At 69.7% G+C, this 56,932-nt stretch carries 50 protein-coding genes (2 of these 50 only partly in view); 20 read left to right on the forward strand and 30 right to left on the reverse strand.

What is annotated here, in order from left to right:
- The 8 genes from R0232_RS33800 to R0232_RS33835 all read right to left on the reverse strand — a co-directional run.
- A protein-coding gene (locus R0232_RS33800; RefSeq protein ID WP_431510830.1) for a glycine zipper 2TM domain-containing protein crosses the window boundary here: on the reverse strand, positions 1–533 show its 5' portion. It extends 1 nt beyond the left edge of the window; the window shows 533 of its 534 coding nt (coding positions 1–533); it begins with the start codon at positions 531–533; the stop codon is cut by the window's left edge — 2 of its three bases fall inside, at positions 1–2.
- Positions 534–821: 288 nt separating this feature from the next.
- Entirely contained in the window at positions 822–2,135 is a 1,314-nt protein-coding gene (locus tag R0232_RS33805; protein WP_431512950.1) for a HipA domain-containing protein, read from the reverse strand.
- 20 nt (positions 2,136–2,155) lie between these two features.
- Positions 2,156–2,626, reverse strand: a complete 471-nt coding sequence (locus R0232_RS33810; protein ID WP_431510831.1) for a helix-turn-helix domain-containing protein — start codon at positions 2,624–2,626, stop codon at positions 2,156–2,158.
- A 92-nt stretch (positions 2,627–2,718) separates the two neighbouring features.
- Complete coding sequence (locus R0232_RS33815) at positions 2,719–3,681, reverse strand: tripartite tricarboxylate transporter substrate-binding protein (RefSeq protein WP_057593245.1); 963 nt, start codon at positions 3,679–3,681, stop codon at positions 2,719–2,721.
- Positions 3,682–3,735: 54 nt separating this feature from the next.
- Entirely contained in the window at positions 3,736–4,938 is a 1,203-nt protein-coding gene (locus R0232_RS33820) for a M20 aminoacylase family protein (protein ID WP_093351605.1), read from the reverse strand.
- 81 nt (positions 4,939–5,019) lie between these two features.
- Complete coding sequence (locus R0232_RS33825) at positions 5,020–5,883, reverse strand: pirin family protein (RefSeq protein WP_431510832.1); 864 nt, start codon at positions 5,881–5,883, stop codon at positions 5,020–5,022.
- Positions 5,880–6,467 (reverse strand): NADPH-dependent FMN reductase, encoded by a 588-nt coding sequence (locus tag R0232_RS33830; RefSeq protein WP_431510833.1) that lies wholly within the window; start codon positions 6,465–6,467, stop codon positions 5,880–5,882. The genes R0232_RS33825 and R0232_RS33830 overlap by 4 nt, the downstream gene beginning before the upstream one ends.
- 37 nt (positions 6,468–6,504) lie before the next feature.
- A complete protein-coding gene (locus R0232_RS33835; protein WP_431510834.1) occupies positions 6,505–6,891 on the reverse strand; it encodes a DoxX family protein in 387 nt (128 codons plus the stop codon).
- Positions 6,892–6,974: 83 nt separating this feature from the next.
- On the opposite strand from R0232_RS33835, the gene R0232_RS33840 reads away from it, so the two are divergent.
- Together R0232_RS33840 and R0232_RS33845 are read left to right on the forward strand one after the other, a co-directional pair.
- Positions 6,975–7,901, forward strand: a complete 927-nt coding sequence (locus tag R0232_RS33840) for a LysR family transcriptional regulator (protein ID WP_208513057.1) — start codon at positions 6,975–6,977, stop codon at positions 7,899–7,901.
- 37 nt (positions 7,902–7,938) lie between these two features.
- Positions 7,939–8,415: an FKBP-type peptidyl-prolyl cis-trans isomerase gene (locus R0232_RS33845; protein ID WP_431510835.1), complete on the forward strand. Its 477-nt coding sequence runs from the start codon at positions 7,939–7,941 to the stop codon at positions 8,413–8,415.
- 30 nt (positions 8,416–8,445) lie between these two features.
- Here the strand turns inward: R0232_RS33845 and R0232_RS33850 are convergent, their stop codons facing one another.
- On the reverse strand, positions 8,446–10,044 hold the full coding sequence (locus R0232_RS33850; RefSeq protein ID WP_431510836.1) for a CHAD domain-containing protein: 1,599 nt from the start codon (positions 10,042–10,044) through the stop codon (positions 8,446–8,448).
- Positions 10,045–10,266: 222 nt separating this feature from the next.
- Between R0232_RS33850 and R0232_RS33855 the strand changes: the two genes are divergently transcribed.
- Together R0232_RS33855 and R0232_RS33860 are read left to right on the forward strand one after the other, a co-directional pair.
- Positions 10,267–10,683, forward strand: a complete 417-nt coding sequence (locus R0232_RS33855) for a VOC family protein (protein WP_093351622.1) — start codon at positions 10,267–10,269, stop codon at positions 10,681–10,683.
- Positions 10,684–10,832: 149 nt separating this feature from the next.
- Complete coding sequence (locus R0232_RS33860) at positions 10,833–11,903, forward strand: pirin family protein (protein ID WP_431510837.1); 1,071 nt, start codon at positions 10,833–10,835, stop codon at positions 11,901–11,903.
- A 128-nt stretch (positions 11,904–12,031) separates the two neighbouring features.
- Here the strand turns inward: R0232_RS33860 and R0232_RS33865 are convergent, their stop codons facing one another.
- Both R0232_RS33865 and R0232_RS33870 read right to left on the reverse strand, forming a co-directional pair.
- On the reverse strand, positions 12,032–12,322 hold the full coding sequence (locus R0232_RS33865) for a YciI family protein (RefSeq protein WP_057593253.1): 291 nt from the start codon (positions 12,320–12,322) through the stop codon (positions 12,032–12,034).
- A gap of 108 nt (positions 12,323–12,430) precedes the next feature.
- Positions 12,431–13,759: an Nramp family divalent metal transporter gene (locus R0232_RS33870; RefSeq protein WP_431510838.1), complete on the reverse strand. Its 1,329-nt coding sequence runs from the start codon at positions 13,757–13,759 to the stop codon at positions 12,431–12,433.
- A gap of 139 nt (positions 13,760–13,898) precedes the next feature.
- Here R0232_RS33870 and R0232_RS33875 point away from each other — a divergent pair, with 139 nt between their 5' ends.
- From R0232_RS33875 to R0232_RS33885, 3 genes are all read left to right on the forward strand, one after another.
- Complete coding sequence (locus tag R0232_RS33875) at positions 13,899–14,207, forward strand: putative quinol monooxygenase (RefSeq protein WP_057593255.1); 309 nt, start codon at positions 13,899–13,901, stop codon at positions 14,205–14,207.
- A gap of 125 nt (positions 14,208–14,332) precedes the next feature.
- Entirely contained in the window at positions 14,333–14,932 is a 600-nt protein-coding gene (locus tag R0232_RS33880) for a hypothetical protein (protein WP_431510839.1), read from the forward strand.
- A gap of 23 nt (positions 14,933–14,955) precedes the next feature.
- Complete coding sequence (locus tag R0232_RS33885) at positions 14,956–15,558, forward strand: hypothetical protein (RefSeq protein WP_431510840.1); 603 nt, start codon at positions 14,956–14,958, stop codon at positions 15,556–15,558.
- Between the two features lie 64 nt (positions 15,559–15,622).
- Here the strand turns inward: R0232_RS33885 and gap are convergent, their stop codons facing one another.
- Complete coding sequence (gene gap, locus R0232_RS33890) at positions 15,623–16,624, reverse strand: type I glyceraldehyde-3-phosphate dehydrogenase (protein WP_093351635.1); 1,002 nt, start codon at positions 16,622–16,624, stop codon at positions 15,623–15,625.
- A 59-nt stretch (positions 16,625–16,683) separates the two neighbouring features.
- Positions 16,684–18,786 carry a transketolase family protein gene (locus R0232_RS33895; protein ID WP_431510841.1) on the reverse strand — a complete coding sequence of 701 codons (2,103 nt, stop codon included), beginning with the start codon at positions 18,784–18,786 and terminating at the stop codon, positions 16,684–16,686.
- Between the two features lie 172 nt (positions 18,787–18,958).
- On the opposite strand from R0232_RS33895, the gene speD reads away from it, so the two are divergent.
- Genes speD through R0232_RS33910 form a run of 3 tightly spaced genes read left to right on the forward strand, consistent with a single transcriptional unit; the run spans position 18,959 to position 21,516 of the window.
- Entirely contained in the window at positions 18,959–19,345 is a 387-nt protein-coding gene (gene speD, locus R0232_RS33900; protein ID WP_093351640.1) for an adenosylmethionine decarboxylase, read from the forward strand.
- Positions 19,346–19,374: 29 nt separating this feature from the next.
- Positions 19,375–20,088, forward strand: a complete 714-nt coding sequence (locus tag R0232_RS33905) for a nucleotidyltransferase family protein (protein WP_431512951.1) — start codon at positions 19,375–19,377, stop codon at positions 20,086–20,088.
- A gap of 30 nt (positions 20,089–20,118) precedes the next feature.
- Positions 20,119–21,516 carry an aminopeptidase P N-terminal domain-containing protein gene (locus R0232_RS33910; RefSeq protein ID WP_431510842.1) on the forward strand — a complete coding sequence of 466 codons (1,398 nt, stop codon included), beginning with the start codon at positions 20,119–20,121 and terminating at the stop codon, positions 21,514–21,516.
- 15 nt (positions 21,517–21,531) lie between these two features.
- On the opposite strand, the gene R0232_RS33915 is transcribed toward R0232_RS33910, so the two are convergent.
- The 14 genes from R0232_RS33915 to R0232_RS33980 form a co-directional block, all read right to left on the reverse strand.
- Positions 21,532–21,897, reverse strand: a complete 366-nt coding sequence (locus tag R0232_RS33915; protein ID WP_208513077.1) for a DUF3325 domain-containing protein — start codon at positions 21,895–21,897, stop codon at positions 21,532–21,534.
- On the reverse strand, positions 21,897–23,570 hold the full coding sequence (locus tag R0232_RS33920; protein ID WP_431510843.1) for a PepSY-associated TM helix domain-containing protein: 1,674 nt from the start codon (positions 23,568–23,570) through the stop codon (positions 21,897–21,899). The genes R0232_RS33915 and R0232_RS33920 overlap by 1 nt, the downstream gene beginning before the upstream one ends.
- Positions 23,567–23,872: a DUF3649 domain-containing protein gene (locus R0232_RS33925; protein WP_431510844.1), complete on the reverse strand. Its 306-nt coding sequence runs from the start codon at positions 23,870–23,872 to the stop codon at positions 23,567–23,569. The genes R0232_RS33920 and R0232_RS33925 overlap by 4 nt, the downstream gene beginning before the upstream one ends.
- 162 nt (positions 23,873–24,034) lie before the next feature.
- Positions 24,035–25,390, reverse strand: coding sequence for an esterase-like activity of phytase family protein (locus R0232_RS33930; RefSeq protein ID WP_431510845.1), 1,356 nt, complete (start codon positions 25,388–25,390; stop codon positions 24,035–24,037).
- A gap of 73 nt (positions 25,391–25,463) precedes the next feature.
- A complete protein-coding gene (gene pbpC / locus R0232_RS33935; RefSeq protein ID WP_431510846.1) occupies positions 25,464–27,821 on the reverse strand; it encodes a penicillin-binding protein 1C in 2,358 nt (785 codons plus the stop codon).
- A gap of 20 nt (positions 27,822–27,841) precedes the next feature.
- On the reverse strand, positions 27,842–33,865 hold the full coding sequence (locus R0232_RS33940) for an alpha-2-macroglobulin (RefSeq protein ID WP_431510847.1): 6,024 nt from the start codon (positions 33,863–33,865) through the stop codon (positions 27,842–27,844).
- A gap of 115 nt (positions 33,866–33,980) precedes the next feature.
- The gene (locus R0232_RS33945) at positions 33,981–34,457 is read right to left on the reverse strand and encodes a DUF2269 family protein (RefSeq protein WP_208513843.1); all 477 of its coding nucleotides are present in this window, start codon (positions 34,455–34,457) and stop codon (positions 33,981–33,983) included.
- Positions 34,454–34,831 (reverse strand): DoxX-like family protein, encoded by a 378-nt coding sequence (locus R0232_RS33950; RefSeq protein ID WP_431510848.1) that lies wholly within the window; start codon positions 34,829–34,831, stop codon positions 34,454–34,456. The genes R0232_RS33945 and R0232_RS33950 overlap by 4 nt, the downstream gene beginning before the upstream one ends.
- Positions 34,828–35,946 carry a saccharopine dehydrogenase family protein gene (locus tag R0232_RS33955; RefSeq protein WP_431510849.1) on the reverse strand — a complete coding sequence of 373 codons (1,119 nt, stop codon included), beginning with the start codon at positions 35,944–35,946 and terminating at the stop codon, positions 34,828–34,830. Before R0232_RS33955 ends, R0232_RS33950 begins: the two co-directional genes overlap by 4 nt.
- Entirely contained in the window at positions 35,943–37,574 is a 1,632-nt protein-coding gene (locus R0232_RS33960; protein ID WP_431510850.1) for an FAD-dependent oxidoreductase, read from the reverse strand. The genes R0232_RS33955 and R0232_RS33960 overlap by 4 nt, the downstream gene beginning before the upstream one ends.
- Before the next feature lie 185 nt (positions 37,575–37,759).
- Positions 37,760–39,325 (reverse strand): polyamine aminopropyltransferase, encoded by a 1,566-nt coding sequence (locus tag R0232_RS33965; protein WP_431510851.1) that lies wholly within the window; start codon positions 39,323–39,325, stop codon positions 37,760–37,762.
- Entirely contained in the window at positions 39,322–39,540 is a 219-nt protein-coding gene (locus tag R0232_RS33970; RefSeq protein ID WP_019653703.1) for a DUF350 domain-containing protein, read from the reverse strand. The genes R0232_RS33965 and R0232_RS33970 overlap by 4 nt, the downstream gene beginning before the upstream one ends.
- A 57-nt stretch (positions 39,541–39,597) precedes the next feature.
- Positions 39,598–41,088 carry a DUF4178 domain-containing protein gene (locus R0232_RS33975; protein WP_431510852.1) on the reverse strand — a complete coding sequence of 497 codons (1,491 nt, stop codon included), beginning with the start codon at positions 41,086–41,088 and terminating at the stop codon, positions 39,598–39,600.
- Positions 41,089–41,191: 103 nt separating this feature from the next.
- Positions 41,192–42,241 carry an SPFH domain-containing protein gene (locus R0232_RS33980; RefSeq protein WP_208513839.1) on the reverse strand — a complete coding sequence of 350 codons (1,050 nt, stop codon included), beginning with the start codon at positions 42,239–42,241 and terminating at the stop codon, positions 41,192–41,194.
- 180 nt (positions 42,242–42,421) lie between these two features.
- Here R0232_RS33980 and R0232_RS33985 point away from each other — a divergent pair, with 180 nt between their 5' ends.
- The 4 genes from R0232_RS33985 to R0232_RS34000 all read left to right on the forward strand — a co-directional run bounded on the left by R0232_RS33985 (position 42,422) and on the right by R0232_RS34000 (position 46,100).
- A complete protein-coding gene (locus R0232_RS33985) occupies positions 42,422–44,770 on the forward strand; it encodes an NADP-dependent malic enzyme (RefSeq protein WP_093343554.1) in 2,349 nt (782 codons plus the stop codon).
- A 201-nt stretch (positions 44,771–44,971) separates the two neighbouring features.
- A complete protein-coding gene (locus R0232_RS33990) occupies positions 44,972–45,388 on the forward strand; it encodes a ribonuclease domain-containing protein (RefSeq protein ID WP_093344141.1) in 417 nt (138 codons plus the stop codon).
- 50 nt (positions 45,389–45,438) lie between these two features.
- On the forward strand, positions 45,439–45,864 hold the full coding sequence (locus tag R0232_RS33995; protein WP_093344142.1) for a barstar family protein: 426 nt from the start codon (positions 45,439–45,441) through the stop codon (positions 45,862–45,864).
- Positions 45,843–46,100 (forward strand): hypothetical protein, encoded by a 258-nt coding sequence (locus tag R0232_RS34000; RefSeq protein WP_143129161.1) that lies wholly within the window; start codon positions 45,843–45,845, stop codon positions 46,098–46,100. The genes R0232_RS33995 and R0232_RS34000 overlap by 22 nt, the downstream gene beginning before the upstream one ends.
- Positions 46,101–46,217: 117 nt before the next feature.
- On the opposite strand, the gene rsmA is transcribed toward R0232_RS34000, so the two are convergent.
- Genes rsmA through R0232_RS34015 form a run of 3 tightly spaced genes read right to left on the reverse strand, consistent with a single transcriptional unit; the run spans position 46,218 to position 51,045 of the window.
- Complete coding sequence (gene rsmA, locus R0232_RS34005) at positions 46,218–46,985, reverse strand: 16S rRNA (adenine(1518)-N(6)/adenine(1519)-N(6))-dimethyltransferase RsmA (RefSeq protein WP_431510853.1); 768 nt, start codon at positions 46,983–46,985, stop codon at positions 46,218–46,220.
- A 10-nt stretch (positions 46,986–46,995) separates the two neighbouring features.
- A complete protein-coding gene (locus R0232_RS34010) occupies positions 46,996–48,408 on the reverse strand; it encodes a peptidylprolyl isomerase (protein ID WP_431510854.1) in 1,413 nt (470 codons plus the stop codon).
- Between the two features lie 21 nt (positions 48,409–48,429).
- Positions 48,430–51,045 (reverse strand): LPS-assembly protein LptD, encoded by a 2,616-nt coding sequence (locus tag R0232_RS34015; protein WP_431510855.1) that lies wholly within the window; start codon positions 51,043–51,045, stop codon positions 48,430–48,432.
- Between the two features lie 235 nt (positions 51,046–51,280).
- On the opposite strand from R0232_RS34015, the gene R0232_RS34020 reads away from it, so the two are divergent.
- The 6 genes from R0232_RS34020 to R0232_RS34045 all read left to right on the forward strand — a co-directional run.
- The gene (locus tag R0232_RS34020) at positions 51,281–52,399 is read left to right on the forward strand and encodes an aminoglycoside phosphotransferase family protein (protein ID WP_431510856.1); all 1,119 of its coding nucleotides are present in this window, start codon (positions 51,281–51,283) and stop codon (positions 52,397–52,399) included.
- 87 nt (positions 52,400–52,486) lie between these two features.
- Entirely contained in the window at positions 52,487–53,221 is a 735-nt protein-coding gene (locus tag R0232_RS34025) for a 16S rRNA (uracil(1498)-N(3))-methyltransferase (RefSeq protein WP_431510857.1), read from the forward strand.
- Positions 53,222–53,472: 251 nt separating this feature from the next.
- The gene (locus R0232_RS34030; protein ID WP_431510858.1) at positions 53,473–54,840 is read left to right on the forward strand and encodes a M20/M25/M40 family metallo-hydrolase; all 1,368 of its coding nucleotides are present in this window, start codon (positions 53,473–53,475) and stop codon (positions 54,838–54,840) included.
- Between the two features lie 99 nt (positions 54,841–54,939).
- The gene (locus R0232_RS34035; protein ID WP_431510859.1) at positions 54,940–55,398 is read left to right on the forward strand and encodes a YidB family protein; all 459 of its coding nucleotides are present in this window, start codon (positions 54,940–54,942) and stop codon (positions 55,396–55,398) included.
- A 132-nt stretch (positions 55,399–55,530) separates the two neighbouring features.
- Positions 55,531–56,700, forward strand: coding sequence for an MFS transporter (locus tag R0232_RS34040; protein ID WP_431510860.1), 1,170 nt, complete (start codon positions 55,531–55,533; stop codon positions 56,698–56,700).
- Between the two features lie 54 nt (positions 56,701–56,754).
- Positions 56,755–56,932, forward strand: the beginning of a protein-coding gene (locus tag R0232_RS34045; protein ID WP_431510861.1) for a DUF4132 domain-containing protein. It continues 2,768 nt past the right edge of the window; only the first 178 of its 2,946 coding nucleotides appear in the window; it begins with the start codon at positions 56,755–56,757; the stop codon falls past the right edge of the window.

Below are 56,932 nucleotides of genomic sequence, written 5' to 3' on the forward strand. Positions count from 1 at the left end.
TACTTGCGGCCGTCGGCCGGGCTCAGCGTGTGGCCCTTGAGCCTGACGGCCTTGCCGATCGGCGGCGCGCTGCGCGTCTCGACGCTGCGCAGCGTGCCGTTGTCCATGCGCACGCCGACCTGGTAGACGGTGACCGTGTGGGTGCGTTTCTCGATCTCGTTGCCCGCGTAGCCGCCGCCGACGGCGCCGAGCACGGTCGCGGCCGTGCGGCCGCCGCCATGGCCGATCTGGTTGCCCACCAGCCCGCCGACCACGCCGCCGGCCACCATGCCGACGCCGCTCGGACGCTGAGTGCGCTGCACGGCGCGCACCGTCTCGACATGGCCGCAGACCGCGCAGGGCGGGGCGGCGGCGGGTTCGGGCGCGGCGGCCAACGGCGCGGGGCCTGCGGCGGGCACGGGTTGAGGCGCGGCGCTCATCGCTGGCGCGGGCGCCGTCGCGTTGACGGTCGGGCCGGACGGCAAGGGCTGAAGCGCCGGCGGCGCCGCATCGGGCTTGAAGTCGTCGGGCGCCGGGCCCGTGGCCAGGGCCACGGGCGGTGACGCCGCCGTGCCGCCCCTGGTGCTTCTGCCACAGCGCGCCGCCGAGCGCGGCCACCGCCACCGCGAGCACGCCGATCACCACCCAGAGCTTCTGCGTTCCGCCCTGGCGCGAGGGCATGCCTGTTGTCGTTGTCTGTTCCATGAAAGCCTTCCTTCCTGCGGTCCGGCCTACGAGCCGGAACCCGTTCCCAGCATCGCCCGCGAAAGGCCGAAGTCAATGCACGGGCGTCCTACACGTCGGCACGCGGCGAGCGCATCCGGCTGGAGGACGAGACCGGGTCAGCGCGTCGCGGCGGGCGCCACGCCCGAAAGGAAGCGCCGCGCCTCGGCACGCATGCCGCGGGAAACGGCCTCCCAGGTCCGCGCGGGAAAGTCCGCGGGCAGCACGGCCTCGACCTCGGCCAGCGCCTCGTCGAGCGTTTCGACCATCGCGAGCATCGCGCGCCAGGTGTCGTCGCCGCCGTTGCGCATCGCGAGCCCCCACCAATGGCGCGCCTGGATGGTGTGCAGCGCGTAGTGCGCGTTCTTCGAGCGCACGGCCATCGCCAGCTCGGCCCGGCGCGGCTGGAACTGGCTCGCGCCGTTGCCGAAGTAGGGCCACATCGACAGCACGTCGTAGAGCGGCGTCATCTCGTAGACGTCGCCGCGCTGCAGATGGATCGAGAAGTTCTTGGCATGCCCATCGGTGGCCGCCAGCAGGAAGAAGGCGAGCTGCGCGAGCAGGAACAGCGTGCCGTCGTCCCGGCTACGGCTTCCCTGCAGCAGTTGCAGGCAGCGGGTCATGCCGGGGCCGCCGTGCTGCTCGTACTTGCGCTCGGGCGGCAGCGCCATCGCCTGGCAGAAATCTTCCTGCGGCAGGCGCGCGATCCAGCGCTCGCCGTTCGCGCCCGCCATCCATTCGCGGTCGAAGCGCTCGACCGCCAGCACCTTCTGGTCGCCGAAGGTCGCGATGGATGTCGACGCGACCGGCAGGCCCAGCGCGCCGACGATCCGCGCGCAGAGCCATTCGTTCTGCACCGAGTCCGAGGCATCGACGCGCCGCGAGCCACCGATCAGCCCCAGCGGCAGCTTGAGGATGTGGGTGGTCGGCGTGGCGCCGTGCGGGCGGCACCAGCGGCCGTCGACGCGGGTCAGCGCGGTCTTTTCCTGCGCGCCCGCGAGCGAGATCCGGAACAGGTCGCGGTCGCGCAGCCGCTCGGGCGTCGATTCGGTCGGCACGGCACGCAGCAGCTCGGCCACCTGCTCGTCGCTCAGCGGCTCGCAGTTCACGCGGTCCCAGCCTTCGGGCACCGCGCCGTCGGGCAGCAACTGCACCGCGCCCACGCAGTCGCGGCCGATGGCTTCGAGCAGGTCGAAGACCCTGGTGTTCTTGAGCCCGAAGCGCTGGCCCAGCCGCGCGCGGATCCGCTCGTTGTCGGGCAGCAGGTTGTCGAAGTAGTTGCGCACCGCCTCGCCCTGGACTTCGAGCGCCGTGGTGATCGGCAACGAGAGCGACAGCGAGCGGCGCCGCGGCGACGCGAGCCACGCGGGCTCGTAGCGGAAGGTGTGGGATTCGCGATCGACCGACCAGGTGCCGACGAGTTCGCCGTTCATCCAGGCCTTGAGCGCGCGCCTCACCAGGAGCCCTTCCTCGGCGTGGCGGCGAAGCGCCCGCGGACGGTGGGCGCGGGACCATCCGCGGCGGGGCGCGGTGCGTGCGGTTCGGGGGGCGACGGGGCGGCCGCCGCCGGTTCGGCGCCTTGTTCCTGAGCGACCAGCGAGGCCGGCGATGGCATCCGCCCATAGGCGCGCACCGCGTTGCGATCCTTCGCGCGCCGATCGCCGTCGGGAAGCTCGGCGCTCGCCGGCGCCGCGAAGACCGGGGCCTCATCTTCGTCGCGCAGCGAGATCGACGCGCCCAGCGCCGCCAGCAGCTTCATCAACTGTTCGAAACCGACGGCCCCCGGATTCGCCTCGATCTCGGCGATCCGGGCCTGGCTGACGCCGACAAGGCTGCCGGCCTGCGCCTGCGTCAGGCCGCGCTTTTTCCGCAGCGCCTGGAGATGCGCCCGGAGCTGGTCGGCAAAACGAAGGGGGTAGTCCATCTTGCCTTCAAGATATAGCCCCTCCCTTGTTTTGTCAATTTATAGGTTTTGGGTTATTTCTACCTTTTATCTGCCAAAGCTTGTATTTACCGTCAATCGACCTTCGCCCCCGAGGCCTTCACCACCGCTCCCATCGCATCCCAGTCGGCGCGCAGCAGCTTCTGGAATTCCTCGGCGCTCTGGCTGCGCGGCTCCACGCCCAGCCGCGTGAAGCGTTCCTGGATCGCCGGGTCGGCGATCACCTTGTTGACGGCCGCGTTGAGCCGCTCGACCTCGGCCTTGGGCGTGGCCGCCGGCGCGAGCAGGCCGATCCACGAATCGAAGGCATAGCCGGGCAGGCCGCTCTCGGCCACGGTCGGCAGCTTCGGCAGGAAGGGGCTGCGCGACTGGCCGGTCGAGGCCAGCAGCTTCATGCGCGGATCGCTCTGGAAGCCCATCACGCCGATGCTCGACGAGATCACCGCCTGCACCCGGCCCGCGAGCACCTCGTTGACCGCCTCGCCGGTGGACTTGGTCGGGATGTGCGTCATCTGCAGCCCGGCCTTGGCGAGGAACGAGGCCATCGCGAGGTGCGTGGCGCTGCCGTTGCCGGCCGAGGCGTAGTTGTACTTGCCGGGGTTGGCCTTGACCTCCTTGATGAAGTCGGCCGTGGTCGACACGTTCATGCCGCTGGCCACCGCGAGCACGTAGCCCGCGTTGCCGATGTTGGCCACGCCCACGAAGTCCTTGAGCGGGTCGTAGGGCAGCTTGCTGTAGAGGAAGCCCGCGATGTTGTGGCTCGCGGCCGCGAGCACCAGCGTGTTGCCGTCGGCCGGCGCCTTGGCCGCGATCGCCGCGCCCACGGTGCCGCCCGCGCCCGCGCGGTTCTCGACGATGGCGCTCGCATTGAGCGCCGCGCCGAGCTCGTTGTTGAAGGCACGCGCCACGGTGTCCTGCACCGCGCCGGTGCCGAAGGGCACGACGATGTGGATCACGCGCTGCTGCGCCGCCGCGGGCAGTACGGCCGCCGCGAAGGCCAGGGCGAGGAGCGAGCGTCGGGCGAACGGGGTGGTCATCGGTGGGGCCGCTTTCGTCGGGTTGGAGAAAAGAAGAAGTCCGCGTGGACGCCTTTAGCGCCCCGGCGCGAGCCAGCGCTGCGCCAGCCGCACGAAGTAGCTCGCGCCGATCGGGATGATCTCGTCGTTGAAGTCGAACGAGCTGTTGTGGATGATGCAAGGCCCGGGCCCGTGGCCGTCGAGCCGGTGGTCGCCGTCGCCATTGCCGAGGAAGGCGTAGCAGCCGGGCCGCGCCAGCAGCATGTGGGCGAAGTCCTCGGCGCCCATCACCGCCGGGAAGTCGGTGGTGACCATGTCGTCGCCCACCACCTCGCGCATCACGCCGGCCGCGAAGCGTGCCTCGGCCGGATGGTTCACCGTCGGCGGCGAGGAGCGGTTGAAGAACACCTCGGCCGTGCAGCCGTGCGCCGCCGCCACGCCCGCGGCCACCTCGCGCAGCCGCGCCTCGAGCAGGTCGATGGCCTCGATCGAGAAGGTGCGGATGGTGCCGCCGACCGTGGCCTCGTCGGGAATGATGTTGGGCGCGTCCGAGCCGCGCAGCTGCGTGACCGCGAGCAGCGCGCGCTCGGTGCTCGGGATGGTGCGCGCGACGATGGTCTGCAGCTGCTGCGCGAGGTTGACCACCGCCGCCACCGGGTCGATGCCGGTGTGCGGCATCGAGGCATGCGTGCCGCGCCCGTGCAGCGTGATGCGGTAGGTATTGCTCGAGGCCATGAGCGCGCCCTCGTTGAGCGCGAAGCGGCCCACGTCGCCGACCGGGAAGTTGTGCAGGCCGAAGACCGCGTCGCAGGGGAAGCGCTCGAACAGGCCCTCGTCGATCATCTTCTTGGCACCGGCCTTGCCCATCTCCTCCGCGGGCTGGAAGATGAAATGCACCGTGCCGTCGAAGTCGTCCGGGCCCTGCTGCGACAGGTGCCAGGCGGCGGCCAGCAGCATGGTGGTGTGGCCGTCATGGCCGCAGGCATGCATGCGGCCCGCGTGGCGCGACTTGTGGGCGAACTCGTTGGCCTCGTGCAGCGGCAGCGCATCCATGTCGGCGCGCAGGCCGATGGTGCGCGCGCCCGTGCCCTTGCGCAGCACGCCGACCAGGCCGGTGCCCGCGATGCCGCGGTGCACCTCGATGCCCCATTCGGCGAGCAGGCCCGCGACCTTCTCGGAGGTGCGGTGTTCCTCGAAGCCGAGTTCGGGGTGGGCGTGGATGTCGCGCCGGATGTCGACGAAGCGGGCGACGTCGGCGAAGGAATCGACGATGTTCATGGGGGGCGGCTGGCTGGATCGTTCTGGAAGCGAACGATTCTGGCGCAGCCGCCCGCCGCGCGCATGCTCGATTACGAGGCTCTATGCGGCTCGGCCGAGCCGGCCCTCCTGCCGCAGTTTCGCGCCGATGCGACGGATCTCGGCCTCGCCCTGGTCCAGCGTCGCGCGGCTGGTGTGCACCGAGTAGTGGCCCATCACGAGCTCATGCGGATGCTTGACCGCCGAGCCCAGCACGAAGGAGCTGTCGCCATGCGCCACGAGGTCGATGGCCTCGCCCGACTCCTCGAACACCGCGAGCTCGCCGTCGCCGATGGTCCCGCCGGCCTCGTCGCCCGCGTCGAGCCGGCCGCTCTCCACCGCGAGCCAGCCCACCGTGTGGCCGGCCGGCGGCGTGTAGCGCCAGTGCTCGCCGGCCTTCAGTTGCACCGCGAGGTAGTTGATCGGCGCGGGCGCCGGGATCGCGCTGCGCGCCGCGCCGTAGCTGCCGAGCAGCACGCGCGCCGGGCCTTCGCGCGGCACCTGCGAGGGCGCGAGGTAGATGCTCTGCGCGGGCGCGTTCTCTTCCGATGCGGGCAGCGCCACCCAGAGCTGGAAGCCGCGCACGCGCTGCACGCCTGGCGCCGGCGCGCCCGTGTGCCACACGCCATTGCCCGCCCGCATCCATTCGACGCCGCCGCCGCGCAGCACGCCCTGTTCGCCGGTCGTGTCCTCGTAGAGCGTGTCGCCCTCGATCAGCCAGGTCAGCGTGGCGATGCCCGAGTGCGGATGCATGCCGAAGCCGCGGTGGCCGCCCTCGGTGTCGAAGCCGAACAGGTCGAGGAAGACGAAGGGCTTGAGGAATTCGCCGAGGTCGCCCGGGCTCACGAGCCGCGCGATCGGGCCGTGCTTCATGCCGCGCGTACGGTAGACGATGGCGCGGGTTCGTGTTGCGACTTCAGCGGTCATACGGCCTCCCTCGCGGTCTTCAGTGCCTTCGTCCACCACGCGAGGTCGTCGAGCATGCCGCCCGCGGCCTGCGCGAGGTGCGGGAAGTCCTCGAAGCTCTTGCCCTGCTGCCAGATGCCGAGGAACTCGACCATGCCGATGTGCACCGCGTTGCGCACCGGTGCCATCTGCATCTCGACCGCGATCAGCCGCAGCTGCTCGATCGCGCGCGCCGCGCCCACGCCGCCGTAGCCCACGAAGCCGATCGGCTTGCGCACGAACTCCTTGTAGGCCCAGTCGATCGCGTTCTTCAGCACCGCGCTCGGGCCGTGGTTGTACTCGGGCGTGACCACGACGAGGCCGTCGAAGGTGGCCAGCTTCGCCTGCCAGCGCTGCGCGGCCTCGTTCTTCACCGGGCCCCAGGCCGGCGCGCCGGCTTCGTTGAAGAAGGGCAGCGGATGGTCGCGCAGGTCGACCAGTTCGAAGGCGAGGTCGGTGCGCTGCTTCGCGATCTCGTGGATCCAATGCGCGGGCTTCTCGCCGAAGCGGCCTTCGCGGGTCGAGCCGATGACGATGCCGATGAGGGGTTTTTGCTGTTGGGTCATGGGGTACTCCTGAATGGGGTGAGGGGACAAAGAGGAATCAGCGCGCGATGGCGACCGGCCGCGACACAGGCCGCAGCCGCCACGCCACGAAGGCCGAGAGCAGCGTGAGAACGATGGCCGGCGCGGGGTTGCCGCCGATCAGCACGAGGTGCGTGGCCACGGCGCAGACCATGGTCGCGGCCAGCAGCAGGCCGCCGACAAAGCCGGTCGCGGGCACGAGCAGCAGCAATGCGCCGCCGACCTCGACCACACCCGTCACGTAGCGGAACCACTGGCCGAAGCCGATGGCGTCGAACACCTGAACCATCTGCGGCACGCCGGCCAGCTTGGCGGCGCCGGCCGCGCCGAAAGCCAGCGCCAGGAGGATGCGAACGCCCCAGACGATGCGGCGCTGGAGGGGAGAAAGAGAGGACGAGGAAGTCATGGGTACAAGGTTAGGGTCGCACCCATTGATCGACTAGACGGTAGAGTCGGATTTCACTCGTCCATCCATCGAAGGAATCGCCCATGCTCGACCTCAACGACATCGCCATGTTCGTGCAGGTGGTGCGCCATGGCAGCTTTGCCGAAGCCGCCCGGCGCCTCGGGCTGCCGCCCAACACCGTGAGCCGGCGCATCCAGCAGCTCGAGGCGCAGCTGGGCACGCGGCTGATGCAGCGCTCGACCCGCAAGCTGACGCTGACCAGCGCGGGCCAAGCTTTTCACGAGCGCTGCGCGGGCGCGGTCGATGGACTGGTCGAGGCCGGGCAGGAACTGATCACCGGCAGCCATGCGCCCAGCGGCCTGGTGCGCGTGGCGGCGACCGCTGACTTCTTCGATTTCTTCCCGATGGAATGGGTGGCCGACTTCCTGGCCGCGAATCCGCTGGTGCGGGTCGACTTCGTGCTGAGCGACGCCAAGGCCGACCTGATCGCGGAGCAGATCGACGTCGCCTTCCGTGGCGGCGCGCAGCCCGATTCGGGCTACGTCGGCCGCAAGCTGCTGGGGCCGCGCACCGACGGCCTGGTGGCGAGCCCCGCCTACATCGCCGCGCGCGGCGCCCCGGCCACGCTGCAGGAGCTGGCGCAGCACGACTGCGTGACCGCGGCGCATCCCAGCGGCCGCGCGACCTGGCGGCTGGCCGGGCCGGACGGCGAGGAGGAGGTGCAGGTCACGGGCCGCTTCAGCGGCAACACCGCGCAGGCGCTGCGCCGGGCGGCGGTGGCCGGCCTGGGCATCGCGCTGCTGCCGCCTTCGATGGGCCGGCTCGACGTGGCGGCCGGCCGGCTCATGCCGGTGCTGCCGCGGTACCAGCGCACGGGGCAGGGGCTGACCGTGCTGTACCCGAGCCGCAAGCACCTGCCGCTCGCGGTGTCGGCCTTCATCGCGATGGTGACGCAGAAGCTGAGCACCGAAGAAACGCTGCCCGAGGCCTTCCGCTCATGGAAGACCTAGCCGTCACGGCCCATCGGTTTGCACGGAAAATGGCCCGATGAAAATCGCAAAAGACACCGTCGTCACCCTCAAGTACAAAGTCGCCGACGCCCAGGGCAAGCTGATCGAAGCCAGCCCCGAGCCCATGGCCTACCTGCATGGCGGCTACGAGAACACGCTGCCCAAGATCGAGGAAGCGCTCGACGGCCACGAGAAGGGCTACCAGACCACCCTGAACCTCGCGCCCGAGGACGCCTTCGGCCAGCGCGACGAGACGCTGGTGCGCAGCATTCCCAAGACCGACTTCCCGCCGGGCGTGAAGGTGGGCGGCCAGCTGCAGGGCCGCCTCGACGACGGCCGCGAACACGTGTTCACCGTGATGAAGATCAAGGGCCCGGTCGTCATGCTCGACGGCAACCATCCGTGGGCCGGCAAGGCGCTGCGCTTCAGCCTGACCGTGACGGACGTGCGCGAGGCTCTGCCGGTGGAGATCGAGCATCGCCACGTGCACGGGGCGCACGGCCACCACCACTGACGTCGGACGCGCTCGCTCGCGCGCCCCGCGTCAGGACTTGCCGCGGCCCTTCTTCCAGAACCGCGGCGCGCCCTCGATCTTTTCCAGCGCCTCCCGGCAGGCCGCCGCGCCCGCCGCATGCCGCGCGCTGAACCAGCCCACCGCGAACCAGGCGCGCGCATCGTGCGCGGTGGCTTCGCGGTACAGGGCCATCGCGACGGCCTCGTCGTTGAACTCGCCCAATGCGTCCTGCGCGGGACGCAGGCGCTTCAGGTAGCGCTCGGCGGCGCTCTTGTCGTCGCTCTTCTTCTCGTCCCGGGTCTCGAACAGCGGCGCCGCGAATTCGGCGAGGTAGCGCAGGCGCTTGAGGCGCTTGCGCACGCGGTGCTGGCTGTCGGTGTCCAGCGATTCGAAGCGGCCGCCATCGCGCAGGGCCTGCGCGTGCAGGCGTTGCAGGCGCTTGCACAGGAAGCGGCGGGCGTCGTCGGAGTCCAGCGGCGTGACGGGCGGCGCGCCCTCCGCGGCCGGTTCGGGCGCCGGGGCCTCGGTGGCGGTGAAGCCGATCAAGGCCACCAGCACCGCCTGGAACGCGGGCGCGCGAACAGCGTCGCCGGGTGAAGGCTGGGTGGGGCCTGCGCCGGCCGCCTCGCCGGCCAGCGGATCCACCTCGGGCGCCCCGGCCTCGCGCAGTTTCGGCTGCGCGATCTTCGCCACCTGCTCGCGGTCGCGCAGCGCGCCCAGTGCGCGGAAGCAGTCGACCAGCGCCGGCTCCCAGCCCGCGCGGTCGAAGGCGCCCGAGGGATCGAGCCCCTCGAGTTCACGCAGGGCCGTGCGCAGGCGGCGGATGCCGATACGCAGTTGATGGACCTGTTCCTCGTCGTCGCTGCCCGCGGCCACTTCGGTGGCATTCGGCAGGATCTGCGCGAGGCAGTTCGCGACCACGGCGCGCTGGATCGCGCGGCCATCGGGCGCGCTCGCGAAGCGCGGCGGCTCGGCCTTGACGGCGGGCACCACCTCGAGCCCCGCCAGCAGCCGCGCGCCGCGCTCGGCCTTCGAGATGGTGCTGAACCACAGCCCGTGCTGCTGCGACCAGCGCTGCGCGAGCGCGACCAGCCCCGGCACGCTGCCGCGCTTGAGTTCGAGCTCGAGTTCGCAGACCGGCGATTCGCGCTGTTCGGGCGTGCCGGCATGCGCGACCACCTTGCCGACATCGAGCGCCAGCTCGGCGACGACGCCGCCGGGCCCGGTGCTGCGCACGTCGCGCGTGAGCCGCACGATGTCGGTGGACTGGCGCTCGACCAGCGCCGCGGGCTGCCCATCCTCGCCCGCGAGCGCCTGCGCCAGCCGCTCGCCGACCGGCGTGCCCTGGTGGCGTTGCGGATCGATGCCTGGCGAGGCGCCCGCGGTGCCGAGGTCGACGTTGTGCTCGAGCCGGTGCAGCGCGTTGTCGCCGGTGGCTTTCACCGTCTGCACCCAGCGCCGGCCCTCCTTGCGCAGCCGCAGCACGATGCCCTGCGCGGCCAGCCGCTCGTCGGCGGTGTCGAAATAACGCGCCTGCAGCCGCGTGCGCACCACGGCACCGCGGCGCAGCGCGGCGTCGACGGCCTTCAGGCGGTCGGTGGGGATGTGGAACTTGAATTCGATTTCCATGAGCCGGCCATGATGCACGCTGCGCGCCGTGGCGCCACCCATCGACGCACGGCGCGCGCGGGCATCGGGGCGGTCCGCCGGGGGCCGGAAGCGTCTTCTTGCAAATTGATGTGGACACCGTCCATTTTGTTTTGCATAATTTGTGGACGCTGTACACAACAACCCGTCCAGCGCCCCGAAGCCCCTTTTTTTGTTCTCTTCTTTCGACGCACAGGAAACACCATGGCCACCAAGCAGATCTTCGTGAACCTCCCCGTCAAGGACCTCGACAAGTCCAAGGCTTTCTTCAACGCGCTGGGCTACAACTTCAACCCGCAGTTCACCGATGCCAATGCCGCCTGCATGGTGGTGCAGGAAGGCAGCATCCACGCGATGCTGCTGGTCGAGTCCTTCTTCAAGACCTTCACCGACAAGGCGATCGCCGACACCCGCACCAGCACCGAAGTGCTGCTGTGCCTCTCGTGCGAGAGCCGCGCCGAGGTCGACGAGCTGGTGGCCAAGGCGGTCGCCGCCGGCGGCACCACGCCGCGCGCGCCGCAGGACCTCGGCTTCATGTACGGCCATGGCTTCCAGGACCTCGACGGCCACCTCTGGGAGCTGGTGTTCATGGACCCGAACGCGCAGATGCCGCAGCAATAAGGGCGGCAGGCGGTCCGGCGATGCCCATCGTTCCATCCGCGAGCCGCACTGTCGCGCGCACGCGCCCTTCCGATGGGCGCAAGCGCCCCGACATAGGGGCCAAGGACGCCGCGCCATCGACGGCGTCCGATCCCGAAAGGAAGGCCGACGTGCCCACCGCCACCGCCAGCGACAACCCCATCGTGGGGATCAAGCCCCTGGGCTTCCCGTGGGAGACGGTCGACCCGTTCCTGTTCTGCGTCTACCACGACGACGCCTATCCGCGCGCCAATGCGCAGATGGGCCCCGAGGCCTCGCTCGCGGGCCGCGACATCGGCCAGGACTTCAGCCGCAAGGACGGCTGGAGCATGTACCACGGCGAGACCGTGCCGGGCTTTCCCTCGCACCCGCACCGCGGCTTCGAGACCGTGACCATCGTGCGCAAGGGCCTGATCGACCATTCCGACTCGCTGGGCGCCACCGCGCGCTTCGGCGGCGGCGACGTGCAGTGGCTCACGGCCGGCAAGGGCATCGTGCATTCGGAGATGTTCCCGCTGCTCGACGCCGGCGCGCCGAATCCGCTCGAGCTGTTCCAGATCTGGCTGAACCTGCCGGCCGCCAGCAAGATGGCCGAGCCGCATTTCACGATGTTCTGGTCGGAAGCGATCCCGCGCCTGGTGGTCGAGTCGCCGCGCGGCGGCCGCACCGAGATCGCGGTGATCGCGGGCCAGCTCGGCAACGCGGCCGAGGCCGGCGCGCCCGCGCCCATCGATCCGCTGGCGCCGCCGCCCGATTCGTGGGCCGCGCGCACCGAGGCCGACGTGGCGATCTGGACCCTGCGCATGACGCCCGGCGCCGACTGGACGCTGCCGGCCGCCAGCGGCGCAGGCACGCGGCGCATGCTGTACTTCTTCAAGGGTGCGCAGGCGCGCATCGCGGGCCGCGAGGTGCAGGGGCCGGCGGCCATCGAGCTGCATGCCGGCACCGCGGTCGAGATCGTCAACGGCGACGCCGACACGGCCGAGTTCCTGCTGCTGCAGGGCCGCCCGATCGCCGAGCCGGTGGTGCAGTACGGGCCCTTCGTGATGAACACGCAGGCCGAGATCAGCCAGACCCTGGCCGACTACCGCCGCACGCAGTTCGGCGGCTGGCCCTGGGACGACGGGGCGCCGGTGCATGGCCGCGACCCGGCACGCTTCGCGCGGCATCCGGGCGGGCGCGAGGACAAGCCGGCCCGCTGAGAAGGTGTGAATGAACCTGCTGCGCGCCCCGATCTCGCATCTGCGGTCCTCGCCGTACGTCAGTACGGCTGCGGTCCTCGACGCGACCTCGGGGCGCTCGCGACGGTTCCTTCACACCTTCTAAGGACTCAGAAGGTCTTGAGCATCTCGGCGCCCAGCGCCGTCATGCTCGGCACGAACTCGATCACCTCGGCGCGCGCCACTTCGCCCTGTACGAAGGGGTCGCGCGCCAGCACGGCTTCGAGCGCGGCGCGGTCGCCCGAGCGCGCGATGATCACGCCGCCGCGGCGCGGCACCTGGCGGCCCGAGGCGATGAACAGCCCGCTCTCGTAGTGCTTCCGCAGCCACACCATGTGCGCGTCGATCAGCGCGTCGACCTCCTCGAGGGGGCGGATGTAGGTGAGGGTCACGATGAACATGCGCGGGGCTTCCTGGGTGATGCGACGGGCCCGATGCTAGGGCCTTCGCATGACCGCCCGAAGCCGCGCCGGGTAACCGGATGCAAATCCGCGACCGACGGTCGGCGCTCAGCCGATGCCCAGCACCACCGACGCCACCAGCCACACGTTGGCCGCGCTGATCACGCCGAACAGCAGCCAGGCCAGCGACTTCAGCACCGGCCCGTTCGCGAAGCCGCCCATCAGCGCGCGGTCGCTCGTGAAGCGGATCAGCGGCCACATCGCGAACGGCAGCTGGAAGCTCAGCACCACCTGGCTCAGCACCAGCATCTTGCCCACGCCGCCGTCGCCGAACCACCACACGCCGACGAAGGCCGGCACCAGCGCCAGCGCGCGCGTGATCAGGCGCCGCTGCCAGCACGGGATCTTCAGGTCGAGAAAGCCTTCCATGATGATCTGGCCCGCGATGGTGCCGGTGAAGGTCGAGCTCTGGCCCGAGGCCAGCAGCGCCACGCCGAACAGCGTGGCCGCCAGCGCGCTGCCCACCACCGGCTCGATCAGCCGGTAGGCATCGTCGATCTCGGTCACCGCCGTGTGGCCGGTGCCGTGGAAGGCGCTGGCCGCGAGCACCATGATGGCCGCGTTGACCAGCAGCGCGAGCGACAGCGAGACCACCGCGTCGAGCGTGCAGAAGCGCACCGCCTCGCGCCGCGCGGGCTCGGTCGGCGCCACCAGCCGGGTCTGCACGATCGACGAGTGCAGGTAGAGGTTGTGCGGCATCACCGTCGCGCCCACGATGCCGATCGCGAGGTAGAGCGCGCCCGGCTGGTGCAGCCGCTCGAGCATCGGCACGAAGCCGACCGCCACGCCGAACCAGTTGGGCGGCGCCATCGCGAGCTCGACCACGAAGCAGGCCGCGATGGTGCCGACCAGGCCGAGCACGATCGCCTCCACGCGGCGGAAGCCCGCACCCTGCAGGCCCAGTACCAGCAGGGTGTCGAAGGCGGTGATGAGGATGCCCACCGGGATCGAGACGCCGAACAGCAGGTGCAGCGCGAGCGCGCTGCCGAGCACCTCGGCCAGGTCGCAGGCCACGATGGCGAGCTCGGCGCCGAGCCAGAGGAAGCGGTTGACGCGCGGCGAATAGCGCTCGCGGCAGGCGCGCGCCAGGTCCTTCTGCGCGATCAGCCCGAGCCGCACGCACAAGGTCTGCAGCAGCATCGCCGCGAGGCTCGCGAGCAGCACCACGAACAGCAGGCCGTAGCCGAAGCGCGAACCGGCCTCGATGTCGGTGGCCCAGTTGCCCGGGTCCATGTAGCCCACCGACACCAGCAGCCCCGGGCCCGCGTAGCGCAGCAGCTTGCGGCCGAAGGACAGCTCCTGCGGCACCGCGACGCTGCCTTTCACCTCGGACGGACAGAAGGGCGCGGTGGCGGTGCGGGGCAGCGGGAAGAACATGCGCGCGATGATAGGGACAAGCCTCGGGCCTTGTCGCCCATCGGACCACCCTGCCCGGCAGGCCCGCGCGGAATCTCTTAGATTCGAAGGCTCGCGGCCGCACCGGCCCGTTCTTCCCATCCCCAGGAGACCCTCGCCCATGATCCACGTCGTCGCCGTCATCACCGCCAAGCCGGGCCAGCGCGCCGCGCTGCTCGCCGCCTTCGCCGAGAACCGTGCCGCGGTGCTGGCCGAGAAGGGCTGCATCGAATACGGCGCCACCATCGACGCGCAGGGCATCCCGCCCTCGAAGGCCAGCTTCGGCGCCGACACCTTCGTCGTGATCGAGAAGTGGGAGACGCTGGCCGACCTGCAGGCCCACGCGGTCGCGCCGCACATGAAGGCCCATGGCGAGAAGACCAAGGCACTGGTCGAGAGCAAGCTGATCCACGTGCTCGAGCCGGTCTGAGGCCGCGCGCCCGACGGGCGCTTCTTTCTGCTTCGCCGCCTACCCCTTTCCGTTGTATTCGTGCGCACGGGATGCTGCTACCTTTGCCGGCAGCCGTTCAACGACACAGAGAGGGGACCACGGACATGGCGATCTTCCGTTCGCAAGGCCTGCGCCGGTGCGCGCGCGCCACCGCGGTGCCCGCCGCGCTGGCCGCGCTCGTGCTGCTGGCCAGCGGCTGCGCGCCGCTGATGGCGCCGCCCTACGCGGCCGACTACGAGGCGCTCGACCGCCTCGAGGCCACGCGCCCCGGCATGGTGGCGGTGGCGCGCGCCCAGCCCACCGATCCCGAGGACAAGGTCAACAACGTGCGCATGCGCAGCACGCGCCTGGTCTCGCCCAACGGCAGCTTCGCGCTCTACCTCGAGGAAGCGATGCGGCGCGACCTGGCCGAGATCTCGGTGCTCGACCCGAAGGCGCCCACGCGCATCGCGGCGCGCATCCTGCTCAACGAACTCGACCTCGGCGTGTTCAACGGCGGCGGCCGCATGGAGGTCGAGATCGTGGTCACGCGCGGCGACACGCAGCGGCTGCGCCGCACCTACCGCGGCGAGACCAGGTTCGAATCGGGCTATGGCGCCGCGGTGGCGGTGCCGGCCGGCCAGGCCGAGTACCCGCGCCTGGTGCGCGCGCTGCTGCGCCAGGTCTATGCCGATCCGCAGTTCGTGGCGGCGATCCGGCCATGACGACAACGACACGAGGCGCCGCCATGTCCCTGCTCTCTTCCTGCACGCGCGCCGCCGGCATCGCCGCCCTCGCCTTCGGCGCGCTGCTGCTCGCGGCCTGCACCCATCCGATCACCATGGTCACCGACCCGGCGCCACCGCGTTCGCTGCAGCACCTGGTGCAGAAGAAGGTGGCCTACGTGATGACCGACGCGCAGCGCGACACCCAGGTGGTCACGCCCGGCGGCAGCGGCGACAAGGTCAGCTACTTCCCCTACCGCGACCTCGAGAAGCCGGTGCGCGACGCGCTGCGCTCCGTCTACCGCGACGTGGTGGTGCTACGCACCGCGAACGACGTGAAGGCCAACCAGGCGGCCGGCATCGCGCTGGTGTTCACGCCGAAGATCACGACCGACTCGAGCTCCACCTCGCTGCTGGCCTGGCCGCCGACCTCGTTCACCGCCGAGGTGCAGTGCGTGGTCACCGACGCCGCGGGCGCCGAGGTCACGCGGGTGCGCGCGGTCGGCAACGGCACGGCCGAGTTCGGCGAGTACAAGGGCGACTTCGGCCTGGCCGCGCGCCGCGCCGCGGCGCGCATGGCGGGGCAGCTCGCGAGCGAGATACGGCGCAACGAGAAGCTGCGCTGAAGCAGCGCCCCCAAAAGAAAAAACGCGCTCCTGGGAGCGCGTTCTTCATGGCGGGTTCGAAGGCTTACTTCGAGACGACCTTCACCATCTCGAGGCACTTGTTCGAGTAGCCCCATTCGTTGTCGTACCAGCTCACGAGCTTCACGAAGGTGCCGTCGAGCGCGATGCCGGCTTCGGCGTCGAAGATCGAGGTGCGCGGGTCGCCGCGGAAGTCGGTGGCCACCACCTTGTCTTCCGTGTAGCCCAGCACGCCCTTGAGCGCGCCTTCGCTCTGCGCCTTCATCTCGGCGCAGATTTCCTTGTACGTGGCTTCCTTCACCAGCTCGACCGTCAGGTCGACCACCGACACGTCGGAGGTCGGCACGCGGAAGCTCATGCCCGTGAGCTTCTTGTTGAGCTCGGGGATCACCACGCCCACGGCCTTGGCCGCGCCCGTCGACGACGGGATGATGTTTTCCAGGATGCCGCGGCCGCCGCGCCAGTCCTTGTTGCTCGGGCCGTCCACGGTCTTCTGCGTGGCGGTGGCGGCGTGCACGGTGGTCATCAGGCCGCGCTTGATGCCCCACTTGTCGTTGAGCACCTTGGCCAGCGGGGCCAGGCAGTTGGTGGTGCAGCTGGCGTTGCTGATGATGGCCTCGCCGGCGTACTTCTTGTCGTTCACGCCGTAGACGAACATCGGCGTGTCGTCCTTCGACGGCGCCGACAGGATCACCTTCTTGGCGCCCGCGTCGATGTGCTTCTGCGCGGTTTCCTTCGTGAGGAACAGGCCGGTCGACTCGAGCACGATGTCGGCGCCGACCTCGTTCCACTTCAGTTGCGCGGGGTCGCGCTCCTGCGTCAGGCGGATCTTCTTGCCGTTCACGATCAGCGTGTTGCCCTCGACCGTGACCTCGCCCTTGAAGCGGCCGTGCACCGAGTCGTACTGCAGCATGTAGGCCAGGTAGTCGGGCTCGAGCAAGTCGTTGATGGCAACGATTTCGATCTCGTTCTTGAAGTTCTGCACGGCTGCGCGCAGCACGTTGCGGCCGATGCGGCCGAAGCCGTTGATACCGAGTTTGATAGCCATCTGACTTGCTCCTAAGGTTGAAAAACTTGTGATCGGACCGGAAGAAGGGCGCGCGGCGCTCAGTCGCGCAGGGCCGCTTCGACCGTGGCGGCGACGTTCTCGGCCGTGAAGCCGAAGTGCTTGAACAGCACCGGCGCGGGGGCCGATTCGCCATAGCTGTCGATGCCGACGACCGCGGCGCAGCCGTACTTCCACCAGCCGTCGGTGCAGCCCATCTCGACCGCCACGCGCGGCAGCTTCTTCGGCAGCACGGCCTTCTTGTAGGCCAGGTCCTGGCGGTCGAAGGTGGTGGTCGAGGGCATCGACACCACGCGCACCGCGATCTTCTTCTCGGCCAGGAGCTTCTGCGCGGCCAGCGCGAGCTGCACTTCGGAACCGGTAGCGATGATGACCGCCGCGGTCTTCTTGTTCTTCAGGCCGACCTGTTCGGGTTCGGACAGCACGTAGGCGCCGCGGCTGATGTCGCCGAGTTCGCTCTTCGCCGCATAGGCGATGTTCTGGCGGCTCAGCAGCAGCGCGGTCGGGCGCGACTGGTTCTGCAGCGCCACGGCCCAGGCCACGGCGGTTTCGGCCGTGTCGCCCGGACGCCAGACGTCGAGGTTGGGGATCAGGCGCAGCGAGGCGGCGTGCTCGATCGACTGGTGCGTCGGGCCGTCTTCGCCCAGGCCGATGGAGTCGTGCGTGAACACGTGGATCACGCGGCGCTTCATCAGCGCGGCCATGCGGATCGCGTTGCGGCTGTAGTCGCTGAAGGTCAGGAAGGTGCCGCCGTAGGGGATGTAGCCGCCATGCAGCGCCACGCCGTTCATGATCGCGGCCATGCCGAACTCGCGCACGCCGTAGTTGATGTGGCGGCCGATGGTGCCGTGCGGGGCTTCGGCCGGCGCTTCGGACTTGGCTTCGTCTTCCGCGCCGGGCTTGGCCTCGACCGCCGGCACGTTCATGACCACGGCGCCGGTCTTCGGATCGAAGCGCAGCGCGGCGGTGCTCTTGGTGTTGGTGAGGTTCGAGCCGGTCAGGTCGGCGCTGCCGCCGAGCATTTCGGGCAGCGCGGCGGTGAACGATTCCAGCGCGAGCTGGCTGGCCTTGCGGCTGGCCACGGTCTCGGCCTTGGTGTGCGCGGCCACCACGGTGTCGAACGCGACCTGGTGGAATTCCTTGGGCAGCTCGCCCTTCATGCGGCGCGTGAACTCGCCGGCCAGCTCGGGGTAGGCGACGGCGTAGGCGGCGAAGCGCTCGTTCCAGTCGGTCTCGAGGCGGTGGCCTTCGTCCTTGTGGTTCCAGTCGGCATAGACCTCGGTCGGGATCTCGAAGGCCGGCGCGGTCCAGCCCAGGGCTTCGCGCGTGAGCTTGATTTCCTCGGCGCCGAGCGCCTCGCCGTGCGCCTTGGCGGTGCCGGCGCGGTTCGGGCTGCCCTTGCCGATGGTGGTCTTGCAGACGATCAGCGTGGGGCGCGACTCTTCCTTCTTCGCCTTGGCGATGGCCTTCGACACTTCCTTGGCGTCGTTGCCGTCGATCGGGCCGATGACGTTCCAGCCGTAGGCCTTGAAGCGCTCTTCCGTGTTGTCGATGAACCAGGGCTTGACCTGGCCGTCGATGCTGATGCCGTTGTCGTCGTACAGCGCGATCAGCTTGTTGAGGTGCCAGGCGCCGGCCAGCGCGCAGGCTTCGTGGCTGATGCCTTCCATCATGCAGCCGTCGCCCAGGAAGGCGTAGGTGTGGTGGTCGACGATGTCGTGGCTCTTGCGGTTGAACTCGGCGGCCAGCAGCTTCTCGGCCAGCGCGAAGCCCACGGCATTGGTGATGCCCTGGCCCAGCGGGCCGGTGGTGGTTTCCACGCCGGGGGTCACGTCGACCTCGGGGTGGCCCGCGGTCTTGCTGTGCAGCTGGCGGAAGTTCTTGAGCTCGTCGATCGGCAGGTCGTAGCCGGTCAGGTGCAGCACCGCGTACAGCAGCATCGAGGCGTGGCCGTTCGACAGCACGAAGCGGTCGCGGTCGAACCAGTGCGGGTTGGCGGGGTTGTAGCGCAGGTGCTCGCCCCACAGTGCGACGGCCATGTCGGCCATCCCCATCGGTGCGCCCGGATGTCCGGAATTGGCTTGTTGAACGGCATCCATAGCCAACGCGCGGATCGCGTTGGCCATCAGGGCTTGGTTGGCCATGGGCAGGGAACTTTCGGGGGAGTTGGGTGGGAGGGACTCGGGAGAACCCGCGATTTTACCGGGCGAGCCCGAACCGGCACCGACAGCCTGCTGACACCCCTCTGCGCTTATTTTGCGCAGCCGGCCGGACCCGCGTTTTCCCTCATGGGCGATGTACTAAAGTCGCGGACATATGCACGGGCTGCACCTCACCGCCGACCTTCACGACTGCCAATGCGGCGCGCAGTGGCTCACCGACGGCGAGGCGCTCGGCGCCGTCTGCCTCAAGGCCGTGTCGGCCGCGGGGCTGCAGCCGGTGGGCAAGCTGGTCCACGGCTTCCCGGCCACCACGCACGGCCCGGGCGGCGTCACCGCCACCGTGCTGCTGGCCGAATCGCACCTGTGCCTGCACACCTGGCCCGAGCAGCGCGCCGTCACGCTCGACGTCTATGTCTGCAACTTCGGCGGCGACCACTCGGCCAAGGCGCATGCGCTGATGGACTGCCTGGTCTCGCTGTTCCGTCCGCGCCACAGCGAACGCAACGAGCTGCAACGCGGGCGCGTGGCGGCCAGCGCTTGAGCCGGGACGCGACGGTGGCGGCCAAGGCCATGGTGCTCGCGGCCGGTCGCGGCGAGCGCATGCGGCCGCTGACCGACACCACCCCCAAGCCCCTGCTCGAGGTCCGTGGCAAGCCGCTGATGCAATGGCCGATGGAGGCGCTGGCGGCCGGCGGCTTCACCGAGCTGGTGCTCAACACGGCCTGGCTCGGCGACCGGATCTCCGGCCACTTCGGCTCGAAACCGTTGCTGGACGGCCAGGTGGCGCTATCGATTTCATACTCCGACGAGGCCCGAGACTTCGGCGGCGCGCTCGAGACCGCGGGCGGCATCGTGCGCGCGCTGCCGCTGTTGGGCGATCCGTTCTGGGTCGCGGCGGGCGACGTGTTCGCGCCCGGCTTCGTCTTCACCCAGGCCGCGGTCGAGCGCTTCGTGGCGAGCGGCAAGCTCGCGCACCTGTGGCTGGTGCCCAATCCCGCGCACAACCCGAAGGGCGACTTCGGCCTCTCGGCCGAGGGCCTCGCGCTCAACACGCAAGACGGCCCGCGCCACACCTTCTCGACCATCGGCCTGTACCGCGCCGCGCTGTTCGCGCCGCCCTACTGCGCCATCCCTGGCGGCAATCCCGGCGGCGTCAAAGCCCCGCTGGCGCCGATCCTGCGTGCCGCGATGGACAATGGCCTGGTGAGCGCCGAGCTCTACACCGGCCCCTGGACCGACGTGGGAACGCCCGAGCGCCTCGCCGAACTCAACCGGCCTTCGTAGCCAGCCCGTCTCACAGGAAGTCTCCACGCGATGACCACCACCGACACCAAGAAGATCTACGCCGAGCGCCGCGCTCGCCTCGCCTCGCAACTGGGCAAGGACGGCATCGCGATCATCCCGACCGCGCCCGAACGCCAGCGCAACCGCGACAGCGACTTCCTGTTCCGCCACGACAGCTACTTCTACTACCTGACCGGCTTCACCGAGCCCAATGCCTGGCTGGTGCTCGGCGGCGACGGCCGCGCCACGCTGTTCTGCGCGCCCAAGGACCTGGAGCGCGAGATCTGGGACGGCTACCGGCTCGGCCCCGACGCCGCGCCCGAGGCGCTCGGCCTCGACGAGGCCTTCTCGGTCACCGAGCTCGATGCGAAGCTGCCCAAGCTGCTCGAGAACCGCTCGGTCGTCTGGTTTCCGTTCGCCACCCACAAGGGCCTCGAGACCCGCGTCGACGGCTGGCTGCAGTCGGTGCGCGCGCGCGTGCGCTACGGCGCGCTGTGCCCCGAGGAGCAGCGCGACCTCTGCGGCCCGCTCGACGAGATGCGCCTCGTGAAGGACGCGCACGAGCAGGACATCATGCGCCGCGCCGCGCAGATCAGCGCCCGCGCCCACATCCGCGCGATGCAGCTGTCGGCGCGCATGCTGCGCGAGGGCAAGGACGTGCGCGAGTACCACCTCGACGCCGAGCTGCTGCACGAGTTCCGCCTCGGCGGCTCGCAGTACCCGGCCTACGGTTCCATCGTCGCGGCCGGCGCCAACGCCTGCGTGTTGCATTACCGCGCCGATGCCGCGCCCGTGCGCGACGGCGAGCTGGTGCTGATCGACGCCGGCTGCGAGCTCGACGGCTACGCCAGCGACATCACGCGCACCTTTCCCGCCAACGGCAGGTTCACCGGCCCGCAGCGCGCGCTGTACGACCTCGTGCTCGCGAGCCAGGACGCCTCGGCCGCCGCCACCAAGGCCGGCAACCGCTTCAACGACCCGCACGACGCCGCCGTGCGCGTGCTCGCGCAGGGCATGCTCGACCTGGGCCTGCTCGACGCCAACAAGGTCGGCAGCCTCGACGACGTGATCGACAGCCGCGCCTACTTCCAGTTCTACATGCACCGCACCGGCCACTGGCTCGGCATGGACGTGCACGACTGCGGCAGCTACGTCGAACCCACGCAGGTCGGCGAGGTCAGCGAACGCAAGGACCCGCTGTCGAACGAGCTCATCAAGAACCGCCCGAGCCGCATCCTGCAACCCGGCATGGTGCTCACGCTCGAACCCGGCATCTACGTGCGTCCCGCCGATGGCGTGCCCGAGCAGTTCCACAACATCGGTATCCGCACCGAGGACGACGCCATCGTCACGGCCACCGGCTGCGAGCTCATTTCGCGCGGCGTGCCGGTGAAGGGGGACGAGATCGAGGCGTTGATGCGGGCCTGAGCGCCACGCCGCAGGTCAATCGCCCAGCGCGGCCAGCACCAGGCACCCGAGCCCCGCCAGCACCGCGATCGCCGCGGCCGCCGACGCCACCCAGTGGAAGCGGCGCGGCGCGTAGCTCAGCAGCCCCACCACCGTCTGCGCGGCCGCCGTGAGCGCGCCGAGCCAGAGCACCCAGCCGATCGAATGACCGGCGGCGCGCAGGCTGGCGACGAGCGACAGGCACAGCGCCACGCTGCCGCCGAGTTGCAGCCAGCGTCGCCACGGGCCGGGCGTGCTGCCGCGGCCGAAGACGTCCTCGCTGTGGCGGTCCATCGCGAGGCCCAGCGCGCAGAAGCCCGCGAGCGAGGCGGCGAACACCGTCGCGATCAGCAAGGCATTCATCACGATCCCTGGCCCGAGGTGGCGAGCGAAGGCGAGTCCACCGCGTCATCGGCCGGGTCGGCCTTCGCGGCTTTCTTCGCCGAAGCGCTCGAGGCTTTGCGCCGCTTGCGCTCCACCATCCAGGCCGCGCCCGCGAGTCCCAGGCCCAGCGCGATCGACACCAGGTCGAAGCCGGCGATGGCGCTCGGTCCCGAGCGCAGGCTGACCGTGAGCGGCGCGGGACCGGTGAATGCGTTGAGCACCGGCAGCAGCGCGAACAGCAGCGCGCCTGCGGCGAGCTGCGCCTGCCACATGCGCAGCGTGGGCCGCGCGAGACCCAGCAGCGCGGCCGCGCCCCAGACCGCGAAGAACCAGCCGATCTCGGCCGCGCCGCGGTCGGCCGTGTCGAACGGCACCAGCCGGTTGGCCCAGAAGAAGGCGGCCATCGCGAGCGGCAGGCCCGCGATCGCGCCGAGGTTGAGGCCGTCGACCAGCCGCAGGCCGAAGCTCACGCGGCCACCTTGCTTGAGCCGCTTCGCGAACTTCTGGCGCTCCTTCACGGCCCACAGCAGGAGGCCGGTGGCCACCATCAGGCAGCCCGCGAGGCCGGAGACGAAGAACAGCGCGCGCAGCGGCGGATCGCCGAAGCGGCCGATGTGCAGGCCGTAGAGCACGCTGCGCGTCTCGACGGCGGGCCGCATGCTGTCGCCATAGGCACCGACCAGCGCGCCGGTCACGCCATTGAAGACCATCGACGGTTGCTCGGACCCCAGTTGCGGCCCTTCGGCGCGGCGCACGATGACCGTCGCGTTGGCATCGTTCGGCGAGTTGACGGTGAGGCGGCCGACCGGCGCGCCGCCCCAGTGCGCCGAGGCCTGCGCGAGCATCGGTGCGACCGGTGCCATCGGCGCCTTCTGGCCCGCGGCCTTGAACTGCTCGCGCACGCCGCCCGCGAAGGCCTCGGAGAAGAAGGCCTGCGTGCCGCCGCTGTCCTTGTAGGCCGCCTGCGGGCCCCAGGGCATGTACATGAACATCAGGGTGACGAGGCCCGTGTACGTGATCATCGCGTGATAGGGCAGCGCGAGCACCGCGGTCGCGTTGTGCGCGTCGAGCCACGAGCGCTGGCCCTTCTTCGGACGGAAGGTGAAGAAGTCCTTGAAGATGCGCTTGTGCGTGACGATGCCGCTGAGGATCGCCACCAGCATGAACATCGCGCAGAAGCCGACGATCCAGCGACCCCAGATCGCGGGCATGTAGTGCAGGTCGAAGTGCAGGCGGTAGAAGAACTCGCCGCCGCGCGTCTCGCGCACCGCCGCCGAAGGCTGGCCGCTGGCCGCATCGAGCACCGCGCGGCCGAAACGGTCGCGCCGGTCGCGCGGCGGCGAACCGGCCGGCGGCGCGGGCCGGGTCCAGAACAGGCTGGTCGAGGGCTCGCGCTCGGTCGGCAGCGTGATGAACCAGCGCGGCGAGTCGGCCGCGTGCTGCTGCAGGTAGGCGTAGGCGCCCTCGGTGGCCTGCACCTGCGGCACCGGCGCGCGCGACAGGCCGTGCAGCTCGGGCTTCATCCACAGCGTGATCTCGTCCTTGAAGTACGAGGCCGTGCCGGCCGCGAACACCATGAACAGCACCCAGCCGACCAGCAGGCCCGACCAGGTGTGCAGCCAGGCCATCGACTGACGGAAGCCTTCCTTCATGCGCCCGCTCCCGGCGTCGGCAGCACCAATAGCAGCGCACCCAGCGGCACCGCGGCGATGACCAGGCCGATCCAGGCACGCCACGCGCTGCGCGCCGCGAACACCCACATCACCGCAACCGCGAACACGAGGAAGGAGGCCAGCGTGCCGGTCATCGCGGCCTCGCTGCGCGCCATGCCGAAGGCCGCAGGCAGGCACAGCGCGAGCGCGGCGGCGGAGAGCGCGGCCACGCCGTAGCCGCCGGCGATGGCGGCGACGGCGCGCGAGGCCACGCCGAGGCGGTAGCGCAGGCCGGCGCTCACGCCGCGCGCCGGACGGCGTGCGAAGTCGTTCGGGAAGTCATGGAAAAAGGGGAAAGGCCAGGGCCGGGAGAATGAGAATAATACTCATCTGGCACGATTTCCCCAAGGAAACACCCTGCTATCTCGACCCGGACGCAGGGCGATAGCGGGCGTTCCTGCCCCTCACTTCGCCTGCAGCAGCGCCCCCGCCTCGAGCAGCACCAGCTCGTTGTCGTCGGCCTTGTTCGGCTCGCGGCTGCTCGAGAAGGGCAGGTTGTTGTCGTTGCCGACGACGATGTGGGTGGCATCCACCACGTCGACGTTCTCGATGGTGAAGAACGGGAACTTGAGCACGCCGTCGTTGAGCGGCTTGCGCGCGAGCTTGTCGGGGTCGGCGATGTTCAGCAGGTCGATGTAGCCGATCTTGCGCACCGGGCCGCCGACATTGGCGTCGCTGAGTTCGACCTTGTAGACGCGCTTGAACTTCGCGATGTCGTGGAAGCAGTCGGTGCGCTTCTGGCCTTCGGGGCAGGCCTTGTCGCTGGTGCCTTCGCCGTTGTCGCGCTCGATGATCAGGCCCGTGGTGCCGTCGATCATGTTGAAGTCGCCGATGGCGTTGCCGTTGGCCTCGAGCACGTACTTCCAGTGGCGGCCGGTCCACTTCTCGCCCGCCACGTCGAACTCGAGCACGCGCAGCGCTTCCTTGCCCTCGACCTTCTCGAAGTCCTTGGCCTCGGCGTTCCACACCGGGCCTTCGAGCAGCGCGTAGAGCTTGCTGCCGTCCTTCGAGGCGGCCATGCCCTCGAAGCCCTTGGAGCGCTTGATCTGGAAGTCGACCGCACCGCCGGGCACGCCGGGCGTGGTCACGGCCGGGTTGTCGGGCGAGCGCACGACCTTGCCGTCGACCTGGGTGTCGAACACGGCGAGCACCTTGCCCTTGAGGTCGGCCTTGATCAGGTAGGGACCGAACTCCTCGCCGATCCACAGTGCGCCGCCGGCGAACTGGAAGCTCTCGGGATCGAAGTCGGAGCCGGTCAGGTAGCGCTGCTTGCTGCCCTCGTGGACGATGCGGAACGGCACCTTCTTGTCGGGGTCGTGCAGGAACACGGTGGCCAGGCGCTGGAACTTGCCGCTCTTGAAGTCGACCTTGTAGTGGTTGAGGTAGAGCATGAAGTCGGGCGAGTTGGCCTTCGCGCCGGCACCGTTGTCGGTGAGGATCCAGAAGCTGCCGTCGTCCATCTTCTTGATGCCCGAGTGGCCCTGCAGCGGCTGGCCCTTGAAGGGCAGCGACACGCCGGTGCCGCGGCCGCCCGAGAGGCCCTCGATGCTGCCGATGGCTTCCACGCGCTTCGGCGTGGTGAACTTGCCGCTGACCTGCAGGTCGGCCGGCGCATCCTTGGGCGCGGCGACGAAGCTCTGCGCGGGCAGCACGGCATGGCCGGCGAGGGTGGCGGGGAAGGCGGTCTGGGCCGAGGCACCGGTGGCGGCGAACGCAGCGGCGGCGGCCAGGGCGAGGAGGGAAAGGCGCGTCTTCTTCATGGAGGTCGGGAGTCCGAGTCGAAAACGCGAGACCTTGCCGACCACGCGTGACGCCGCGGTGACATGACTGCCACTAAGGTGCGATATCGACGATCACTTCACGCGACTCGGCCCGGCCTTGATCGTCGACCACGCGCAGCACGTAGCGCCGGCCCGACTCGGCCAGGTCGGGCATCCAGGCGAGGCCCTCGCCAGGCGCGGCACGGCCGACCAGCGCATCGTCGGCGAACCAGTAGAGGGTCTGCGTGCCCGCCGCGGCCTCGGCGCGCAGCACCAGCGGCTCGGGCCTGGCCACGCGCAGCGTGTGGCGCACGCCGCGCAGCGGCGAGCTGATGAGCGGGGCGGCCTCGGGCGCGCCCGCGTCCTTCTGCTCGCAGCCGTCGGCGGGCACGCTGGCGCGCGGCAGGCCGGCCTGGCGGAACAGGCGGCGCATGTCGCTGCCCCATTGCTCGACCACCTGCTGGCGCGCGTTCGGCTGCGGACCGCAGACCACCTTGCCCGTGGTCTCGTCGACCCACACGGCGCGGTGCAGGTTGCTGACCTGGATCGGCGACTTGCCGGCGATGAACCAGGTGCGCGTGCGCACCGGGCACAGCGCATCGGGCAGGCCGCCGGTGGCGGCGCAGACCTCGACCTGGCGCAGGTTGGCCGGCTGCGTGACGGCGACCTCGCCGGGATCGAGCCGCTCGGCGCGCAGCGCGTCGACCATGCGCAGGAACAACGGCGCGGCCGCGTCGACACCCACCAGCGCGGGGTTGCTGCTGCCGTCGAAGTTGCCGACCCACACCACCAGCACGTGGCGACCGAACACGCCCGCGGTCCAGGCGTCGCGAAAGCCCCAGGAGGTGCCGGTCTTCCAGGCGATGGCGGGCCGCGCGGGCAGGGTGGTGTCGGGGCGCGGCGTCTGGCGCAGCATGTCGAGCGTGATGAAAGAAGCCTCTTCGCTCAGCAGCCGCAGCGGCTGTGCGGGCCGCTCGTCGGGCGAGGGCTCGGTGTAGCGCAGCGGCTGCGCGATGCCGCCATTGGCCAGGGTGCCGTAGAGGCCCGTGAGCTCCTCAGGCGTGACCTCGCCGCCGCCGAGCACCAGCGCGAGGCCGTAGTGCGATTCGCTCTGCAGCTTCTGCACGCCAGCCAGCCGCATGAAGTCGTAGAGGCCCGGCTTCGAGAGCTTCGCGGCCACCGCGACCGCGGGCACGTTGCGGCTGCGGATCAGCGCCTCCTGCGCCGACAGCGGCCCCGCGAAGCGGTGGTCGAAGTTCTCGGGCGTGTAGGGACCGAAGGCGGTCGGCGCGTCCTTCAGCATGGTCTTCGGATGCAGCAGGCCCTGGTCGAGCGCGAGCGCATAGATGAAGGGCTTGAGCGTGGAGCCCGGCGAGCGCTTGGCCTGGGTGCCGTTGACCTGGCCCGCGATGGCGTCGTCGTGCCAGTCGGCCGAGCCGATCAGCGCGCGCACCTGCATGGTCGAGGCATCGAGCAGCAGCGCGCTCGCGTTGTTCATGCCGACGTCGGCATGCGTGCGCAGGTACTGGGCCATCACGCGCTCGAGCGTGGACTGCATGCGCAGGTCGAGGGTGGCGCGGATCTCGACCGGCGCGGCGACACCGGCATCGCTTCGCGGCTGCGCGAGCAGCATGTCGGTGAGGTGCGGCGCCAGGAAGGGCAGGCTGCCGCGCGACTGCGCCGAGAGCACGAGCTGCGCGTCGGGCGCATGCTGGCGCGCGGCGGGATCGCGCTCGGCCCACAGCGCCCAGAGCCGTTCGCGCGCGGCCTGCAGCTCGGTGTTGCGGCCGCGCTCGGCGATGCGCTTGACCGGGTTCTGCGGAATCACCGCGAGCGTGAGCGCCTCGGGCAGGCTGAGCCTGGCGGCATCCTTGCGGAAGTAGATCAGGCTCGCGGCCTGCACGCCCTCGATGTTGCCGCCGTAGGGCGCGGTGTTGAGGTAGGCCTCGAGGATCTCTCGCTTGCCGTGGCGCGCCTCGATCCACAGCGCGGCGGCGATCTGCGCGACCTTGCCGCCGGCCGTGCGGCTGTCGATGCCATAGAGGCGGCGCGCGAGCTGCATCGTGAGGGTGGAGCCGCCCTGGCGGCGCTCGCCGCTCGCGATGCGCCAGGCGCTGCGCACCAGCGCCGCGGGATTGACGCCCGGGTGGGCGTAGAAGCGCCGGTCCTCGTAGAGCAGCACCGCGTCGATCAGGGTGGGCGAGATGCGCTCGAGCGGCACCCACAGCCGGTACTGCTCGTCGGCCGCGAGCGTGAGCCGCAGCAGCTCGCCGCCGCGTGCGTAGACGGCGCGCGAGCTGCCCACCGTCTCGCTGAGCGGTGCATGCGGCCACAGCCGCAGCAGCGCGAGCAGCAGGGCCAGCAGCACGCCCGCGATCAGCAGGCGGCGACCTCGGCCTCGCCATGCGGAACGTGCGCGCGTCGCGGTCATGGGTTCGCTCCCGCCTCGGCTCAGTTCGCGACCACCTGGAAGCGCGCACCGGCCGAGCGCGCGTAGATGCGCCGGTCGTACATCGCCTCGCCGTAGGCCGCGGGCACCACGAAGTCGCCGACGTTGGTGGCGCGCGCCTTGTAGGTCACTTCGAGCAGGTTCTTGTCGACGCTGCCGTAGAACACCACGCGGTCCTCGCGGATGTCGGCGTACTGCACCTTCCACGAGCCGTTGCCGCCCAGGCGCTTCTTCCAGACCGGCGCGTCCGCGTTCTCGCCCTCGGCATCGTCGCCCACGGCCTGCAGCACGGGCTCGAGGCCGCCGGGCAGCAGATCGACCAGCGCCACGTCGGCGATCTGCGGCCGCTCGAGGCTGCGCACGCGCACCCGCACCGTGACTTCTTCGCCGAGCTTCGCCTTGGTGACCGGGTTGCCCTTGGCGTCGAGCACCTCGTGGAACACCTCCAGCCCCTGGTTCACCGCGGTGTCGGGCAGCTTGCGTTCGAAGCCCTGCTCGGTCCAGCTGTAGTAGAGGTTGAAGTCGCTGTCGTTCGAGAGGCCCAGCTTCGCGGTGCCGGCGGGCACGGCGGCGCGCGCCACCGGATTGACCGCGCCGAGCGCGAGCGCCGCGGCCTTGCCCTGCGCATCGATGGCCGAGGCCGTGAGCTTGCCCTCGGCGTTCTGCGCCACGGCGTCGAAGTAGGCATCGACCGCCATCAGCATCGCGGCCGACGACAGGCTGTTGTACCAGCCATCGCGCACCATGCCGGCCATGCCTTCCCACACGGCGGGCTTCAGCGTCTTGAGCCGCACGGGGAAGTGCCGGCCCACCAGGTGCAACATCATGCTGTCGTGCACCAGCGGGTCGTAGTAGCGGCCCCAGACGTTGCGGCGCTGGTTCTTCTCGCTGCGCGCGAGCAGGTCGGCCCACACGGGGTTGAGCAGCTCGTTGGCCACCTGCTCCTGCTTCACGAGCTGGTAGCTCGCCGCGAGGTAGACGGCGCCGAGGTCGTCGCTCCAGCCCGCAGCCTGCTTCGACTGCTGGTTGCGCCAGGCCTCGCGCAGGTTGGCCAGCGCGGCCGGCACCACGATGCCCTGGCGCGTCAGCAGGTAGGCAGCCTGCGTGCGCTGGCGCCAGCCGTCGAGCGACGAGTCGCCGCTGCCGAGCCAGCCCTGCAGGTAGGTGTTGGCGCGCTGCAGCAGGTCCTGCGGCACCGGCAGCTTGTGGTCGCGCGCCTCCACCAGCAGGTGCACCGCATAGAGTGTCGCGAACGGATCGGCACCCGCGCCGGGCCACAGCGAGAAGCCGCCGTCGGCCGTCTGGCGCGCGCGCAGCTGCACGAGGTAGCGCTCGAGCGTCTTGCGCGTCTCGGGCAGCGGGCCCTGGTCGGCCGCGCGGCCGCGCGCCATTTCCTTCAGCAGCTCGGGCCGGCCCGCGAGCAGCACGGCCGGGAAGGTCTGGCTCGTGATCTGCTCGGTGCAGCCATGCGGATAGGCCTCGAGGTATTGCATCAAGCCGGTGGCGAAGGCCCAGGGCGCGGCCGACACCGCGAGGTCGCTGCGGCGGAAGTTCGGATAGAAGTCGCCCTTGCTCGCGATCTCGCCAGCACGCTGGAAGCTGCCGGCCTGCACCAGCGAGACGAAGGGCGAGGCGGGCCGCACGCTCACCTCGGTGGCGAGCCGTGCGCTGAAGTTCTTGTGCGTGGAGGTGAACACCAGCGCCGAGGAACCCAGCACCGCTTGCTCCCCGGGCTTGGCGCGCACGTTGAACTTGGTGCTGGCCTCGCCGCGCTCGTTGACCTTGAGCGTCTGCGTCGCATCGCCGACCACCTCGAGCCCGCCCGAGGCGGTGAGCGTGAGCGCGATGGGCGCTTCCTTGCCCGAGCCCGCGATGTTGTTCGCCAGGCCCACGCCGACCTCGACCGTGTCGCCGGGTGCCATCGCGAGCGGCGCGTTCGGCAGGATCACCATGTCGCCGCGCACCGTGGTGCGGGTGCTCTTCGCGGCCGTGGTCTCGTCGTTCACGGCCACCGCCATCACGCGCAGGCTGCCGTTGAAGCTCTCGGGCACGGTGTAGCTGAACTCGCGGCTGCCGTTCACGTCGACCAGGCCCGACCAGTAGGCCACCGGCTTGTCGCGCTTGCGCTTGAACGGATTCAGGTGCTTGCCGAGCTCGCCTTCGCCGTCGCCGCCGGGCGCGGCGCCCTGCATCAGCTTCTTGAACTCGGGCAGGATCAGGTCGAGCGTCTGCAGGGTGCCGACCTCGAGCGCGCGCTTCTGGAAGAAGTGCTTGAGCGGGTCGGGCGTCTTGTAGCGCGCCACCTGCAGGATGCCCTCGTCGACCGCGAACACCACGGCGCGCGTGGGCTGGTCGCTGGTGAGCTTCATCTTCACGGTCTGGCCGGGCTTCACGAGCTCGGTGCTCGTGAGCTGCAGGTTGGCCGTGCGCTTCGACAGGCTGGTCGCGAAGGGCGCGATGCCGTAGGACAGCGGGCTCATGTAGACCTCGTCCGAGGCCGGGTCGCGCACGAAGTGCACGTTGATGTAGCCGGTGCCCTCGAAGTCCTTGGGCAGCACGATCTTCTGCACCGAGGCGGTCTTGTCGGTCTTGAACCAGGCATGCGCATAGACCTTGTCGCGCTCGATGGTGATGAGGCCGGCGCCGACGTAGGGCGCGCGGATGCTGACCTCGATCTCCTGTCCGGGCTCGTAGTCCTTGCGGTCGAGCGTGAGCTGCAGCTCGGCGTTGCGGTCGAGCGAGCGGCTGACGTTGGCGTTGCCCGCCACGCTGTACTCGACGCGGTTGAGCTCGAGCCCGCCGGCATTGCGCACCACGTAGGCGAAGTTGCCGGGCGTGCCGGTGTCGAGCGCCACGTTGTTGCCGGCCGCGGCGATGGCCAGCGGCTTCTCGTCGAGCACGATCTCCTTGCGGCGCGATTCGTAGCGGTACAGGCCGTTGTCCTGCTTGATCAGCACCGACAGCACCTTGCGCTCCACGCGCTGCAGCACCAGGTCGGCCACCGCGGTCTTCTTCGCCTGCGGGTCGATCGCGATCACGTGCCCGTTGCGCGCCGCGCCCTTGCTCACGTAGCCGGTGTCGCCGTCGACCTTGACGCCCACCAGGTAGGGCAGGTCGCTCACCAGCGTGCGCGCCTCGGCCGACACGCTGCGCCCGCCCTCGGGCTCGAAGGCCTTGGCCAGCACGTGCACCTGGTAGGTGGCGGCCTCGAAGCGCGACAGCCGCAGGTCGAACTCGGCCTTGCCCTCGGCGCTGGTCTGCACGCTGCCGAGGTCGTCCACCTGCTTCTCGGCCGCACGCTGCGGATCGAAGAAGGCGTAGTCGGCGAAGGCGCGGAACACCGGGAAGGCCGGGCTCAGCGTGAGCGTACCCTCGACCTTGCGGTCGGGCGCGGGCGTGCCGAACAGGTTCTGCACGTCGATCAGCGCCTTCATGTCCTTGGGTTTCACCCAGCCTTCGGCGATCTCGCTGCTGAGCTTGGCCGTGACCTTGGTGCGGTCGGGCAGGAACTCCTGCACCTTCACCGTGGTGCTGCCCAGCAGCAGCCCCTGCACCTCGGGCGCGCCGGGCGAGGACTCGCGCGGCAGGTAGAGGTTGACGGTGTAGTTGCCGGTGGGCGAGGTGTCCTGCGTGGCATGCGCGATCTCGGCCGCGCCGCCGGGGCCGAGGCGCAGCTTCTCGCGCCGCACGCTCAGGCCGCGCGCATCGATGATCTCGGCTTCGAGCGGCAGGTCGCGCAGCGAGGTGCCCCAGTTGCCGGCCTTCACCATCATCGCGATGTGCATGGTGTCGCCCGGGCGGTAGATGCCGCGGTCGCTGAAGACGTAGGCCGTCATCTGGTTCGGCACGCCGGCCGCGCGCAGGCCGCCGACGTCGAAGCGCGAGATGTCGAGCGTGCGGTCGGTCTTGTTGAAGGGCAGGAAGCTCAGGTCACCGTCCTTGCGCACCACCAGCACCACCGGTTGCTTCTCGCGCTGGAAGCCCGCGAGGTTGGGCAGCTTCGCGCGGCCCGTGGCGTCGGTGGCCTGCGACGCCACGATCATGCCGTTGCGGCCCCACACCTCGACCAGCGCGCCGCCCACGGGCTGGCCGTTGGCGATGCTCTGCACGAACACGTCGCGCGTGCCGTCGAGCGACTTCTTGGCGACGATGCCCAGGTCGGTGACCAGCACCAGCCGCTCGTCCTTCTGGTCCTCGGGGTTGCCGCTCTCGGGGTTGCCCTCGTCCTCGCCCGAGGACTGTTGCTCCTCGTCCTCGGACGACGCCTCGGTGGCGTCCGCTTCGCCCTCGGGCTTCTTCTTCGCCTTGGGATCGAAGCCCTGCACCTTGAGCAGGAACACGCCGCGCCGATCGCTGATGTCGCTGCGCAGGTACTCGGCGAAATCGACCGTCTCGTAGTGCGCCTTGCCGGGCGGAATGGCCAGCGGGATCTGCTTCTCGAAGCGGTCGACCAGGTTGTCGGTGCCGAGGCCGCCGTAGAACTTGGGATGCGAGAAATCGCCGTTGCTCTGCGTCACCAGGTGCTGCAACTGCTGCGGCAGCAGGCGCCCGATCTCGACGCGCACGCCCGGCAGGTCGCGCACCAGGATCGGCAGCTTGCGCTCGCCCGACAGCGCGAGCAGCGAGCCCTGGCTCATGATCGTGAGCTCGGGCGCGAAGGTCTTGAGCAGCTGCACGCTCTGGAAGGCCGTGCCGAGCTGGTAGCCGCCGGGCGTCTTCAGGCCCTTGGCCACGCGCACCAGCAGGTAGCGCCCGCCTTCGGCCTGCGGCAGGCGGAAGCTGACCGTCTCGGTCACCTCGCGCTCGCTGGCGATGGGCTGCAGGCCGATCTTCTTCGCGCGGCGCAGCACCGCGTCGGTGATCTTCGCGGGATCGGCGGACCAGTCGAACTTGTCTTCCGGATCGCCCTTCGGATCTTCGGTGGCCGGCAGCAGCCAGGCCTGCACCAGGCGCGCCATCTCGCGCTCGTGCACCGGCATCGAGGCGCTGACGTGCATCACGTGCTCGGGCTCGCCGTTCTCGCCGGTGACGATGGTGGGCTCGACGCTCGCGATGTCGAGGCTGAAGAGGCCGGGGATGTCGACCGCGCGCGAGACGTCGTTGCGCTGGCCCGGGCCGCCCTTCTGCGCCACCGCGCCGGAAGTGAGGCTCAGCAGCACGGGGCGGGTCTTCTCGGGAATGGGCAGGGGCTCGGACTGGACCGTGGCCGTGAGGCGCAGCTTGTCGTAGCTGACCGTGAACTTCTCGCTCGCGCACTTGCCGACGCTGAAGAACGAGCTGCTGCAGGCCTGGTCATAGGTCAGCACCAGCCGCTTCTCGAACTCGGCGGTGTTCACGGGATGCGAGAAGCGCACCTGGAACAACGCGCGCCGCACGTTGGCCTGCACCGGGTCCTGGTAGAACTCGGCGCTCGCGATGCGGGCGCTGAACTCGGCCGAGCTGAAGTCGTACTTGCGCTGTTCGATCTCGATGTGCGGCGCCAGCGCTTCCTTCGAGAGCCGCACCTTGTAGGCCTGGCCCACCGGCCAGTCCTGCGCGGGCAGGAACTCCAGCTTCTTGGCATCGGTCCAGGTCCAGCGGCCCGCGATGGCCGGCTCGATGCCGACGCCCGTCGCCTCCTGGCCGACACGCGCGATCGGCGCGACCGAGGCCGAGAAGTTGATCACGACCGGATTGGGCCCCTTGTCGAGCTCGATCTGCGTGCGCGGCGGCGGCACGATCTGCGCGGTCGCCACCACGGGCTCGACGCGATCGGGCGTGAGGCCATGCCACCACTTCAGGAGCTGCGGGCTGGCCATCCACCCCGCGAACGCCAGCAGCACCAGCAGCAGCACCCAGGCGAGCCGCTGCTGCAGCCATTGCAGTCCCAGCAGCAGCAGCGCGCCCGCGATGCGCAGCCAGCCCGGGGGTCGCCAGGAACCGATGAGCCCGCGCGCGAGCGGGCGCAGGAAGCCGAGCGCGCGGCCCAGCCCGGTGAAGAGCACGTCGCTGAGCGACGCGAGTTTTCGATTGGCAACTTGAAGCATGGAGGCTCCCCCGGTGTTTTTGTCGGCGTCTGGCAGTCTGTCCGCGGTCTGTGAACCCATGGCGGCGTGTGTGAAGTCTGTGTGAAAACCGCACAGGCCCGCGCCCCGGCCCGGCTCAGGGCGAGAGCGCGGGCTTGTTCACCATGAGCCAGAAGACCACGACCATGGCCACGAAGGCAGGGTAGCCGAGCCACTCCCACCAGCGCTGGTAGCGTGCATACAGCGGCGGCAACGGCAGGCCGTCGCGCTGCGCCTGCCCGGCGATCGCGGCCATGCGGATCTGCAGCCACACCACGGGCAGCCAGCAGGCGCCCGCGAACACGAACAGCCCCAGCGACAGCGCGAGCCACGGCGTGGACAACGGCCAGCCCGCCATGTGGGCGAGCGCGAAGCCGGTGGCCGGCTGCAGGATCACGGTGGGCGTGGTGAACCACCAGTCGGCGCGCACCACCAGCCGGCTCACCACCGCCTGCGCCGCCACGCTGCCGCTGCGGTTGGCGAAGAACATGTAGAAGGCCGAGCCCAGCCCGGTGCCGACCATCAGCACGCTGGAGACGATGTGCAGCCACTTGAGGACCAGATAGGTGTTCATGGCGTGGCGCGTCGGTACAGGTGCCACAGCAGCGCGGCGATCGGCAGGTTCTTGAGCAGCGGGCCCAGCGGATGCAGCCACAGCGCCGGCTGCAGGCCGGTGGCGACGGCCGTCATGAGCAGCAGCAGGCCGAGCGCCGCGAGGTAGGTGGCGCGACCCGGGCGCCACCACAGCGCGAGACCGACGACGAGGTCGGCCGCCGCGCCGCCGACGATCAGCAGCTGCACCAGCCAGCGCGGCGAAGCGATGCCGGCCTCGGCCAGCACCCGACGGCTCTGGCCGTCGAGTTCGACGATGCTGATGACGGCCGTCACCAGCCAGACCGCGACGAGGCTCAGGCGCAGCAGGCGGTCGTCGTCGGCCGGGCGGGTCATGGCATTCGCGGCGTTTCGTCGACCACGTCCGTCACCATGCCCCAGCGCGCGAACTCGGGTTCGAACTCGGGCAGCGCGAGCAAGCCCATGCAGGCCTGCGCGCCCACCGGCAACGCATCGCCGCGCGCGAGCCGGCGCGCCAGCAGGATGGCGGCCATGCAGGGAATCTCCGGCCCATGGTTGTCGTCGGCCGCAATGTGCCAGGCGCGGTGCGCGACGGCGCCTCGTGCGTCGGTGCCTTCGACGCGCACCACCATGCCGCCGAGCGCGCTGCCGAACACGTCGAACAGGCCGCCCGTGGCATGCAGCAGCGGTGCCAGCTTCTGCGGCGCGGGCAGAACGCCGATGCGGCGCAGGGCCGCCAGGAAGGCGAAGGCCTGCTGCGTGAGGCCCACCTCGAGCGCGGCGCGAAACATCACCGACTGCACGCCGGCATGCCGCGCCTGGAAGAGTTCGAGATCGGGGATGTCGCACAGCGCGCCGCGGCGCGGGCGCATGCGCGCGAAGCGCACGGTCGAGGGCCGGGCCCAGCCGGGCTGCTCGGTCCAGCGACCGTGCTGCCAGACGCGGATCGGCGCGCCGCAGTAGGCGAGCACGCCCGCGAGCGTGGCCTCGCCGCGCGGCGCGCCCTGGGCCGGGGCGATGCAGATGTCGATGCCGCGGATGCCTTGCCAGCCGGCCGCGAGTTGGTCGACCACGGCCGAGGAGAGCGCCGGTACGGTGCTAGCGCCCGTGACGGCCGTGCGGCCCACGTTGCGGAAGGCGCCGTCGAGCGCCGCGGGAAAGTCGCAGACGAAGCGACGTCCGTCGGCCAGGTCGATGTAGTGCGCGCCGGCGGCGGCGACCGCCTGCGGCACGCGGTAGTCCTGGTTCTGGAACGGACCGGCCGTATGGATGACGAGCTCGACGCCGAGCTCGCGCAAGCCCCGCGCGAAATCCGGCGACTGCGCATCGACGCGAACGGCACGCGCCCCGCCCGCAAGCCCTTGCGTGAAGGCCGTCGCCCGTTCGAGATCGCGCCCGCCCACCAGCAGCTCGATGGCCGTATCGGCGGCCAGCGCGCGGCTGATGCGCGCGCCGAAGTTGCCGTAGCCGCCGAGCACCAGCGTCTTCATGCGAGGCTCGCTCCGGCCACATGCCCGCGCGTGAAGGCTTCCTCGAAGATCGAATAGCCCGACCAGTCGGCATGCGCGAACGACAGCCGGCCCGCGATCACGCTGCCGCGGTGGGCATCGTCGGGCGCGGTGCGCTGCGAACCGATCTGCGCCAGCAGGCCGGGCCGCGGAATGGCCATGGCATGCCCGTAGCGCGTGATCTCGATGCGCGTGGCCAGCGCGGGCAGGTCGGGGTGCGGCACCGAAAGCTCGGCCAGCAGGTCGTCGCGCCAGCCGGTCCAGGGCCGCTCGAGCAGCAGGCGGCGGCCGTCGCCCGCGTCGTAGCGGCTCGGGCCCAGCGGCCGGTACCAGCTCAGCACGGTGCCGCGCGGCGTGGGGTCGAGCGTCTGGTGGCGCGCATCGACATAGCCGAGGCCGCGCGTGCCGTAGACCACGTTGTCCCAGCTCGGTGCGGCGCCGGGGCGGTCGACCAGCGGGCCGCGCAGGTGCACGTTGGCCACCAGCCACGGCGCATGGCGTACGTGCGCGGCGGCATGCACGAGCACCGCGGGCGCGTTCTCGACCACGCGCGCGGCGACGAACACCGGCAGCGCGACGATGCAATGCGCGGCCTGCCAGCGCACCAGCGATTGCGAGGCGGCATCCCAGGCATCGACCTCGACGCCGCCGCGCACCTCGGCGATGCGTACGACCACCTGGCCCGTGCGCAGCCGTTCGCCCAGCGGCGCGGCCAGCTGCTTCGTGAGCCAGCCGTTGCCCTCGGGCCAGGTCAGCACGCCGTCGCGCTCGGGGTTGGTGTCGTTGGCGCTGCCCGACGGATCGCCGGGCGCGTGGAAACCGTGCCGGCTCGCGAAGTAGTGGATGCCGGCCCAGGCCGAGACCTGCTCGATGCCCGCGCCGTAGTCGTCGCGGCAGCAGTAGTCGAGGTACCAGCGCAGGTGGTCGTCACTGAAGCCCTCGCGGTCGAGCCAGGCCGAGAAGGCCTGCGCATCGAGCGCCAGCAACTCGGGCGTGACCGCGACCTTGAGCGTGGGAATGGCGAAGTGGGCCGCATGCTGGAGCTGGTCGATGCGCTGCGCGAAGCGGCGGTACTGCGCCTGCGTGTCGGCGCCCACGCCATGCACCGGCAGCAGGCCGTCCTGCCACTCGCCGTGGAAGAACAGCCGCTCCTGCGGGCTGTGGCACAGCGTGCGCTCGTCGTATTCCCAGCGGCCGGCCACGCGCCGGCGCAGGCCCAGTTCCTCGAGCAGGTCCTGCACCTCGCGCGCATCGTCGCCGGGCACCGGCAGGTAGTGCGCGCCGAGCGGGCAGGCGATGCCGTTGACCGTGCCACCGCGCGCATTGCCGCCCGCGCTGTCCTCGAGCTCGAGCAGCGCGAAATCGTCAATGCCCGCCAGCCGCAACGCGCGCGCCGCCGCGAGCCCCGCGACGCCGCCGCCGGCGATCAGCACGCGGGTCTTGCGCGTGCTCGCGGGCGCGCGCGACTTCAGCGTGCCGTCGCGCATCGCGTGGCCGCGCGCCATGTCGATGCCGGTGAAGCCGCCTTCGATGGGCGGTGGCGCATCGCAGCCGGCGAGCGCGAGCGCACCGGCGGCGCCGACCGTGCCGAGGAAGCCGCGTCGCCTCATGCCCATGCCGCCATCACCTCGCCGAGCCAACGAACTGCACCCGGCCTGCGGTCTGCCAAGGGCCCGCGTCGCGCGGCCTGTTCGGGAGACACCGTGGAACCGGCTTTGCCGGGCCACTGGTGTCGCCCCCGGTGAGGGGGTTGGCGAAGCGGCACGCAGTGCCGCGCAGCCTGGGGGAGGACCATTTAATGTGCCATGACCTTGCCCCACTCCTGCTCATAGGTGGTGACGAGGACCTGGTTGGAGAGCCGGTTGACCTCGGCCGGCACGCGCGCCATGTCGAGCGGGAAGTCGAACATCAGCGGCAGCGTGGGCGCGGACAGGAAGCGCAGGCCCGCGGGCAGCGCGTCGGGCTTCCGGTAGGGGCGGTGGCTCGCGATGATGAAGCCCCATTCGCCGAAGCTCGGCACGTGCACGTGATAGGGCGTCGCGGTCAGGCCCACCGACTCCACCGTCTGTGCCACGGTCCAGAAGCTCTTGCGCGCCACCAGCGGCGAAGTGGTCTGGATCACCGCGTAGCCGCTGGCCGCGAGGCGCTTGTCGAGCAGCGCGTAGAAGCTGTTGGTGTAGAGCTTGCCGATAGCGAAGTTGGTGGGATCGGGAAAGTCGACCACGATCACGTCGAACAGGTCGTCGTCGCTGCGCTGCTGCAACCACTGGAAGGCATCGGTGTTGACGATCTTGAGCTTCGGCGACGACAGCGAATGGCCGTTGAGCGCGGCCAGCGTCTCGTGGTCGGTGAACAGTTTCGTCATGTTCGGATCGAGCTCGACCAGCGTGACCGATTCCACCGAGGGGTACTTGAGCACCTCGCGCACCGCCATGCCGTCGCCGCCGCCGAGCACCGCGACCTTCTTGGGCGCGCCATGCGCGGCCATCACGGGGTGCACCAGCGCCTCGTGGTAGCGGTACTCGTCGCGCTCGGCGAACTGCAGGTTGCCGTTGAGGAACAGCCGGTGCCCGAGCAGCCCGCGCGTGACCACGATGCGCTGGTAGGGCGAGGTGGCGCTGAAGACGATGCGGTCCTGGTAGAACTTGTCCTCGGCCAGCGTGGTGATGTGGTCGGCGCCGATGAAGCCGCCCAGCAGCGCCGCGAGCGACAGGAAGCAGGCCAGCGCATGCGCGCCGACGCGCCGCAGCTCGTGGCGGAACAGCCAGAGCGCCCACACCGCCACCGCCGCGTTCATGAAGCCGAACAGCAGGCCGGTGCGGATCATGCCGAGCTGCGGCACCAGGATCAGCGGGAAGGCCACCGACACCGCGAGCGCGCCGAGGTAGTCGAAGGTCAGCACCTGCGACACCAGGTTCTTGAGCGCGACGTTGCGCCGCAGGATGCGCATCACCAGCGGGATCTCGAGCCCGACCAGCGTGCCCACCACGACCACCAGCCCGTACAGCAGCAGGCGGAACGCACCCGGCGCGTAGGCATTGGCCAGGAACAGCACCGCCGGCAACGCGCCGCCGATCAGCGCCACCATCAGCTCGATGCGCAGGAAGTGGGCCGGCAGCTGGCGGTCGAAATAGCGCGACAGCCACGAGCCCACGCCCATCGCGAACAGGTAGGTGCCGATGATGGTGCTGAACTGCAGCACCGAGTCGCCCAGCAGGTAGGAGCTGAGCGCCGCCGCGCTGAGTTCGTAGACCAGCCCGCAGGCGGCCACCACGAAGACGCTGGCGAGCAGCGCGATCTCGACGGGCTGCGGCCCGCGCGCATCGGCCGGGCGCGCGGACAGGGCCTGCTCCTCGCTCAATGGATGGCGGCGGCGACGATGATGCTGATGCCCAGGCTCATCGCGGCGACGACCAGGCCCAGTGCCACGTTCTGCTTCTCGACGATCTCGCCCCACAGGTCATAGGGCGTGATCTTGTCGATGATCAGGAAGCAGAGCCAGAAGATCACCACGCCGATCAGCGCGTACACGAGCGATCCGAGGACCACGCCAGGTTTCAGCCATTCAAATCCCATGGGGACCTCCAGTCGTATCTGTATCTATCAGTCGATGAATCGGCAGCGCGATCTTCGTCATTTGTGGCCGCCGCCGCTCGAGGAGCCGCCGTAGGAGCCGCCCGAGCTGCGGTAGCCGCCGCCCGAACCGCCGCTGCTGCTGCAGGTGCTCAGGATGATGAGCAGCACGATGATCACGATCGCGATCACCACGATCGTGCCGCAACCCAGCCCCGAGGCCGCGCTGACCGGCGACGCGTCGGAGCGCTCGAACAGGTCCTTCTTGGCATCGAGCTTGAAGGCCGTGGCGACCGCGCCGCTGTCGATCTTGCTGCCCGAGGACCAGGTGAGCTCGTTGACCGAGCGCTCCATCGACAGCAGGGCGCCGCCGACCGCGAAGTCGCGGTTGAAGGTCTTCTGCCCGCGCTCGACCTGCCAGTAGAACTCGCCGGCCACGTAGGTGGTCTCGGCGTTGTAGGCGTACTGCTGCTGGTAGCGCTTGCCGAGGTAGGTGGCGGTGCTGCCGTTCTCGGCCATCACCGGCGCGCCGGTGGTGGGGCGCACCATGCTCCAGCCGTCCTCGGCGTCGACCAGGAAGCTGAAGCCGCGCTTCTTGTTGTAGAGCAGGTATTCGTCCCAGCCGAACTGCTCGTCGTCGCCGGGCTCGCTGCCCATGCGGTGCTGGAAACCCACCACCTGCCACTGGGCGCCCTGCAGCTGGCCCATGCTGCCCAGCGCGATCAGCGGGCGCACCGGCTCGTTCTGCGCCGCGTGCTTGAGCTCGCCGCCGATGCCCTGCGTGAGGTCGATGATGCTGTTGCACGAGCGGCAGGTGACGCTCTTGCTGTCGGCCAGGTTGAGCGTGACCGGCGAGCCGCAGTTGGGGCAGTTGAAGCTGCGGCCCTTCTCGTCCTTGGCCGAATCCTCGCGCAGGCCCGTGAGCTGCAGCGATTCGAGATCGACCGAACGGCCCAGCGAGGCGGCCGGCGGCTGCGAGCCGTAGTCCAGGCTCAGCACCAGGCCCTTGTCGTTGCGCAGCTCGACCACCTGGAACGGCCGGCCGAGCTCGGGCAGGTGCGGCAGTTCGCCCTGCGCCGAGACCAGCGTCACTTCCTCGTTCGAGGCGACGGTGTAGCTCTGGCCGTTGAAGGCGCTGGTGGCGCCCACGCGCAGGTCGGCCGCGGGCGGCGCCGTGCGCTGCAGTTCGAACGGCAGCGAGAAGACGTAGGCGCCGTTGTCCTCGCTGAGCACGCCGGTGCGGTCGCCATCGAGGGCCGCGATCCACTCGGTCCAGCGGCCGCCGGCGTACTTGTACTGGAGCCGGCCGACGATGGTGAAGGGCTTGTCCTGGATCCGGCCCGCGGCGAACAGCTGCAGCGGGCTGAAATCGTCGAACAGCTCGGCCATCTTGCCGGTGCGCGCGAGCGTGTCGCCCTGGCGCACGACGGTGCTCTGGCAGTAGGGGCAGACCGCATGGGTCGACTGGGCCGATCGGAACTCGACCGGCGCGCCGCAGCCGGGGCAGGGCGCGCGGTAGTAGCGCTGGGTGCCGCCGGCTTCCTCAGCCATGGCGCGCACGCGCGGGCGCCGGGCCCGCAGCATTCTTCCAGCCGATCATGCCTCTCACGCCCGTCGAGCGGGCGTCAGGCGCTATACAGAACATAGCGCCGGGTCAGACCAGCTTCTTGAGCAGTTCGGCCTTCTTGGCGTCGAACTCTTCCTGGGTCAGGATGCCCTTGGTCTTGAGTTCGCCGAGCTTCTCGAGCGTGGTCATCACGTCGTTGGGGTTCACCACCGCCACCGCCGGCTGCTGCTGGACGGCCGCGGCCTGCGCCGCCGCGTTCGGGCTCAGGCCCTGCGCGAGGTTCTGCGCCAGCACCTGGCCGAGCGCCACGCCGGCGCCCAGGCCCATCGCATCGCCCGCGATGCCGCCGCCGTTGGCAGCGCCTTCGGCGAACTTGGGGATCGCCTGCGCCGTCTGGTACTGCATGAACTTGCCCATGTCGTTGCCGACCATGCCCATGCCGATCTTCTGGTCGAGGATCTTCTGCAGTTCCTCGGGCAGCGAGACGTTCTGGACCGTGATGTTCTCGAGCTTGATGCCGATCTTGGCGAACTCGGGCACCAGTTGCGCGGCCAGCGCCTGCGCGAACTGGATCTGGTTGGCCGCGAGGTCGAGGAAGGGCACGCCGCTGGAGGCGATGGCGTTGCTGATGTTCTGCAGCACCAGGCCGCGCAGCTGGCCGTCGAGGTCTGCCACCGTGTAGGTGTCGCGCGTGCCCGAGATCTCGGTGTGGAACAGCTTGGCGTCGCCGATGCGGAACGAGTAGTTGCCGAAGGCGCGCAGGCGCACGGCGCCGAAGTCCTTGTCGCGGATGGTGATGGGCTGCGGCGTGCCCCACTTCTGGTCGACCTGCTGGCGCGTGCTGAAGAAGTAGACGTCGCTCTTGAACGGGGACTCGAAGAGCTTGTCCCAGTTCTTCAGGTAGGTCAGCACCGGCAGCGTCTGCGTGCTGAGCTTGTACATGCCGGGGCCGAACACGTCGGCCACCTGGCCTTCGTTGACGAACACCGCGACCTGCGACTCGCGCACCGTCAGCGAGGCGCCGTTCTGGATTTCCATCTCCGCCATCGGGAAGCGCCAGGCCAGCGTGCCATCGCCGGACTCGGTCCACTGGATGATGTCGATGAACTGTTTCTTGATGAAATCCATCAGGGCCATGGCTGCGCTCCTCTAGAGGGTTTTTGTGCGGACTTGGCATATTGCCACAGCGACTTGACCGCGGACCCGTGCTTTTGGTCATTTTGGTCATGGCTGCACCCTGGCCAGGCGTCATAGTCCGTCATCGTCCGAGGTCTACAATCGGCGCCCCCAGAAGAAGCGCCTCAGGAGCAACGGCACATGTCTGACACGACCCCTTCGTCATCCTCGACTCCCTCGCCCGAAGACAAACGCGCCGAACTTCGACGTGCCGCCCTCGAGTACCACGAGTTCCCGGTCCCCGGAAAGATCTCGATCGCCGCGACCAAGCAGATGGTCAACCAGCGCGACCTGTCGCTGGCCTACTCGCCCGGCGTGGCCGCGCCCTGCGAGGAGATCGTCAAGGACCCGGCCAACGCCTTCAAGTACACCGCGCGCGGCAACCTCGTGGCGGTCATCACCAACGGCACCGCGGTGCTGGGGCTCGGCGACATCGGACCGCTGGCCTCCAAGCCGGTGATGGAAGGCAAGGGCGTCCTGTTCAAGAAGTTCGCCGGCGTCGACGTGTTCGACATCGAGATCGACGAGAAGGACCCCGCGAAGCTGGTCGAGGTGATCGCCGCGCTCGAGCCCACCTTCGGCGCGATCAACCTCGAGGACATCAAGGCGCCCGACTGCTTCTACGTCGAGCGCGAGCTGCGCAAGCGCATGAAGATCCCGGTCTTCCACGACGACCAGCACGGCACGGCGATCACCGTGGCGGCGGCCATGCTCAACGGCCTGAAGGTGGCCGGCAAGGACATCGCCGACGTGAAGCTCGTGACCTCGGGCGCGGGCGCCGCGGCGCTGGCCTGCCTGAACCTGCTGCTCAAGGTCGGCCTGAAGCGCGAGAACGTGTTCGTGACCGACCTGGCCGGCGTGGTCTACGAAGGCCGCACCGAACTGATGGACGACGACAAGCGCCAGTACATGCAGAACACCACGGCGCGCACGCTGGCCGAGGTGATCGAGGGTGCCGACGTGTTCCTCGGCCTGTCGGCCGGCGGCGTGCTCAAGCCCGCGATGGTCGCCAAGATGGCGACGCGCCCGGTGATCTTCGCGCTGGCCAACCCGAATCCGGAGATCACGCCCGAAGACGCGCGCACGGTGCGCGACGACATCATCATGGCCACCGGCCGCACCGATTATCCGAACCAGGTCAACAACGTCCTGTGCTTCCCGTACATCTTCCGCGGCGCGCTCGACTCGGGCGCGACCACGATCACCGACGAGATGGAGATCGCCGCGGTGCATGCCATCGCCGAGCTGGCGCAGGCCGAGCAGAGCGAGCGCGTGGCGGCCGCCTACGTCGGCGAGAAGCTGTCGTTCGGCCCCGAATACCTGATCCCGAAGCCCTTCGACCCGCGCCTGATGATGAAGATCGCGCCGGCCGTGGCCAAGGCGGCCGAGGAAAGCGGCGTGGCGCTGCGTCCGATCAAGGATATGGACGCCTATCGCGACAAGCTGCAGAGCTTCGTCTATGCCTCGGGCACCACCATGAAGCCGATCTTCGACGCCGCCAAGCGCGCGCCGAAGAAGCGCGTGGCCTACTGCGAGGGCGAGGAAGAACGCGTGCTGCGCGCCGCGCAGATCGTGGTCGACGAGGGCATCGCCCGCCCGACGCTGATCGGCCGCCCGGCCATCATCGCCCAGCGCATCGAGAAGTTCGGCCTGCGCCTGAAGGAAGAGCTCGACTACGACGTGGTCAACGTCGAGCAGGACCACCGCTACCGCGACTTCTGGCAGACCTACCACCGCATGACCGAGCGCAAGGGCATCACGGTGCAGGTCGCCAAGATCGAGATGCGCCGCCGCCTCACGCTGATCGGCGCGATGCTGCTGCACAAGGGCGAGGTCGACGGCATGATCTGCGGCACCTGGGGCACCACGCTGATCCACCTGCACTACATCGACCAGGTGATCGGCAAGCGCCCCGGCGGCTGCGCCAGCACCCCGCAGGACGTGCCGGTGTATGCCTGCATGAACGGCCTGCTGCTGCCCGACCGCCAGGTGTTCCTGGTCGACACCCACGTCAACTACGACCCGACGCCCGAGGAACTGGCCGAGATCACGACCATGGCGGCCGAGGAGATGATGCGCTTCGGCCTCAAGCCCAAGGCGGCGCTGCTGTCGCACTCGAACTTCGGCACCAGCAACGAGCCAAGCGCGCTGAAGATGCGCAAGACGCTCGACCTGCTGCGCGTGCAGGCGCCCTGGCTCGAGGTCGATGGCGAAATGCACGGCGACGTGGCGCTCGACAGCAAGCAGCGCGCGGTGGTCATGCCGCACAGCGCGCTGGCAGGCGACGCCAACCTGCTGGTTTTCCCGAACATCGACGCGGCCAACATTTCCTACAACCTGCTCAAGACGGCGGCCGGCGGCAACATCGCGATCGGCCCGGTGCTGCTCGGAGCGGCCAAACCTGTGCACATTCTCACGGCGAGCGCTACCGTGCGGCGCATCGTGAACATGTCGGCGCTCACGGTGGCCGACGCCAACGCAGAACGTTAAGCTTTAGCAAGCATTTCTTCGAGAGTGGACGCCAACTTATGGCGTCCCTGTCAAGCCCTCGATGCTGCTCAAACTTTGGGCAGTCGCTTGCTATTTTCGCCAGCGTGGTGCACACTCGCGGGCTTGGATTTGCGGGTTAACCCCAAGGTTGATCGCTGATCCGAACCCCCCGCTCTTTTCTTGTGGTGCCTCTTTATGGCGATGGCGTCTTGCGCCTCGATCACGTCCTCTGTCGCTAAGTTTGCGCTCACCGGCTTCATGCTGGCAGCGCTGGCGACGACGGGGGCCGAGGCCCGCGGATGGTTCGGCGCCGGGAATTCCACCGCCCAGGAAACGATTGCGCTGGCCGAGCTGCCGGTGCAAGGCCAGCGTACCTACGAAGCCATCCTGAACGGCGGTCCCTTCCGGTACGACAAGGACGGCTCGGTGTTCGGCAATCGCGAGCGGCTCCTGCCCTCGGCCCGGCGCGGCCACTATCGCGAGTACACGGTGAGCACGCCCGGATCGCGCGATCGCGGTGCCCGGCGCATCGTGTGCGGCGGCGAGAAGCGAACGGCACCCGAGGCCTGCTGGTACACGGCGGACCACTACGCGAGTTTCAGACGGATCACGCCATGAGCGACGACAACGACTTGAGCGGCGCACCGAAGCGCCCCGAAGAAATGATGATGACTATGGAAAGACCAGCGGAGATGACTTTATCCCTTCGTGCCGTACGCCCGAACATCGTGCAATCGATTCGCGCGTTCCGCGTGAGCGACCTGCAGGACGCCGCCAACGCGGCGGGCCAGCACTTCCTGTATGCCAACCTCGGCAACGCACAGACCAAGCAGGACGTGCTCGACCTGATCGCCCAGCAGTTCACCTTTCCGGCGCACTTCGGCAAGAACTTCGACGCGCTGTACGACTGCATGACCGATCCGTTGCATAAATCGGGCCCGCAGCCCGGTTTCGTGATCGTTCTCGAACAGATCCCGGCCAACGGCAAGTTCGACAAGGAAGCGCGCGAGCAGCTGCTCGACATCTTCCGCGACGCGTCGGACTACTGGGGCGACCGCAAGGTGCCCTTCCGGTGCTTCTATTCTTTTCTGTAGCCCGTTCTGCACAAACCAGCCAAGCAGAACGGGCGAACGAGGCCCAGCCGACCAGCGCGGCAACCCTCGATGGCATCCAGATCGACCCGGCGACCGTCCCCCCCGCGGTGACGGCCACCGCGACCGACGAACCCACCGGCGAAAAAATGCCGACCGACAAACTGGTCGACGTCTCGCCGCTCGCCTTGCGCATGAGCAGCCCGTTCAACGCGGGTTACTGGCTCGCCGCGGCGTAATCAAGAAGGAAGCCAAGAAGGAAGCGCTCGCCGGGCGCGTTCCGGCACCGCAAGAAAAAACCCGTCATCGACGGGTTTTTTCGTTTCTCTTGCGGTCCGCGCAACGGCTCGGCCGCTTCAGCCGAGCCCCGGCGTCTGCGCCAGCGCCACGTACTGGTCGACCGGCACCTCCTCGGCGCGCCGCTGCGTGTCGAATTCGCCGGCGAAGCCGTGCTCGTCGAGCCATTTGCCGAGCGTGTGGCGCAGCAGCTTGCGGCGCTGGCTGAACGCGACCTGCACGATCTCCTCGAGCCGCTTCGCATCGACCGCCGGTGGCGTGGCCAGCGGCACCATGCGCACCACGGCGCTGTCGACGCGCGGCGGCGGATCGAAGCTCTCGGGCGGCACGAACAGCACGTTCTCCATCTCGTAGCGCCATTGCAGCATCACGCTCAGGCGGCTGTAGTCCGAGGTGGCGGGCCGCGCCACCATGCGGTCGATCACTTCCTTTTGCAGCATGAAGTGCTGGTCGGCCACCAGGTGGGCATAGCCCAGCAGGTGGAAGAGGATCGGCGTGGAGATGTTGTAGGGCAGGTTGCCGACCACGCGCAGCGCGGTGGTCGGCACCTTCGCCGCCAGCGCCGCGAAATCGACCTTGAGCACGTCGGACTCCACCACCTCGAGCTGCGGATGGCTGCGCAGCCGCTTGGCGAGGTCGCGGTCGAGTTCGATCACGGTGAGCCGGCCGAGCCGCTCGACCAGCGGCTGCGTGAGCGCCGCGAGGCCGGGGCCGATCTCGACCATGGGGTCGCCAGGCTGCGGCGCGATCTCGCGCACGATCGCGTCGATGATGCCGCCGTCGGACAGGAAGTGCTGACCGAAGCGCTTCCTGGGAATGTGCGCCATCGTGTGTCGATCAGGACTGCGGGGGCTCGCGGAACTCGACGTAGGCGCGCGCGCGCACTTCCTGCGCCCAGGTGTTGAAGGCTTCCTCGGTGCGCTGGTCGCGCAGCACGGCACGGGCGGCTTCGCGCTGCTCGTCCTGGCTCGGCTTGACGTTGCGGCGCTCGAGCACCTGGATCAGGTGGACGCCGAAGCGCGACACCACGGGATCGCTGATCTGGCCCGGCGCGAGGCGGTTCATGGCTTCCTCGAACTCCGGCACGTACATGCCCGGGCGTGCCCAGCCGAGGTCGCCGCCGTCCTTGGCGCTGCCGTCCTGCGAGTTGTCGCGCGCCAGGCTGGCGAAGTCGACGCTGCCGCCACTGGCCTCGATACGCCGCTTGAATTCGGCCAGTTGCGCCACCGCCTGCTCGGTGGTGCGCTTGGGATCGTTCTGCAGCAGGATGTGGCGCGCATGGGTCTGCGTGACCACCGCGTCGGCCGAGCCGACCTGTTCCTTGGCGATCACCTTGACGACGTGGAAGCCGGCGGACGAGCGCACCGGCCCGACGATGCCGCCCACGGCCGTGGACTGGACGGCCTCGACGAACAGCGGCGGATAACGGTCGGCGGTGCGCATGCCGATCGCGCCGCCATTGGCGCGATCGGGGGCGTCGGAGTTGCTCTGCACCAGCTTGGAGAAGTCCTCGCCGGCGCGCGCGCGCTGCGCCAGGCCCTGGGCCTTCTGCTGCGCCTGCGCCACCTGCGCGTCGGTGGCGTTCTCGGGCACGGCCACCAGCAGTTGCGCAAGGTTGAGATTCAGCATGGACGGGTCGCCCTTGCCGCCGCTGTTGCGCTGGTCCTGCAGGAACTGGTCGGCTTCGGCGTCGCTGACCTTGACCTTCGAATCGACCTCGCGGCCGCGCAGGCGCGTGAGCAGGAGCTGGTCGCGCAGGTCGTTGCGGAAGGCCTGCAGGCTGATGCCTTCGGCGGCCACGCGCTGGCGCAGCTCGGGCAGGGTCAGCTGGTTCTGGCGCGCGACGGTCTGTTCGGCCTGGTCGATGGCGATCTCGTCGACCTTGATGCCGGTTTCCTTCGCGAGCTGCAATTGCGCGCGCTCGGAGATCAGCCGCTCGAGCACCATGCGCCCGAGTTCGGGGCGCGGCACGCGCTCGGCGTCGGGGTTCTCCTGGATCAGCCGCTGCACGCGGGTCAACACCTCGGTGTTGGTGATCGGTTCGGAATTGACCAGCGCGACGATGAACTCGGCCGAGCGCTGCACCGGTGCGGCCGGCGCGGCGGGCCGGGCGGCCGGCGGTGCCAGGCGCGGACCGGCGCGCATGATGTCGGTGATGCCGCCGCCGGAGCGGAAACCCTGCTGGGCGCCGGCAGTTGCGGCCAGCGCGGCGAGGCAGGCCAGGCTGAGAATGGAACGGATGTGTTTCATGGCGTTGCTCGGTCTCTCGTCTCAGTCGTAATTGGTGAAGCGGCTCGGCCCTTCGACCGGTGTGCGCAGGGGCTGGTAGCGTTGGATGTTGGTGCGCAGCGCCTGCATCGGGCTCGAGCCGATGGCGGCGAAACCGACGAATTCGAGCTGGAACATGATGCGGGTGTTGGCCGTCACCTGGCCGGTGCTGACGCGCTGCAACACCACGCGCCCGATCCAGCAGCAGCCGTCGTATTCGACGCCGAGGACGCCGTCGGTGAGCTTGCGGTCCTGCAGATCGTAGTTCAGCCGGCCCACCGCGTACCAGCGTCCGCCGCCCTGGCCCTTGCCGGGACCCAGGTCCTTGCCCTTGTCACCCCAGAAGTCGTTGAGCGGCCATTGCCAGCCGACGTCGATCGACTTGCTGCCGTCGTTGACGGTGGTGGTGTTCGGGTTCAGCGCCTTGGCCGCGAGGTAGGCATCGCTGGGCGCCTGGTAGCGCAACGCGATGTTCACGTTGTGATAGGGCGCCGGGTTGTAGCGCGCGCTGATGGCGCTGCGCGTGGACTTGCGGGTGTCGGGGTTGTACTGGATGACCGTGTCCAGGCTCCACTTGGGCGTCCAGTTGATCTGGCCGCCCAGCAGCAGGTCGCTCGCGCGGTCCGTGACCGGATTCGCGCCCGGCAGCGTGACGCGCTGGTCGGCGAAGCGCAGGCGCTGCGCGACGCCGAAGCGCGCGGCCTCGGCACCGGTGTCGGGATCGATCAGCCGCGAGGTCACGCCCATGGCGAGCGTGTTGGTGTCGGAGATGCGGTCGTTGCCCGAGAACGCGTTCTCGGTGTAGATGGTCGCGAAGCTGAAGTCGTTGGCGGCCGTGTCGTAGTTCGGCAGCTTGCTCTGGTCGCGGTAGGGCGTGTAGACGTAGTAGGCGCGCGGCTCCAGCGTCTGGCGGAAGGCGCGGCCGAAGAAGCTCGCGTCGCGCTCGAAGATCAGGCCGCTGTCGAGGCTGAAGGTCGGCACCGTGCGGTTCGACGAGGTGGGCCAGAACACCGGCGAGCTCGGGTCGTACGGAATGCCGTTCACGTACTGCACGCCGTTGAGCGTGAGCTTCGGGATGTCGGCCTGCGGCACGTAGTAGCTGTACGAGGTGGCGTGCAGCTGTACCTTCGGAATGACGAAGGTGCTCGGCGTGATGAAGGGCCGGCTCAACGCCGCCACGGCATACAGGCGGTCGCCGTCGGGCTGCGACTGCTGGATCGCGTCGTAGCCGGGCTGCCCGGCGGCGATGCGGTTCACGCGAAAGCGCGTGTAGTCCGTGGTGAACGAGAAGTCGAAGCCGCCCCAGTCGTACTTGTTGTAGTTGGCCGTGATCTGCGGCATCCGGTCGTACGACGGCACGATCGGCGCCAGGCTGTACTGCAGCGTCTGGTAGCGCAGCGCGCGCACCACGCCGCTCCAGTCGCCCTTGCTCCAGTTGAGCGAGGCGTCGTTGGGCAGCAGGCGCTGCGACAGCGTGGGCGTGCGGGTGAAGTCGCGCCAGTAGTCGTCGTCGCTGACGCGGTTGATGTTGATGGTGGCCGAGAGCGAATCGAGGCCGAGCGCCTTGGCGTCGAAATTCTGGTGGTGGTTGGCCCAGATGCCCCAGCGCTTGGAGCTCGGCTGCGGCCGCAGGTCGAGGTCCTTGGCCTGGATCTGGCCGTTGGCCAGCTGCTGCAGCTGCGAGGCACGGGCTTCGTTGAAGCGCTGGCCCAGCAGCCGGTCGCTGCCCATCAGGTCGAGCCGGATCGTGCCGTTGTATTCCTTCTCGAGATAGCGGAATTCCGAACCCAGGTTGATGCCGCGCTTGGACATCAGCGTCGGCGTGATGGTGGCGTCGCGGTTCGGCGCGATGTTCCAGTAGTACGGCTGCGAATACTCGATGCCGTTGGTGTTGTCGATGCCGATGGTGGGCGGCAGCAGGCCGCTCTTGCGCTCGTTCGACAGCGGGAAGCTCAGGCTGGGCAGCGCCGGCGTGGTGATGCCCATGAAGCTCATCCGCGCGTCCTTGGCGACGCCCACGTTCTCCTCGGTGTCGGTGGTGAGCGAGGCGGCGGTCAGGATCCAGGCGGGCATCCAGCCGGGGAAGTCCTCGCGGCGGCAGGTGGTGTAGGTGGCCTGGCGCGCGACCGACACGTTGGTGTCGACGAAGTCGATGCGCTGCGCGTCGCCGTGCCCGCCATTGGCGAGGAAGGTGTAGCGCACGTTGTTGAAGAAGCCCTCGAAGGTCTCGAGCTTGAGCTCGAGCTCGGGGCCCTCGTAGACGTTGCCGGCCTGGTTGACGCGCACGTTGCCCGTGGCACGCGCGCGGTCGTCGGGCTGGTAGTACTCGAGGCGGTCGGCGGTGATGGAAGTTTCGCCGCGCCGCAGGCTGGCATTGCCTTCCACCACGGTCTCGAGGTCGGGCCGGCCCGAGATGCGGTCGCCGCTCACGAGGCTGGGCAGCTGGCCGCGCAGCAGCGGCGGAATGGTTTCGGCGAGCTGGGGCGTACGCTTGAGCGTGAGCGGGCCGTCGAGGCCCGTACCCTGCGCCGATGCGCCATGCGCGTGCAGCAGCGCCAGCGTCAGGAGGGCCAGCGGCAGCGGCGGGCCGGAACGGCGCACGTCGACTCGTCGGCTCATCAGGCCTCCCGCCGATCCGTTCCGAGAAGAGCCCGGCGTCCTCCCGAGGAAGGCAGCGAGCGCACAAGGTGCCAGGCGTCGGGGCATGGATTCGTAGGCATCGGTTCGGACAAAGGAAACGTCGGGGGAGGCGGCGCGGCAGGCCGGCCGGTTGCAGGAGCCGGCGGCGAACCGGTCCGATCGGGCGCCGATCGCAGAGGTTGCCGTGCCAGGCGGTTTGTAGAATCGATTATCCATGACAGCACCCCCGCCCCCGGCCTCCACGGCCCCAGCCCTCCATGGGGCCATTTCCTGGACTGATCCGCAACGGGCCGAAGCGTTCCGGGGTTGGCTTGCCGGCATCGCGACGGCGCATCGCCTGTTGCCCGACACCGTGCGGCTCGCCTCCGCCGACGCGAGCTTCCGCCGCTACTTCCGCGTCGACGGCACCGGCCCCGAGGGCACGCGCATCGTGATGGACGCGCCGCCCGACAAGGAGAACAGCACGCCCTTCGTCCAGGTGGCGCAGCTCATGGCCGAGGCCGGCGTGCATGCGCCGCGGGTGCTCGAATGGGACCAGGCCCACGGCTTCCTGCTGCTCGACGATCTCGGCCGCCAGACCATGCTCGAGGTGCTCGACCCCGAGCGCCCCGACACCAGCCGCCCGCTCTACGACCAGGCGATCGACGCGCTGATCCGCTGGCAGCTCTCGTCGAAGCCCGGCGTGCTGCCGCCCTACGACCGGGCGCTGCTCGAGCGCGAGCTGTCGCTGTTCCCCGAGTGGTACCTGGGCCGCCACCGCGGCGTCGCCATCGAAGGCAAGCTGAAGGAACGGCTGGAGCGCAGCTTCAAGCTGATCGTCGACAGCAACCTCGCCGCGGCCAGCGTCTACGTGCACCGCGACTTCATGCCGCGCAACCTCATGGTGGCGCCGGGCGACACGCTCGCCGAGCGCGCGAAGACGCCGCTGGGCGTGCTCGACTTCCAGGACGCCGTCTACGGCCCGATCACCTACGACATCGCCTGCCTGATGCGCGATGCCTTCCTGAGCTGGGACGAGGAGTTCGTGCTCGACATCACCGTGCGCTACTGGCAGAAGGCCCGCAAGGCCGGCCTGCCGGTCGACGAGGACTTCGGTGCCTTCTACCGCGCGGTCGAGTGGATGGGCCTGCAGCGCCACCTCAAGGTCGCGGGCATCTTCGCGCGACTCACGCTGCGCGACGGCAAGCCGCGCTACCTCGCCGACACGCCGCGCTTCATCGCCTACATCCGCGCCACCGCCAGCCGCTACAGCGAACTCACGCCGCTGCTGCGGGTGATCGACGAGGTCGAGGGCACGACCGCGACCACCGGCTTCGCCTACGGCCGGGTCTGATCGCTGAAGAAGCGCTGAACGGAATCTGAAGAAAGAGACGCTGTATCGCCCATGCAACATGGGAATGCAGCTACGAATCTCATAGCAATGCCGCGTTTTCACTGCTCCGTTCCACTGCATGCCGGCGCCACGCTGGCGCTGCCGCCCGGTGCCGCGCGCCACGTGCAGGTGCTGCGGCTGCAGCCCGGCGATGCCATCACGCTGTTCGACGGCAGCGGCGGCGAGTACGCGGCCACGGTCGAGCGCATGGGCCGCAGCGAGGTCAGCGTGGTCGTCGGTGCGCACACGGCGCGCGAGAGCGAGGCGACGCGCGCCGTGCACCTGGCGGTCGGCATGCCGGCCAACGAGCGCATGGACTGGCTGGTCGAGAAGGCCACCGAACTCGGCGTGGCGAGCATCCAGCCGCTGGTCACGGCGCACGGCGTGTTGCGGCTGACCGGCGAGCGCGCCGAGAAGAAGCGCGCGCACTGGGAAGCCATCGCCATCGCGGCCTGCGAGCAGTGCGGGCGCAACCGGGTGCCGGTGATCCATTCGGTGCGGCCGTTTTCCGGCTGGCTCGATGCGGTGCCGGACGACGGCGGGCACGGCCCGGCACTGCGCCTCGTGCTGAGCCTGGCCGAGGGCACGCGCGCGCTCGGCGATGCGCTCGCGCAGGCCGGTGGCGACCCGGCCGCGGTGCAGGTGCTCAGCGGCCCCGAAGGCGGCCTGAGCGGCACCGAGGAAGCCGAGGCCATCGCGCGCGGCTTCGCGCCCGTGACGCTGGGCCCGCGCGTGCTGCGCGCCGAGACCGCCGCGCTCGCGGCGCTGGTGCGGCTCGCCTGACAAGGTGTGAATAAACCTACTGCGCGCCCCGATCTCGCACCTGCGGTCCTCACCGTACAGAGTACGGCTCCGGTCCTCGGCGCGACCTCGGGGCGCTCGCTACGGTTTCTTCACACCCTTGTGAGCCGGCGGCCCCCTCGGCCGCTCCCCCCGGAATCCTCGTGGGTGTTTTCCGCGACGCGCGAGCGCGGGCCTTTCGGAACAATGGGACTCCACGTTCCATTGCATCGTTTCCAAAGGATCCCCCGCCCATGCATCGACCGCTTCGCGCGCCCCGGCTCGCCCCGCTGACCTTCGCCGTCGCACTGGCGGCTTTCGGCACCGTCCAGCTCGCCAAGGCGCAGAGCGCGCCGGTGGCACCCACGCCGGCGCAGGTGAACCCCGAAGTCGACCGGGCCTACACGCAGCTGATGGCCGCGCCCGCGATCCAGAAGCTGCTCGACGCGGTGAAGGCCGACCACGAGCGCACGGTGGAAGAGCTGAAAACGCTGACCGAGATCGAGGCGCCGCCCTTCAAGGAACAGAAGCGCGCCGAGGCCTTCCTCGCGCGCATGAAGGCCCTCGGCCTGTCGGATGCGCGCATCGACGCCGAAGGCAACGTGGTCGGCCTGCGCAAGGGCACGGGCCACGGCCCGAAGCTGCTGGTCTCGGCCCATCTCGACACCGTGTTCCCGACCGGCACCGACGTGAAGGTCAAGGAACGCGACGGCAGGCTCTATGCGCCCGGCATCGCCGACGACACGCGCGGCCTGTCCGTGCTGCTGTCCTGGCTCAAGGTGCTCAACGAGAACAAGGTCCAGACGCAGGGCGACCTGCTGTTCGTCGCCAACGTCGGCGAGGAAGAACTGGGCAATCTGCGCGGCATGAAGGCGATCTTCCGCGACCACCTCGACATCGACGGCATGGTCGGCCTCGAGCCTTCGCCCGACGGCCACGTGCTGGTGCTGGGCACCGCGAGCCATCGCTACGAGGTGAACTTCAAGGGCCCGGGTGGCCACAGCTTCGGCGCCTTCGGCCAGGTGCCGAGCGCGATCCACGGCATGGGCCGCGCCATCGCCAAGATCGCCGAGGTGCGCACGCCCAGCTTCCCCAAGACCACCTTCACGGTCGGCACGGTCGGCGGCGGCACCTCGGTCAACACCATCGCGCCCGACGCGCGCATGGCGATCGACATCCGCTCGGACGACATGGCTTCGCTGCTCGAGGCCGAGAAGAAGATCCTGGCCACGCTCGACGAAGCCGTGGCCGAGGAGAACAAGCGCTGGAACGTGAACACGCTGAGCGTGAGCACCAAGCTGATCGGTGACCGGCCCGGCGGTCGCACGCCGACCGACTCGGTGATCGTGGAGGCCGCGGTGCGCTCGAACAGCGCCTTCGGCCACAAGACCCTGCTGCGCGGCGGCAGCACCGATGCCAACGTGCCGATCTCGCTGGGCATCCCCGCGATCATCATCGGCGGCGGCGGCAAGTCGGGCGGATCCCATTCGACCAACGAGTGGATCGACGTGACAGACGGATGGAAAGGCGCGCAGAATTCGCTGGTCACCGTGCTCGGCCTGGTCGGCGTTCCGGGCGTGAGTCCGGCCCTGCTGCCCAAACGCGCGGCACGTACCAAGTAATTTGTCACGTTGTAAGCCGAAAGTCAGCAAACAAGATTTCGGCAACATTCCACCGCCTGGGAAAATCCCGCGGTTCTGTCACACACCAAGGAAAAAGCCATGGGATTGCTCGACTCGGTACTCGGTCAGGTGCTCGGAGGCGCTGCGCAGCAGCAGCCCCAAAGCGGAGGACTCGGCGGCTTGGGCGATCTGGGAGGCTTGGCCGGCGCGCTGGGCGGCCTGCTCGCCAACAACGGCGGTGCAGGCGGCCTCGGCGGCCTGGTTTCGAAATTCGAGCAGGCGGGCCTCGGCGACGTCATCGGCTCGTGGGTCGGCAAGGGTGAGAACCTGCCGGTCTCGGGCGGCCAATTGCAGGACGCGCTGGGCGGCGACACCATCGCCAGCATCGCCTCGAAGCTCGGCATCAACGCGCAGACCCTGCTGCCGATGCTCGCCACCATGCTGCCGGCCCTGATCGATCAGCTCACGCCGCATGGCAAGGTGCCCGAGCAGGGGCTCGGCAACCATGAAGATCTGCTGGGTTCGCTCAGCGGCCTGCTGCAAGGCCGGCAGTCCTGAATTGCAAGAAGCGGATCAAGGATTCGGCGCCCGCGAGGGCGCTTTTTTTTGGCCCGCTGGCGCAGCCCGGCCCGTTCGCGTAGAACCGCGGGCTCTCCCGTCGTCCGCAACCCCCGTGCCGCTTCCTCCCCCATGAATCGCAACCTCTGGCTGCTCGCCATCTGCCAGGGCCTGTTCCTGACCAACAACGTCACCTTCATCGCGATCAACGGCCTGGTCGGCCTCGCGATCGCGCCGCGCGGCTGGATGGCGACGCTGCCCGTGATGGGCTACGTGGTCGGCAGCGCGCTCGCCACCGGGCTGGTGGTGCGCAGCCAGCGCCGGTTCGGCCGGCGCGGCGCGTTCCAGATCGGCCTGGCCGTGGCGCTGGGCTCGGCGCTGCTGTGCGCCTATGCGGCGTTCTCGAAGGACTTCTGGCTGCTGTGCTGCGCGACCGTGGTCGCGGGCTACTACAACGCCAACGCGGGGCTCTACCGCTTCGCGGCGGCCGAGCTCGCGGCGCCCGACTGGCGCGAGAAGGCGGTCTCGCTGGTGATGGCCGGCGGGCTGATCGGCGCGGTGGCCGGCCCGAACCTCGCGGCCGCCACGCGCCAGATGTTCGCCGTGCCCTTCGCGGGCGCCTACCTCGCGCTCGCGCTGGTGGCGCTGCTGTCGATGGCGCTCATGCGCTTCATCGAGTTCCCCGCGCCGCCCGCGCGCGCGCAGGGCGGCGGACGGCCGCTGGCCGAGATCGCGCGGCAGCCGGTGTTCATCGTGGCCGCCGCCGCGGGCGCGCTCGGCTACGGCGTGATGAACCTGCTGATGGCCGCGACGCCGATCGCGATGCAGATCTGCAGCCTGCCGTTCGAGGACGCGGCGCTGGTGCTCGAATGGCATGTGATCGGCATGTTCGCGCCGGGCTTCTTCACCGGCCACCTGATCCGCCGCTTCGGCGCGCTGCCGGTGATGGGCGCGGGGCTGGTGCTGAACCTGGCCTGTATCGCGGTCGCGCTGTCGGGCGTGGAGCTGCGGCACTTCGCGATCGCGCTGTGCCTGCTCGGCGTGGGCTGGAATTTCCTCTTCACCGGCAGCACCACGCTGTCGCTGACCGCCTACACGGCCGAGGAGCGCGACCGGGCCCAGGGCGCGCTCAACTTCTGCGTGTTCGCGACGCTGGCGCTGACCTCCTTCGCCTCGGGCGTGCTGGTGACGACCCAGGGCTGGCAGTTGCTGAACCTCGGTTCGCTGGTGCCGGTGGCGCTGACCGGCGCCGCGCTGCTGTGGCTCGCGCACACGCGCCGGCGCGCACGCAGCGCGGCCTGAATCGGTCACGGCCATCCCCGACAATCCCGCCCGCATCAACCACGGGGAGAGGCGATGGCGGCTGGCCGCAAGGGGAAGCAGGGTGACGATCCGGGCGCGCAGCCCGATGGCACGGTCCACTGGACGGCGGCGATGCGCGGCGCGCTCGCCGAATTCCGCAACACGCCCTGCCGCCAGTGCGGCGCCACGCTGTCCGAAAACCAGCCGCTGCACGAGCAGCTCGACCACATCG

The organism is Variovorax sp. DAIF25, from assembly GCF_050711835.1.
Taxonomy (GTDB): Bacteria; Pseudomonadota; Gammaproteobacteria; order Burkholderiales; family Burkholderiaceae_C; genus Variovorax.

Coding starts and splice junctions, on each gene's coding strand:
- gap (WP_093351635.1), bottom strand. CDS start 16,624: ATGGCTATCAAACTCGGTATCAACGGCTTCGGCCGCATCGGCCGCAAC.
- R0232_RS34035 (WP_431510859.1), top strand. CDS start 54,940: ATGGGATTGCTCGACTCGGTACTCGGTCAGGTGCTCGGAGGCGCTGCG.
- R0232_RS33815 (WP_057593245.1), bottom strand. CDS start 3,681: ATGACCACCCCGTTCGCCCGACGCTCGCTCCTCGCCCTGGCCTTCGCG.
- speD (WP_093351640.1), top strand. CDS start 18,959: ATGCACGGGCTGCACCTCACCGCCGACCTTCACGACTGCCAATGCGGC.
- R0232_RS33975 (WP_431510852.1), bottom strand. CDS start 41,088: ATGGCTGAGGAAGCCGGCGGCACCCAGCGCTACTACCGCGCGCCCTGC.
- R0232_RS33880 (WP_431510839.1), top strand. CDS start 14,333: ATGGCGATCTTCCGTTCGCAAGGCCTGCGCCGGTGCGCGCGCGCCACC.
- R0232_RS33805 (WP_431512950.1), bottom strand. CDS start 2,135: ATGAACGGCGAACTCGTCGGCACCTGGTCGGTCGATCGCGAATCCCAC.
- R0232_RS34015 (WP_431510855.1), bottom strand. CDS start 51,045: ATGAGCCGACGAGTCGACGTGCGCCGTTCCGGCCCGCCGCTGCCGCTG.
- R0232_RS33915 (WP_208513077.1), bottom strand. CDS start 21,897: ATGAATGCCTTGCTGATCGCGACGGTGTTCGCCGCCTCGCTCGCGGGC.
- R0232_RS33830 (WP_431510833.1), bottom strand. CDS start 6,467: ATGACCCAACAGCAAAAACCCCTCATCGGCATCGTCATCGGCTCGACC.
- R0232_RS34020 (WP_431510856.1), top strand. CDS start 51,281: ATGACAGCACCCCCGCCCCCGGCCTCCACGGCCCCAGCCCTCCATGGG.
- R0232_RS33895 (WP_431510841.1), bottom strand. CDS start 18,786: ATGGCCAACCAAGCCCTGATGGCCAACGCGATCCGCGCGTTGGCTATG.
- R0232_RS33875 (WP_057593255.1), top strand. CDS start 13,899: ATGATCCACGTCGTCGCCGTCATCACCGCCAAGCCGGGCCAGCGCGCC.
- rsmA (WP_431510853.1), bottom strand. CDS start 46,985: ATGGCGCACATTCCCAGGAAGCGCTTCGGTCAGCACTTCCTGTCCGAC.
- R0232_RS34030 (WP_431510858.1), top strand. CDS start 53,473: ATGCATCGACCGCTTCGCGCGCCCCGGCTCGCCCCGCTGACCTTCGCC.
- R0232_RS33840 (WP_208513057.1), top strand. CDS start 6,975: ATGCTCGACCTCAACGACATCGCCATGTTCGTGCAGGTGGTGCGCCAT.
- R0232_RS33940 (WP_431510847.1), bottom strand. CDS start 33,865: ATGCTTCAAGTTGCCAATCGAAAACTCGCGTCGCTCAGCGACGTGCTC.
- R0232_RS33885 (WP_431510840.1), top strand. CDS start 14,956: ATGTCCCTGCTCTCTTCCTGCACGCGCGCCGCCGGCATCGCCGCCCTC.
- R0232_RS33855 (WP_093351622.1), top strand. CDS start 10,267: ATGGCCACCAAGCAGATCTTCGTGAACCTCCCCGTCAAGGACCTCGAC.
- R0232_RS33820 (WP_093351605.1), bottom strand. CDS start 4,938: ATGAACATCGTCGATTCCTTCGCCGACGTCGCCCGCTTCGTCGACATC.
- R0232_RS33905 (WP_431512951.1), top strand. CDS start 19,375: ATGGTGCTCGCGGCCGGTCGCGGCGAGCGCATGCGGCCGCTGACCGAC.
- R0232_RS33995 (WP_093344142.1), top strand. CDS start 45,439: ATGACTATGGAAAGACCAGCGGAGATGACTTTATCCCTTCGTGCCGTA.
- R0232_RS34025 (WP_431510857.1), top strand. CDS start 52,487: ATGCCGCGTTTTCACTGCTCCGTTCCACTGCATGCCGGCGCCACGCTG.
- R0232_RS33845 (WP_431510835.1), top strand. CDS start 7,939: ATGAAAATCGCAAAAGACACCGTCGTCACCCTCAAGTACAAAGTCGCC.
- R0232_RS33825 (WP_431510832.1), bottom strand. CDS start 5,883: ATGACCGCTGAAGTCGCAACACGAACCCGCGCCATCGTCTACCGTACG.
- R0232_RS33980 (WP_208513839.1), bottom strand. CDS start 42,241: ATGGCCCTGATGGATTTCATCAAGAAACAGTTCATCGACATCATCCAG.
- R0232_RS33990 (WP_093344141.1), top strand. CDS start 44,972: ATGGCGTCTTGCGCCTCGATCACGTCCTCTGTCGCTAAGTTTGCGCTC.
- R0232_RS34040 (WP_431510860.1), top strand. CDS start 55,531: ATGAATCGCAACCTCTGGCTGCTCGCCATCTGCCAGGGCCTGTTCCTG.
- R0232_RS33955 (WP_431510849.1), bottom strand. CDS start 35,946: ATGAAGACGCTGGTGCTCGGCGGCTACGGCAACTTCGGCGCGCGCATC.
- R0232_RS33930 (WP_431510845.1), bottom strand. CDS start 25,390: ATGAAGAAGACGCGCCTTTCCCTCCTCGCCCTGGCCGCCGCCGCTGCG.
- R0232_RS33970 (WP_019653703.1), bottom strand. CDS start 39,540: ATGGGATTTGAATGGCTGAAACCTGGCGTGGTCCTCGGATCGCTCGTG.
- R0232_RS33910 (WP_431510842.1), top strand. CDS start 20,119: ATGACCACCACCGACACCAAGAAGATCTACGCCGAGCGCCGCGCTCGC.
- R0232_RS33835 (WP_431510834.1), bottom strand. CDS start 6,891: ATGACTTCCTCGTCCTCTCTTTCTCCCCTCCAGCGCCGCATCGTCTGG.
- R0232_RS33865 (WP_057593253.1), bottom strand. CDS start 12,322: ATGTTCATCGTGACCCTCACCTACATCCGCCCCCTCGAGGAGGTCGAC.
- R0232_RS34010 (WP_431510854.1), bottom strand. CDS start 48,408: ATGAAACACATCCGTTCCATTCTCAGCCTGGCCTGCCTCGCCGCGCTG.
- R0232_RS33810 (WP_431510831.1), bottom strand. CDS start 2,626: ATGGACTACCCCCTTCGTTTTGCCGACCAGCTCCGGGCGCATCTCCAG.
- R0232_RS33950 (WP_431510848.1), bottom strand. CDS start 34,831: ATGACCCGCCCGGCCGACGACGACCGCCTGCTGCGCCTGAGCCTCGTC.
- R0232_RS33960 (WP_431510850.1), bottom strand. CDS start 37,574: ATGAGGCGACGCGGCTTCCTCGGCACGGTCGGCGCCGCCGGTGCGCTC.
- R0232_RS33850 (WP_431510836.1), bottom strand. CDS start 10,044: ATGGAAATCGAATTCAAGTTCCACATCCCCACCGACCGCCTGAAGGCC.
- R0232_RS33945 (WP_208513843.1), bottom strand. CDS start 34,457: ATGAACACCTATCTGGTCCTCAAGTGGCTGCACATCGTCTCCAGCGTG.
- R0232_RS33920 (WP_431510843.1), bottom strand. CDS start 23,570: ATGAAGGAAGGCTTCCGTCAGTCGATGGCCTGGCTGCACACCTGGTCG.
- R0232_RS33985 (WP_093343554.1), top strand. CDS start 42,422: ATGTCTGACACGACCCCTTCGTCATCCTCGACTCCCTCGCCCGAAGAC.
- pbpC (WP_431510846.1), bottom strand. CDS start 27,821: ATGACCGCGACGCGCGCACGTTCCGCATGGCGAGGCCGAGGTCGCCGC.
- R0232_RS33870 (WP_431510838.1), bottom strand. CDS start 13,759: ATGTTCTTCCCGCTGCCCCGCACCGCCACCGCGCCCTTCTGTCCGTCC.